Below are 57,671 nucleotides of genomic sequence, written 5' to 3'. Positions count from 1 at the left end.
ATTAAGCTCTTCTTCGGTTAGCACATTATATTTAATGCACAATTCCCGTACAGATTCCCCAGTCAAAATCGCCTCTCTAGCGATCCGCGATACCACTTCATACCCCAGATGCGGGTTCACAGCCGTAATGATTCCGACACTCCGCTCCACATCCCGCTCAAGCTTTTCCTTATTGGCTTCAATCCCAGCCAGACAGAAGTCTGTGAAGACTTGGAAGGAATTGTTCATGATGCTGATGGACTGAATGAGATTGAACACAAGCACTGGCTCCATAACATTCAGCTCCAGTTGACCCGCTTGGGAAGCCAGACAGATCGTATGATCGTTCCCTATGACTTGAAAAGCCACCTGATTAATGACCTCTGCCATAACCGGATTAACCTTGCCCGGCATAATTGAAGATCCAGGCTGGCGTGCAGGCAATGAAATCTCATTAAACCCAGTCCGCGGACCGGAGGCCATCAACCGCAGATCATTAGCGATCTTGGACATGTTCATCATGCATACTTTTAGGGCAGCAGACACTTCTGTATAGGCGTCCGTATTTTGGGTGGCATCGACGAGATGATCTGCCGTTACGAGCGGCAATTCACTGATCTCAGCTAAGTGCTCTACAACCAATTCAATATAACGAGGATCAGCATTTAATCCTGTACCTACTGCTGTTGCCCCCATATTGACTTCATACAGATGATGGCGTGTATGTTCAATACGTTTGATATCTCTTTCAAGCACTCTGCGATAAGCCTCGAATTCTTGACCCAGACGAATCGGCACTGCATCTTGAAGATGTGTCCGGCCCATTTTTATCACAGGATCGAATTCATCCGCTTTTACCGCAAACACATCATGCATTCTGTGCATCGTTACAAGCAACTGCTCCAGCAGTGAAAGTGTGGCAATATGAATTGCCGTCGGAAACGCATCATTTGTAGACTGCGCCATATTCACATGTGAATTGGGACTTAAGTGACGATAGTCTCCCTTTTCATGGCCAAGCAGTTCTAAGGCACGGTTAGCAATAACCTCATTCGCATTCATATTTAACGAGGTACCCGCACCACCCTGAATAGGATCTACAATAAATTGCTCATGCCACTGACCCTCTATGATTTCTTCTGCTGCTTTCACTACAACTTCTCCAAGCCCTCGATAGAGACGGCCAACTTCCATATTTGCAAGCGCAGCGGCTTTTTTTACAATCCCCATCGCTTTGATTAACTCTTTGTGAACCCGATAGCCCGTAATAGGAAAGTTCTCGACTGCGCGTAGTGTCTGAATCCCATAATAAGCGTTCTTATCTACCTGTTTACTGCCTAGAAAGTCATTTTCTACACGAAATTCAGTTTCAATCACTGTTATATCCCTCGCATTCATTATGATTAGGTTTATTAGAAAATAAGTAAGCGCAATCATTTCTATCTCACTTAGATATTAACCTTTATTGTGACAAATGTCTCTCAGAAAAATAGGGTTTAATGTAATTAATTACTATTTAGTAACCTAACACCGCTATTCTAAAGGGAAATGTGCTTAGGGAGGATTGAATTACCAAATCGTTAGGTCTAGTTTATCCAGATAAATCGTCGCTCACCCCAATTATAAGTATTTTGGACAAAATCACGTTTACGGATACTTAGGTATCTATTGCGGGCTGTGCAATGGGGCATCACATCCTTTCGTGTAGCTCCTTATTAAAGAAGCCGGCCAAAAAGGCCGACTCGGATTACTATTTATCACAGTAATTGTGTTTTTTATACTGAATAATGATCTAATGAGATCTGAATTCCATTAAGCTGAGCTTGCGGCAACTCTGACTCCCTACTAATACTCAAAACCAAGCTTTCGCCATCCATGTTGATATAATTCGCTGCTAATACCTCTCCCACTTCGAAATTCCTTTCTTTATGAGCCATAGCTGCGGCAAAAGCCTCTAAACCAATAATACCACATTCGGCAGCTTTCTTAATGCCCAATGCTTCAACGATCACACCGCCCGGCATCCCTGTGACTGATACTTCTATGAATCTGGACCGTTCCTGCAGCTGATAGGGGTGAGATAAATAAATAACAACATACGTCTCACCAACCTGCCCGTACAATGTGTTAGGCTCTTGTTTCCATTCCCCTTGGGGAAGTACACCGATGATCGTATTCTTTTCACCCTGGGGGATTGGGAATAGAGAAATGATGACATTCTTGTGATAGAGAACCTCCATATAACGGCTTTGATGGCGGGGATCTCCCTCATTGTAGCCTTGTCCCGGGTGGAAGAAATACAGCTGATTTGCGCCTCCCTCTCCACTCACAGGTAACGAAAAAGCCCAGCGAAGCTGCTCATTATCGAATTCCTCAACCCGCTCCCACATCCCGCCTGCTGCAAACTCTTCTGTAATATAAGCATAGGAATGAAGCAAAGGCTGCGGCTGTGGATCCGTTGGGACAACCTTCTGAGTAATCTTCCTTACTTCCACTGGTGACTGGTGATTCATGGCTGCGGCTAATATTTCATCGGATGCTTGATAGAATAATAAACCGGCATACTCCGTGCGCGGCATCATCTCAGGCAGCTGGAAATCTCCAAACTGAACATAATCATGAAGCACATTAGCATCGCCGGGAACATCATGCGGCCAGCCTCTAGAATGCGCACCAACCCAAGCGCCACGCAGATAGAATTCAGCTCGTACATTCCATAAATGGTCAAGCATTTCTTTAAGGCTTGTAGTAAGCTCCGTATCCTCAGGCGGGACAAGTTCCAACGCACAGGTGAATGCCTGCACCCAATGCCAAAACCACGGAAGACTGCCGTATTCCGGCATCCCTTTAGTACGAATATAAGCCAGCGTATCCTTCAGACTCTGCCGGCCATCCTCAAGCAATATTTCATCCGCAAACATGGTGCCAAAAATCAGCTTAGCAGCTGTATATTTAGCTTCATGATGTCCAAAAGTAACCACCGGCTTACGGTAGAAATCACTGCGATAAATATGTCCAAACGCTGTATTCAGAACTATGCGAAGTTGAGCATTTAATGCTCCTCCGTATCTTTTGCAAAAATACGCTAGCAGGGTGCCCATAAGCTCCACTGGTAACTCATGCGGTGAAGCATCTCGTGGAACCGGATTCAAACCGAGCGGCCAATGACCGTATAGCTCCGTGCCGGGCTGCCGGTTCTGAAGCATTAAGATCTCCAGCAGCACATCCTGTGCTTTCTGTTTCGCTTGCTCACGATCAAAAGGCAGCTCAAAAGAATCATCAACAGCCGCTGCAAAAAGATACGAAGCATAATAAAAGTTATTTCGCACATCATCATGGAACCAGAGTCCACTTTCCAATAAAGGGCGTTTCTCCGCTTCCAGTGCTATATTAAAAATAATTTCTTGCTTACGTTCCTTATAAGTACTCTGGATATTTTTCAACCCCGGCATTACTTTTCAACCTCCATCATTTCAGTTTTATATTATCTTCCGGCATTCATGAAAATCGAGCATAATAGCTCTATTGTGCACACTTTCCGTTCATTTTGCAATTGGAAAAACCAATAAATAAACTTAAATAAACGAAATAAAAAAGATTAGTACTTGTAAAATGAACTTAAATGGACTAAAGTGTACCTATACGAACGATAATATGTACACAAAGGAGATTGAACATTCAATGGAAAGACGTTTCGCATCCCATCCTAATGAAGTAAAACAATTTGACACTGAGCGCCTCCGTAAGGAATTCCACATTCCCGTTATTTTTGCTCCTGATGAGCTAAAGCTTGTCCTAACCCATGAAGATCGTATGATCGTTGGTGGAGCTAATCCTGTAAAAGAAGAGGTTGCGCTTACTACTGACCTTAAAGAACTTGGGGTTACTTATTTCTTGGAACGCCGTGAACTGGGCATCATCAATGTCGGTGGTAAAGGCTCCGTGGTTGTAGATGGCACAGAATATGAAGTAGATTTCAAAGAATGTCTTTATGTAGGTCAAGGTTCTAAAGATGTAGTCTTCAAAAGTGCAGACGCTTCCAAACCTGCTAAATTCTATTTGAATTCTGCTCCTGCCCATCAGTCCTACCCTACTACCAAAACCACACTGGCCGATTCTGAATCCGGTGCAATGGGTGGTCTGGAGAACTCTAACGAGCGGACAATCCACCGCTTCATTCACACAAATGGTGTGCAAAGTGCCCAACTGGTTATGGGTATGACCCAACTGAAACCAGGCAGCATGTGGAACACAATGCCAGCACATACCCATCCACGCCGGATGGAAGCCTATTTCTATTTTGATCTTCCGGACGATTCCGTTGTGTTCCACCTGATGGGAGAACCTGACGAAACCCGCCATATCGTAATGCATAACGAACAAGCAGTTATTTCTCCAAGCTGGTCCATCCACAGTGGTGTCGGCACTCATAACTATACTTTTATCTGGAGTATGGCTGGCGATAATAAAAGATATGATGATATGGACCCCGTATCCATGAAAGAATTACAATAGAGATAAATCAACTACGGAAAGATGAGGCAGGCGGATGAACCCGATACGACGACACGAGATGATTATGGAAGTTATGCTGAACCAAAAAGATGTAACGGTGAATGAACTGAGCGATAAGCTTCAGGTTACTGGAAAAACAATACGCGAGGATTTAAGCAGGCTGGAGGAACAAGGGCTGATCGTACGTGTACATGGCGGAGCTGTGCTGGCACAAAGCGACCAGTTTGGTATTTTGCCCTCCAAAGACCCGCTGGATAAATACTCTGACGAAAAGACGGAGATTGCCTTGCGTGCGCTTGCTCATATTGAACCGGACGATATTATCGCTCTTGACGGCGGTAGCACTACGCTTGAAATTGCTCGGCGTCTGGACAATATGCCACTAACGGTAGTCACCAATGATGTATACATCATCAGCGAACTGGTTCCCAAAGATAACATCCGTCTGGTCGTTCCCGGTGGTTATCGTGTCCGTAATATGTTGGCTGGTCCTGAAGCCGTCTCCTATGTACAAAAGCTTAATATTCAAAAAGCATTCCTTTCATCGACTGCTATTCATATAGAGCATGGACTCTCCATTTATACCGGAGATTTAATTGAGTTCAAGCAAGCTCTTGTATCTACAGCCCGTAAGGTATTCGCGGTTGTAGATCATCATAAATTCGGCCATACTGCACTGCGTACCTTCGCTTCCCTACAAGAAGTTGACGTGATCCTGACGGACAATGGGCTCTCCCCCGAAACGGCAGAACAGTTCCGCAGTGCAGGCGTTACAATTGAATGCGGGTAAACCCGGAATAACAATCCATTTACAATAAAGGGGCGTAATTTATATGTCATCATTATTCAGCTTGGCAGGTAAAACAGCTATTGTAACAGGCGCAGCTCAAGGTCTTGGACAAGGAATCGCGCTTGCATTTGCAGAAGCCGGTGCAGATGTTGCATCAGTCTCCCTTAATTCGAGTGAAGAAACTGTAAATGCAGCAAAAGCTTTTGGAGTAAAAGCAGTTAGTATCGAATCTGACTTAAGTGATCATAGCAAGCTGCAAAGCACTTTTGACCAAGCGCTAGAGCTGACCGGACATGTTGACATTCTTGTAAACTGCGCCGGAATGATCCGCCGTGCACCGGCAAAAGATCATAGTGAAAAAGACTGGTTTGATGTAATCAATTTGAACCTGAACACAGTGTTCCTTCTGTCGCAAATTGCAGGCCGCCACTTCCTGGAAAGAGGATCCGGCAAAATCATTAACATCGCCTCCATGCTCTCCTATCAAGGCGGAATCAATGTCCCTGGTTACACTGCGAGTAAACACGGGGTTGCTGGTCTTACTAAAGCTTTTGCCAATGAATGGGCAGGCTCCGGTCTGAACATCAATGCAATTGCACCAGGTTATATGGCTACTGAAAATACCGCACCAATCCGTGCCGACCAAAGTCGTTCGGACTCTATCTTAGACCGTATCCCTGCAGCACGTTGGGGAACGCCTGATGATGTTAAAGGTCCTGCCGTATTCTTGGCTTCCGCAGCATCTGACTACTTGAACGGTCACGTTCTTAATGTGGATGGCGGATGGATGGCTAGATAATCCATACAAAAATGGGTGTCCCATAGGGGCACCCATTTTTTGTGTGAGGATATGAAGCACTATCGGACTCCGCTGACTGATCTGCACACGCAATAGCTAAAAGACTCAACTGAGCGATCTGCACACGCAGCAGCTTAAAGGATTCAACTAACCGATCTGCACACGCAGCAGCTAAAGGACTCAGCTGACCGATCTGCACATGCAGCAGCTAAAGACTCAACTGAGCGATCTGCACATGCAGCAGCTAAAGGACACAGCTGACCTTATACACCGTTTTATCCGCTATTTGGATAGCTATCGGACCTCATAGCCGCTATTGGTGCAAAAAAAGCTAATTATAAGCTCCTTTCTGAGCTATAGCGACGCTGGAGTCCGAAAACCTGCTTAATAGGCGTTAAATTCGCAAATAGGGGCATCTGGGTCCGAAAATCTCAGTACCAGTGGTGGTTGATCCTTCTGCGTCATTTAAATAAGCTTGCAATGCAATTCACATCAAAATCACTAGTCATTCTAAAGTTTCCCGAATTGTATTTATCCTTCTTATCAAGATCCGTCACATACAGGAAGTTAGTATCCGTAAGATTCATGCCAAACCTCAAGCTGTTATTTACAATAATACTTATCCAGTAGGTCTCCGTAGATTTGTCCAAAGCACTACTTCTTCTCAATTTTACATCTGAAAAAGCATAAATGATCTTTTCAATTTCCTTCGGATCTTCAATCACTACCTTTTCATCCACTGAGTATTTCTCAATCTCGATAGAGGTGATTTCTGTTTCGTCGATTTGATCCAACACTAAATTCTCAAATGAATTATAACTATGGTAGAGATTAATGATTACTGGGATTTCGATCAATAAAAAAATAAGTACGAGAAATATATAACGTTTCTTCATATTCATAATTATGAACACCCTATTTCTACAAACTCCTCTGGATGAGAGCGAATATATTCGCCAATTATTCTATGCGTATTTGGTGTCAGGTTCTTATATCGTTCGAATAACCCAGTAATTACTTCTAACAGCTGAGGGTCTCGATCCAAATCCGTGATGGCAGCATCCGCCCACTCTTTACCCAGTCGATGATTTCTTTCCTCGAGAAATGTCTTTGTTTCCTGAAGCAAAAGAATCATGGGTGAATCGTCAAAAAATCGTATGCCTCCTATCACCCCTGTCCAATACCCTGGCAGGTCTTGCATGTAGGAAATCCAAGCATAATACTCCCCTTCGGAATTACAGCTGTGACCATATAGCACTCTGAACATACATAATGCTTGTTGCCCCTCTGTGAGCTTCGAGATCACTTCTGATTTGGTCGATGGCGATTTTCCGCGAATCAGCTGAAAGGTAGGCTCCATACAGGCCCATCCTAACCTTTCATCACTTAAAGTGTCCAAGTCTTCCTGCTTCATGGCTACTAAATTCATTTAACTCCTCCTTTGATTAACATCCAAAAATATACATATCTTTCTTAACGATGTCAATAAAAATCGCTTGGGCACATGAAGCAATTCGATCGTTTTTATGATACGCTTTAGGCAGTAGATATTTTCACGAAGGAGCTTTTCTATGCATAATGAGATACTTACTATATTTGATGAAGGCGGTCACCGAATCGGTACAGCTCCACGGAAAGAAGTACACCGGTTAGGACATTGGCACGAGACCTTCCACTGCTGGTTTATAAGCAAAACCCAAGAAATCCCCTATATTTATTTACAGCTTCGTAGTGAGCAGAAACAAGAATATGCAGGATTGCTGGACATCACGGCCGCTGGACATTTGCTGACACACGAAACGGTAGAGGACGGGATTCGCGAGGTTCAAGAAGAACTCGGTTTGGAGCTAGCTTTTGATGAGCTGATTCCCTTAGGTACAATTCCTTACTGTATGATCAAAGAAAATCTAATCGATAAAGAACGAGCGCATGTTTTTGTTTATAACAATCCTTATCCACTGGACGATTTTAAGCTGCAAGAAGAAGAGGTCGCAGGAATTGTTATCACAAAGTTTGCGGACTTCCGAAGCTTTTGGCAGGGAGAAATACATAGTCTACAAATCAATGGTTTCAAAGTCGATTCAAACGGGCAGAAAATCAACATTCAACAGAGTGTGGATCGGACTCATTTTGTGCCTCATGAAGCAGCTTATTTCACTCGGATCATTGAGGGCATCGAAGCAATAATTCTAACATCAACCATCGTCACGGAGGACATATGATCATTAATCCTCAAACATCTACAGTGAATGGAATCCAATACAGCATTAGATCTGCTGCCTCAAAAGACGCTAAGGTGTTGTCTGAATTAAGAGTACGTATCGATGGAGAGACTGAGAATTTAGATCGGGAACCAGGCGAAGCCTTTATTGACGAAGAAGGATTTGAACAGCTTATTCAAGCCGATTCAGAGAAAAATAATAACCTCTTTCTAGTCGCAGTAGTGGATGATCAAATCGTTGCGTTCTCCAGATGCGAAGGTTATCCCTTAAAAAGATTCGCTCATAAAGTAGAATTCGGAGTATGTGTGCTGCAGGAGTATTGGGGATATGGTATTGGAAAAAATCTTCTTGGCGAATCGATTGCCTGGGCTGACACTAACGGTATTCAAAAGATCACCCTAAATGTGCTGGAAACGAACACCAATGCTATTAAGCTTTATCAAAAGCTTGGCTTTGAAATCGAAGGGATTTTAAAGAAAGATAAACTTCTATCGGACGGCAAATTGTATAACACCATTATGATGGGAAGAGTTAAGAACTGATTCTATTCAAAAAAAAGGCAGAACCTGAAACTCAGGTCCTGCCTCTTTATTATACTAATGCTTTACGCTTCAACATCGCAAGTCCATTCACCGCTAGATTCAATAGGGCCGGAGCTGAAAGACCTGATTCCAAGTCTGTGTATTCCGCTCCATCCAGCTCTACCGTTTGCGGACTGCCGCTGAAATTTTGCACAAAAACATAATCACTTTCGCCATCTGTGCGAAGTTGTGCAGTCACACCTGCTGGAAGCTCACTATCCATCGCACGGGTAATTCCTGCCTTAGATGTGATCGCTGCGTATAGCTCAACATAGAATGAAGTCTCTTTCACCCGGGTAGCAAGATGGTACGCATTTCCTTCACCGAAACGATTGACTGTAAGCGCTGGACGGCCTGCGTAGAAATCGTTGCGATAATGCCCCAAAGCCTCTGCACCTTCCAAATGAATCAGCTCGGCAATCTCATGCGCATCGTAGTCACCGCTTAGCTTAAGTTTATTACCTGCCTCCATTACTATCCCGTTCAGATCACGGCTGTGCAGCCCTTCTGTCTCCTCTGCCCAAATCCCCAGTGTTCTGCGCAGTGGACCAGGGAATCCTCCCAGATGACATAAATCCGTTTCGTTAACTACTCCTGACCAATAGGTTGCGAGGAATGTGCCGCCTTGCTCCACATATTTCTCAATTCGCTTTCCATTCTCTTCACTAATCAGATATAACATAGGTGCAACAACCAGCTTGTAGGCAGACAAATCATCTCCAGAGCCTATAATATCAACTGGAATGCCCAGCTCCCAAAGTGCACGATAATGCTGCAGCACCGTCTCCTCATAACGTAATCCGGAATTACGGATGCCTTGCGCATCCTTTATCGCCCAGCGGTTGTCCCAATCGAAAATAATCGCCGTCTGCGCCGGAGTGGACGTACCCACTACTTCCGTCATTCCCGCCAGCGTCTTTCCTACTTCCGCTACATCTTGGAATACTCGAGTCTCGGAGTGGCCACTGTGGTCTACAACTGCACCGTGGAACTTCTCACTTGATCCGCGGCTTTTGCGCCATTGGAAATACTGCACAGAATCCGAACCATGCGCTACCGCTTGCAAGGAAGACAGCTTGTGCATTCCGGGACGTTTTAGCTTACTGACCGATTGCCAGTTCGTAAGGGATGGCGTGCTTTCCATCAGCAAGAACGGTTTCTTTTTAAAAGAGCGCATTAAGTCGTAGTGCATCGCCGTCCATGCTGCCAATCTAGTATCGTCACCGTCTTCGGTATAATGCCAGTCTGGATAAGCGTCCCATGAGACCACATCCAAGATTTTGGCCAGCTCGCGGTAATCAATACCATCGATCATATGCATATTCGTCGTAATAGGCAGCTCTAGATTGTACGGACGAACCGTATTGATCTCGTGCTGGCAGAAGTCAATCGTCCGTTCACTAACAAAACGCCGCCAGTCAAGATTCAAGCCGTGTACTTGTGTCTCACCATGTGGAGCTGGGGATTCAATCTGTGACCATGAAGTATAGGTATGGCTCCAAAAAGTAGCCCACCAAGCATGATTCACCTCATCCAAACTGTTATTATATTTCACCTTCAGCCATTCTCTAAAAGCATCCTGGCAGAGCTCACAGTGACACTCCCCACCGAACTCATTCGAAATATGCCACCCGATAATGGCTGGATGCTGGCTGTACCGTTCCGCTAGCTTTGCATTCAGAATTGCAGTTTTCTCACGGTACACTGGTGAGGTAAAGCAATGGTTATGACGGAAGCCATGCAAATTGTGAACACGGTTACGCTCCACTCTTAAGACTTCTGGATATTTTTGCGACATCCATGCTGGGCGGGCACCACTTGGCGTTGCCAAGATAGCGTAAATCCCATTCTCTGCAAAAGAATCAAGTACACCATCCAACCATTCGAAAGTGAACACACCCTCTTCTGGTTCAAGAGATACCCACGAGAAAATGCCTACGGACATGACATTGCAGCCCGCCAGCTTCATTAATCGGATATCCTCACGCAATACTTCCGGATATTTAAGCCATTGTTCAGGATTATAATCAGCACCGTGCAGCATAACTCCAGCTTTACTGCTTATCGGGGAATGTTTTTTATTCATTATGTACGATCATCCTCTCAATTCTGCCCATTTATGGAATGGGACTATTCTCTGATGACAGGCTAGAAGCGTAAGCTATCTAATTCAGGAATCATCATTTATACTATTCATAATATAAGAAAAGTCATTTCAATCAGTAGGAATATAGTCTCGAAGTGATAGCACAAAATGAAGATGAGGTGATAAACCTGCTGCCTTTTTCTCTGATTGAATTACCACGCGACTCTGGAACGTTACCCCTATCCCCCTACTCTGTAGGTCGTCATATCCAATTCCATCATGTGCGCCCAGCAGGATTTCCTGTGTATCAAATCTTTTTGATCCGGACCGGAACCGGTTTATTTCGTGATCTGGAAAATGGCACAGAAATCATACTGGAACCGGGGATGGCTTTTGCCTTCCCGCCAGATCGAGGTCATGAATATTATCCTACCTCTCATGAACCGTGGCATGTTGGCTTTATCGGTTTTCAAGGCAGTCAAGCTCAAGGATTGCTGGAAGCGCTTGAACTGCTCCCTTCTGCTCCTTATCGACCGGAGCGTTTTGAACAATGCTGGGAAGAAATCGGCCAAATTTGGCATACGGTGAATTCTCCTGCCTCCAATCGGCAAGACGAGATGTGGATGCAGGAGTTGTCTATTACGCTCTATAGACTGCTCTTAATGCTGCGCCCTGCCAAGAGTTCACAAAGCTCCGCTAATCGTCTAGCCTTCGAGTCTGTCCGAAATGAAGCCCTAACTACAGCCGTCGGACTGATCAACGAGCATTACACAGAACCGCTTCTGATCTCCAATCTTGCAGCAGCAGTCGGCTACTCCGTGCAGCATTTCCAGCGTTTATTCGTGCAGGAATACGGGGTCACTCCGCATAAGTATTTGCAGAATCTGCGGCTGGAGCGGGCGCTGCAATTAATGACGGAGGATGTGGAGATCCCCGTTCAAGATATTGCGCTTCAGCTGGGCATGGAGACTAATTATTTTATACGTGTTTTCCGAAAAAACTACGGCTGTACACCAGGCGTAATGAAAATACGTTTGCTATAAGGCGAGCAAATGAAGTAACGCTTCCAAGCCTAAAGAAGATATTGTAAAATTAAGCAGATGATAGCTTGTAAATTGGGGGCACCTTAATGAAAACATTATCTGATATTAACTTTAGAGATCCCTATATCCTATCTGTGCCTGAACTTGGACAATACTATTTATTTGGCACAGATGGCCTAACAGCTTGGAGTGGCGCACCTCACGGCTTCGATGTATATATCAGCTCAGATCTTCAGGAATGGTCCGGGCCCATTGCTGCTTTTCGTCCAGATGCTGATTTTTGGGCTGATCATCATTTCTGGGCACCAGAGGTTCACCGCTACAACGGAAAATATTATATGTTCGCTTCTTTTAAAAGACATGGCGTTCCAAGGGGGACACAAATATTAAGCGCGGAAACACCTGAGGGTCCTTATCTCCCTATCAGTAATCATCCGATTACCCCTGCTTCTTGGGAGTGCCTTGACGGAACGTTATATGTAGATAAAGAAGACAAACCTTGGATGATCTTTTGCCGTGAATGGATTGAAGTGTCGGATGGAGAAATGTATGCCGTTCGGCTGAAGGAGGATTTAAGTGCTACTATTGGCGAACCTATGCTGCTTTTCCAGGCTTCACAAGCTCCTTGGACGGTAGGCGGCAAAGAAGGGCAATACGTAACTGACGGTCCTTTTATGCATCAGACTAGCAGTGGTGAGCTGCTTATGTTGTGGTCTAGCAGTGGAGCTAGTGGTTATGCCATGGGTTTAGCCCGATCCGTCAGCGGTGACATTAGTGGACCTTGGCAACATGATCCTGAGCCTCTTTATGCCAAAGATGGCGGACATGGAATGTTGTTTCGTGATTTGACGGGCAGACTTATGCTGGCCATTCATGCCCCAAATCTCAACCCACAAGAACGGCCGCTGCTTATTGAGGTCCAGGAAAGCTCCAGAACGATTTCGATAAAATCATTGTAATGTAGAACGGAGTAGAACCCTTGGAACAAAAGATTAAGTCCTTATTTAATGACCAGATTGTAAGTGCTGCCTGCACGAAATACGGTATCCCCATAGATGAGCTAAGCTTCATTGGCGGATTTCAAAATTTTGTTTATGAATATCAACTTAGCAATCATCAATATATTCTAAGATTTACTCATAGCTCGCTGCGCAGTATGGAATTGTTAACGGCTGAACTTGAATGGATTCTATACCTAGCAGATCATGGCGTTTCCGTATCAAGACCCGTAGGTTCTCTTCTGGGTAATCTAGTTGAGCAAATAGAGATTGGTGATTCATACTTTATGGTATCTTCCTTTGAAAAAGCACAAGGGAAACGAATAGGTTACCCAGACTGCCTGAAGGATCTAGACCTCTATGAGCAGTGTGGCATGATCACTGGACAAATGCACAGATTAGCAAAATCTTATAAACCACAGTCCGAAAGACATGCGTGGCATCAGAACTACTACCTGCAGAATGTAACGAAGTTTATTCCTCCATCCCAAAGTGGCGTTTTAGAAAGCTGTAAGGTGCTTATGGATCAGCTAAAGCATCTCGACGCTGATATAAACACCTATGGTCTCATCCATGGGGATATCAATGTAGGCAACTTTTTGGTCGACAATGGCAAGCTGACCTTGTTTGATTTTGATGAAGCTCAGTACAGCTGGTTTGTAGAAGATATCGCCATTCAACTGTATTATCTAGTCTACGTTTACGGGGATGATAGTATGGAGGACAGGCAGCTTCAATGTCAGCGTTTTATGGAGCATTTTCTAAAAGGCTACGTTAAAGAGAACAGGATTTCAGAAAATGAGCTGAAGCTAATTCCTCTTTTTCTTCGATTAAGAGAGATTATTGTTTATACAGGGATGTACCGGAGTTTTGATATGTCTAACCTAGATGATTGGACCAAAGATTATTTAACGCAGAGTAAGGCGAGAATCGAGAATAGCGTATCCATCATTGAATCTTATTTCTGAACAAACATCCAAAGCGTTTCATATGAATTGTCTCTCTTACAAAACCCACAGCTATCACTGTGGGTTTTGTGTTCTTTAAACAAGTCCATTTTTGCTTTTAAGAGGTTGATATGCCGTTACTCTATCCTAACTTGGACATATCGTATTATGAGACTTTTCCCAAAAATGCATATGAGGGGTTGGTTAAATGAGTGCTGTACCTCACAACAAAGCGAAGCAACAAGGTGTTTCCATTATTACCTGTACCAATCGCCATAATTATTTAAACAACCTACTCCAAAATTTCAGCAGACAAAGATATGCAAATAAAGAACTTATCATTATTATCAATAATAATAAAATTCCACTATCCCCCTACCAAACCTTAGCTAAAAAACACAAAAATATTAAGATATATCGTAAACCTGAACAGCAATCTCTCGGTTCATGCTTAAACTATGCCGTAACAAAATGCAAATATCATACCATTGCCAAATTTGATGACGACGATTATTATGCCCCTTATTATTTGACGGAAAGTATTCTGACCTTAAAAAGAACTAAAGCTGATATCCTTGGAAAACGGGCTCACTATATGTATTTACTAGGTTCAAAGACTTTGATTCTTCGTTTCGCAAATGATGAACACCGAATGGTTACCCATCTCCCTGGCGCTACGCTCGTCTTCAAACGAAAAGTATTCGATCATGTGAAATTTCCTAATAAAAACGTAGGTGAGGATGATCTCTTTTGCAGCAGAAGCAAAAAGAAAGGTTATAAGGTTTATTCTGCAAGTAAAAATAACTTCGTTGCCATACGTAGAAAAAACTCTTCAAAACATACATGGATCATCAGTGATAGTACACTAATAGCTAACCATAAGATCATCCGGAATATTAAAAACTATAGGAATTTTGTTGGACGCCGTCCAAAGATTTCGTTATGAAATTAACTGCTGAATCTACTTCATCTGCCGTGTCTATTCTAACTTGTACAAAACGAATGGATTGTATTAAAACAATATTTGATAACTATCAACGACAGAATTTCAAATCTAAAGAGCTTATCGTGATCATTAATAATGATAGCTTGAAAATAGAAGACTATATACATGCTGCAAAAAAACATAAAAATGTACGGATCTATAAACTACCTGAATATCGTTCACTGGGGTTTTGTCTGAATTTTGGTGTGCACTTAGCGAATTATAGTTGTATCGCTAAATTTGATGACGACGATTATTACTCTGCCAACTATTTAACGGATAGTATGAACATCCTCCATAAAACTAAAGCTGATATCGTTGGAAAACGAGCTCACTATATGTATTTAACTGATAAGAAGCTACTTTTGCTTCGTTATCTTCATATGGAAAATAAACAGGTAACCAATGTTCAGGGTGCGACCCTACTCGTAAAACGAAATGTCTTCCAGCAGATTTCCTTTCCAGATTGGAATAAAGGTGAATGCGTTAAGTTTTGTGCTGATTGTGCTGCACAGGGCTTTAAGATCTATGCAGGAAATAAGTATAACTTCGCTGCGATTCGTAGAAAAAACTCCAAAGATCACACTTGGGTCGTTAGCGACAAGAAACTTCTAGCTCAAAATGTTAAAGTTCTAAACGTGAAAAACTTCAAAAAATACGTAACGCGAGGCTGATTTAATCAATCTAATCCTACCAGCTATGCCTTAGTAACCCAATAAAAAGACTGGACAGCAATATAGCTAAGCGGCTATTCGCATCCAGTCTTTCATATTTTTAAAAAGTATAATCGTAAAATTTCTCTGCATTCCTTAAGCTGGACCATACATCAGAACTTTCTCCGCCTATATACCAATAAGCTACTCCAGCTAGTTTTTTAGTAACCGCTAAGTTGTATTTTGTTATTAATGAACGCCCATCCTCAATCCAGATCGTATGTTTTATAGCTTGTTTCGAGTAGCCCGCGACATATTGTCCCAGCGAAGGATTCCACACGGGTCTCGATGCATAGCTGCTGATAATCTGATTTTGCTCCGGAAGCGTAATATATTGAGAGGATAAAACCGTCCCCTTCTGGTTCAATGTCCAATCCCGATTATATAAGGGCAATGCCAATATAACTTTTTGACTAGGTACAACTTTTAGGATTGTATTCACAGCCTTTTGATCATAAGAAAGCGAGGCATTGGACCCCGGAACTTGACTCCCGTCATAATGCTCATCATAACCCATCATCACCATATAATTCACTTGCTTGCCTAGGGCAGCATAGTCAAAAGCTTCTGTCCAATCCGTTCCAAGATCAGGGGATACATCCATCGACAGGATAACATCGAGCGAATGCATTTTCTCGGCTAATAAAGTAATAAACGAAGTCAAATACACACGATCTTCGGCCGCTACATTTTCAAAATCTATATTTAGTCCATCTAATCCATATTTACTCACTAAAGCAGCTAACTGATTAACTGCCGTATTCCTTGCGGTTGTACTCAACAGCATCTGATGCGTCGCTTCTTGATCCGATCGATTGCCAACCATCGCCCAGACTTGCTTTTTATTCTTTTTTGCCCAAGTTATCAGCGAGGCGTCTGTCGAATCCGTTACTGCCCCTGTTTTCCCAACATAATACCAACGTGGTGATAATGTGTTGACGTTCGATTGCAGAACATGATTCTCAAATTGTGCCGTCGTGAGACCATACTGCCAGCCTATAACAATACGTTTGTCCGGATTACTTTCCAGCTCTGCCGCCCAGCTTGTATGTTGCAGCACCCGATCCATAAACACTGCCGTCTCTTGCCTGGTTATCGGGTCAGTGGGCCGAAAATTCCCGCTATTATCGCCCTTCATTAATCCGCGATCATTAACCTTAGCAACAGCAGCACTTGCCCAGCTAGCAATTTGTTGCCGATCCTTAAAATTAGTTTGTGCGGCAGTTGCAGTGTTTGTTTGCTTTAGAGCTTTGGCTATCCACACAGCCGCTTCCTGCCGAGTGACTGCTTTTGCGGGTGCAAAAGTAGTTGCCGAAGTGCCGTTCGCCAGTTCAAGCTGAACCGCAGCCTGGATCCAGCCGTAATACCAAGCGCTTTTGGCTACGTCGGTATAAGGAGATACCGGACTCAACGCTGGATCAAGCCTCAACAGTCGATCAAGAACTGTTATAAATTCAGCTCTAGTAATCGATTGAGTAGGTGAAAATTTAGTATTCGAGGTGCCAGTTAATATATTCCGGTTATATAAATCTATGATTTCTTTTTTTGCATAATTAGTGTTTATATCCTCAAAAGGAACCCCGTTATCGGCCGATATATGCTGAATAAATACTCCGGCGGCTAGCACGACAGCGAGGGTTATTATAGTAAATCTAGCAAATATATTTTTCACGGGTTAAGAGATTCCCCCTTGGTTATCAATCTTTGAATTATACCAAGGATACAATCAATAAACATCGCTAAAATATTGGTAGAGTACGATAGGATCAGCTCTTCGGATTACGCAAAAAGAGACTAAGAACCACACCACACAGCGCCAAGACCAATGAAACTAGGAACGTATCGTGGAATCCTGCAACCATAGCCGCTGAGGGTAGTTTCTGATTACCTTGACTCATATGTGTAGCTATATTGGAAGTCAATAAGCCCGACATTATAGCGACAGCAAAGGAACCCACAATTTGTTGCGCAGAGGCAGTAAGTGGGGTAACACGGCTGATCAGATCCTTCGGAGCGGCCTTAAGCACATGTGTACCGAGCTGCATAGTAGTTAATCCTTGGCCAAGTCCCATAATGGCAAAATAACTGATCATAACGTATACACTTGTATCATTTTGTAAACGTGACAAGAGAAAGAGTCCGGTGGACAGCAGCACAAGTCCAGAGAACACAACGGGCCGAGCTCCAAACTTATCAAATAACTTTCCTCCAATAATCATGCCAGCAAAGGATATTAATGCTTGGGGAATAACTAAAAGCCCCGATTCAAAGGAAGAAAAACCTCTGACCTGCTGCAAAAAAATTGGAATTAACAGAATCGAACCAAATAAGGCGAACTGATTAATCCAGGTCAAAATCATACCTTTACTAAATTCTAGAGATCGAAAAGAGCGAAGTTCCAATAACGGTTCTTTTTGGCGCAATTCCACGAAAATAAACAAGGCTAAAGCAATGAAGCTGAACGCAAGAGATATAATCGTTATACGATCCCCCCAGCCATCTACTCCCCCTCTATGCACCCCAAATACCAAGCTGGAGAAGGCGAGCGGTGATAAAATCACACCCCAAATATCCAATTTAGCTTTATTCCCCTTCTCTATTACCGGAAGAAATTTCACTCCAACAATCATTGCAATAATGCCAATGGGAACATTAATCAGAAAAATCCAATGCCAGCTGGCATATTCCAACAGCCATCCTGACAGTACAGGGCCAAGAACAGGCGCAATTAACATCGGTAGTCCAAGCAATCCCATGATTGAACCTCTTTTATCGGGAGGTGCGATTTTGAATGACATAGCCATACCAATTGGAGCAATCATCCCTCCGCCTAATCCCTGCAAAATACGAAAGATTATCAGCTCTGTTGTGGATTGTGCCATAGAGCATAATAAAGAACCTATGGTAAACAATACGATCGAAGCTAAAAAAACACGTTTGGCAGTAAACTTATCCGAGAACCAACCGGCCAATGGGATAATTACGGATAAAGCCAGCGTATAACCCGTAATGGCCCACTGTATTGTTTTTAGGCTGGCATCAAAGGTTTTTTCAAGCTGCGGGATCGCTACATTCATAATTGTACTGTCGAGCATAACCAGCAGCATTCCTGTTATAAGTGCCAGTATTACGGGAAGTATTGCTTTTATAGAAAATTCTTTGATGACTGGTTGGGATTGTTCCACTTGAAGATTACTCATGGGTCTATACACATCCTTTTTAATTTTTACTAATAAAATTGCTAACTGCTACCTCCTTTTTTTAAAAATCGCACCTTTAAACTAACAGTGTAAGATTAATATAGCACCCGTTTATTTGCTTGTAAATAAAAATATCTAACAGTGTAAGATAAACCGGTAATCTAACGATGGTAGACCAGCCATCCATCTTCGCTTATGATAAAAGAAGACAGTAACAGGAGGTCGTTTCGATGAGAATCAAAAATCTGCAAATCACTGAACAAGATATAATAAAAGCTTCTTGGGAGCTGCTGGATGATATCGGCATAGAGGCATTTAGTATGCGTAAATTAGCAGAACTATTAAATATACAAGCCGCCTCTCTCTATTGGCATTTTAAGAGTAAACAGAGTATTTTCCAGACACTGGCTAATGAGATCGCCAAAGAAGCCCTCGAAACTGCGAATCTCGAAGGTGATTGGCAAGAACAGCTTTTTCATTTTGCAGATCGAATCCGCGGGGTTTTACATAAGTATCCTTGCTCGGCTCAGCTGATGATGAGAACCTTGCCTTCTGAACCTAATTATCTATCTTTACTGAATACTTTGCTTCAGATCGTGGATCATCTTCCTTTAAGCGATAGTGACAAATTCTCCTTAATTGCTTGCGTGTTAAACTATGTAATCTCTTTCGAATTGGACAAATATGAGCAGGATCGAATTGACTTAGCCATGAAAAATGAACCTAATGGAGATGCTAGAGAGGTATTTAAACAATCGCTTGAGCACTTATCAGGGGATGGACCTAATGTTATAAAACGAATGTACGAAAACAATATCTTTAATGAAATTGGCTCCGATAAGATGTTCTATACAGGTCTAAAAATAATGGTGAGTGGAATTGAACAGTTAGCTAATGAGCGACAGTAGAGCTTAGGGGATTTTTCACGACAATAAATCTTGGCACAAATAAAGGGCATCCCAGCAGCCGATTTCGGCTTTTGGAATGCCCTTTTTTAAAGAGCCCGAAATAAAAGTTCTCCTTTGGACTGAATGTATCTATACATCACTCCACATGCCACAAATATCACCACACCAATACCTAACATAACGAGATTACCATTTAGATCGGATAAAAGAAAACTCAAACCAAATGGAATCAGCAAGCTGATAAATCCTATAATCATCGCTACAAGGACCGAAGCACTTTGTTTAATTACTGAGACTTCGTTAGTCCACTCCAGTTTAGGAAGCTTCAAGTTAACGATCACACCTACCATTGCAGTAAGACAAGCGTATAGGACGGGGATTATTAGCAATAACAAGCTCTCCATCCAGCCTGTGCCCAGAGAAATCATTAGAAGCACACTACTAACAATCACAATCGGTACTGTAATGGTGAGATTCACTACGATTTTACTTAATAATATGGTTTTTGTCGGAACGGGGGCGCTTTTTAAAATCCAAATATGGTTACCTTCAAGCGAAATCGAACTCGATGTCGTACAGCTTAATGCAACAAAGAGGGAAACAAATAGTGGCGCCAATCTGCTTAGATAGTTAGAGAGTTCTGGTATTTCCATAATTTGTCCTAATTGCTCTGAGCTAACAAACAGTAAGGTAATCGCCATGACAAGTAACATAACCATACCGATACTCGTATTTAGCACATATATAGAAGAACTGAAATAGCGGCGCAGCTCTTTTTTATACAATGTGTAAAGCGGTGAAGAGACTTCAAGTGACCTCATTTGATACTTATTCTTTGAGTAAGAAGTCGTAAGGCCTGTGTGTATTGCTTTATATTTGCTGCCAAGAATAAGGGTAAACAACATAAAAGAAAGTAACGAAATCCCTATAAATAATAGTAAAGGAGCTACCTGATACGAGCAGACAGCATCTACATACATAACCGTCAAAGGATATAAGTTGAAGATTTGATCGGCAATTTGTGTGCTCATATCCGCAAGTAACTGCGGGTCATTCCCATTCATTTGGCCTGAACCCAAAATAATAACAATGATTACGGCAAAAGTCAGAATGAGACTTATTAAACGACTTCCTTTAAAACGTGAGGAAATCCAACTAATCAATGCCCCTATAATTGTTGCAGCAATGATCGGCACTAATGGGATAAATAGCAGCGTTATCATGAAAAATAAATAATATACTACTGCCGGATTTACCTTTATAGCATAAACTACACCTGCTGGCACCATCACCATCAATGAGAACAGTATATTCAGCACATAGAGCTGAACTACACGGCTTGCTACGATATGGCTCGTTTTGATAGGCAACGACATTACGAGATCGTAATCTTTGGAGCCAAATAATACCCCACTCGCCTTATAGATCGTTGTAAAAAATCCAATCAAGCAAGTAACAGCCATCATAATCGCAAGCAGCAGCTCTGGCCGGCCTATCTGTTCAAGTGTCTCTGCTATCATGAAGCTATATCCAAATGAAACTACTGCCATCATGACAATCCCTATTAAGATACCGATGCTCAGCAAAAGCATTTTTCGTCTTTCTTTCATATCCCTTGTATGCAAAGCTTTATTTAACCCAAAGGATGAGATCAGCTGAATTTTCGTCAATCGCCAGATATTAATCATGTTTAATCAACTCCAAAAACACATCTTCAAGGCTACTGTCACCTTTCACCTCTTCTGTTTTCCCATGAGTGATCAATTCACCCGCTTTGATAATGGCAATCTTATTGCAGAGCTTCTCGGCCACATCCAGTACATGCGTCGAAAAAAAGATCGCACTGCCCTGGCTGCAAATCTCCGCCATGATTCTCTTGAGCGTGTGTGCCGCTTTTGGATCAAGTCCCACAAAGGGTTCATCCAGAACGAGCAGCTTCGGTTTATGAATAAGCGAGGAGATAATCGCGAGTTTCTGTTTCATACCATGAGAATATGCGGAGATTAAATCCCCCAGATTAGAGGTAATCTCAAATTCATCGCTATACTTCTTTATCAATAACTCCCGATCCGCTTTCGATACACTAAAAAGATCACCAATAAAATTCAAGTACTGAATGCCCGTCAGATGATCGTATAGATCCGGATTATCTGGAATATACGCAGTAATCGCTTTGCAGGCTAAGGGATCTTTTTTAATGGAGTACCCACCAATCTCGATATCTCCCTCCTCAAAATCTAAAACTCCGACCACTGCTCGGATAGTTGTTGTTTTCCCCGCACCGTTATGACCGATAAAGCCATAGATGTCACCTTTTTCGACCACCAAATTCAGATCATTTACCGCCTTCTTGCCACCCTTGTAGCTCTTGGTAAAATGTTTGATTGTCAACATCTTGCCACTCCCCTTCCAATCTCATAACACTCTCGACAAGCCATATTTACTATAGCTTCGTCGTCTTCAATATACGTTTCTTATAATACGTTTAGCCCGTCCAGATAGTTCATTCATTCACAAATATTTTTATCGGAAATTCCCACTCTATAGCGCGCGAGGTGAATAGTAACCGGGTCCGTAAGGGTAAGCAATTTACTTTTGAACGCTAAACAATCGACTTCGTTGGTGCCACGGTGTATAGGACCGAGGCGCCCTTATTTCACAAAATCATGCCTTTTTCCACTCCGTTCGGACTCAGATGCAGCTATTGTGCCATATCCACTGCATTTTGCTGCAAAATCAGCCGAATAAGTGCTATGCAGTCCGTTACTTTGAAATAAGGCGCCAAAAACACTATTTAGCTGCAATACGGTCTGCAAGGGTAAACAAACTACTTTGCTGACGATGTGATAGCTACTTTGGAACGCTAAGCAAACGAATTTCTAAGCATTCTACACTGGAACAGAAGCAATCTACCTTTGGCGATGGCTGCCATTGCAACGTATTGGACCGAGGCGCCCTAATTTCACAAAATCATGCCTTTTTCCACTCCGTTCGGACTCAGATACAGCTATTGTGCCATATCCGCTCCTTTTTGCTGCAAAATCAGCCGAATAAGTGCTATGCAGTCCGTTACTTTGAAATAAGGCGCCAAAAACACTATTTAGCTGCAATACGGTCCGCAAGGGTAAACAAACTACTTTGCTGACGATGTGATAGCTACTTTGGAACGCTAAGCAAATTACTTTGGGGACGGTGAGATAACTAACTTTGGAACGCTATCCAAACTACTTTGGGGACGATGAGCTAACTACTTTGAACGCTAAGCAAACTACTTTGGGGACGATGAGCTAACTACCTTGGCACGTAAGCGAACTACTTTCTAAGCATTCTACACTGGAACAGAAGCAATTTACCTTTGGCGATGGCTGCCATTCCTACGTATTGGACCGAGGCGCCCTAATTTCACAAAATCATGCCTTTTTCCACTTCGTTCGGACTCAGATGCAGCTATTGTGCCATATCCGCTCCTTTTTGCTGCAAAATCAGCCGAATAAGTGCTATGCAGTCCGTTACTTTGAAAAAAGGCGCCAAAAACACAATTTAGCTGCAATACGGTCCGCAAGGGTAAGGTAAGGTAAGGTAAGGTAAGGTAAGGTAAGGTAAGGTAAGGTAAGGTAAGCCAAGGTAAGGTAAGCCAAGCCAAGCTAAGCTAAGCTTAGCCAAACTAACTACCCACCCAACAAAAAGAGCATTCCCCCCAAATTCGGGATTGAATGCTCTTTTTTTAAATGCAAAGTCTACGCTGATGCGAACTGACTGTTATATAATCTGGCGTAATATCCACCGCTGGCTAGGAGTTGGTCATGCGTACCACTCTCCACAATGTCTCCGTCCTTCATGAAAAGAATGAGATCCGATTCTCGAATCGTTGACAAACGGTGGGCAATTACAAAGCTGGTCCGGCCTGCGATCATTTTTAGAAAAGCCTTCTGAATCCGTACCTCAGTCAGCGTATCAATACTGCTGGTGGCTTCATCCAAAATGAGCATAGGTGGATCTACGAGCATCACTCGTGCTATGGTTAGCAGCTGCTTTTGTCCTTGCGACAAATTATCTCCTGAGCCACTGATCTTCGTATCATATCCCTCAGGCAGGCGTTTAATGAAGCTATGAGCATTAGCAGCCTTAGCAGCAGCGATGACCTCTTCTTCGGTAGCCTCAGGTTTGCCGTAGGCAATATTTTCTCTAATTGTGCCGCCAAACAGCCAAGTGTCCTGCAACACCATCCCGAAATTACGCCGCAGACTGTCCCGGGTAATCGTCTTGATATCCACGCCGTCAATCTTGATGGAACCCCTATCCACATCATAAAAACGCATTAGCAGATTTACCAGCGTTGTCTTCCCCGCTCCCGTCTGCCCTACAATTGCAACCCGGGTACCTGGTTTCACTTCCAGACTGAAATCATTAATCAGAGGACGTTCAGGATTATAAGCAAAGGATACTTTTTCAAAGGTAATCGTTCCTTGACTTGTATTCATAATTTTGGCGTCTGTTGCATCAGCTGGTTCTGGCGATAGGTCTAGAATGGCGAAAATTCGCTGCGCTGATGCTGTTGCCGATTGAAGCTGCGTAATCACACCTGTAATTTCATTAAACGGCTTAGCAAACAAGTTGGAGAAGATCAAAAAGCTGGACAAATCCCCTACCGTCACAAGCCCGCGAATCACCATAACACTTCCGATCATCGCGATAACAGAGAAGGTAATATTATTTACTAACCGTGTTGTCGGATTGGACAAGGAACCGTAAAATTGTGATTTCACGCCAGTCTGGTACAAAGTCTCGTTTCGTTCTTCAAACTGGGTCAGTGCACGGTCTTCATAATGATAAGCTGTGACCACTTTTTGTCCGCCAATCATTTCCTCCACATATCCGTTGAGACCGCCCAGAATTTTAGCCTGCTCCTTAAACATCTTCTGGGAGCGCATCGTAATAAATCTTGCCACAAAAAATGTAACGGGTGCTGACAGAAGAACAACTAAGGTCATTAAAGGACTAATGTACAACATGAGTGCAATTGCCCCCACGATGGTGATGATCCCCGTGAGCAGTGTTGAGAAGCCTTGCAGCAGTCCATCAGAGACCGCATCCATATCATTAACAAACCGGCTGATGCTGTCCCCTTGCGGGTGGTTATCATGAAATTTCAACGGCAAAACATTTAATTTATCAAAAAGCTCCCGCCGTAAGTCATATACAGTCCGGTAAGCAATTCGATTAGTCAGGTAGGTAAGAAGCCATCCGAAAAAGCTGCCGACAATATACACCCCTGCCAGAATCAAAAGCAGTCTAAGTACGGCGTCAAAATCAACCTCTCCCGGCCCGATCATAAAATCGATGGCGCTGCCGATGAGCAGCGGGCCAATTAGACTGGCAATCACACTGAGTATTGCGCAGATTACTGCACCTATAGCTATTTTTTTATAATGCCCTGTGTATACAATAAGTCTTTTCCAAATGTTATTTTTGTTCATTGGCCCGACTCCTCACTTGATAGCTGGGACAGGCAGATTTCTTTATACTCTTCACAACCCCGCATCAGCTCCTCATGGGTTCCGACACCGGCGATCCGCCCTTCCTCAAATACCATTATTTTATCCGCTTGTCTTACAGTGCTTACCCTCTGCGAGACAAGGAGTACGGTCATTTCCTGGCTGCTCTCTTTAAGAGCCTTTCGAAGTGCCGCATCTGTGGAGAAATCCAGCGCACTGGAGGAGTCATCCAAAATAAGAATCGATGGCTTACCTACTACTGCACGAGCTATGGTTAAGCGCTGCTTTTGTCCACCGGATAAATTTAATCCACCACGAGATACTTGCGTATTCAAGCCTTCGGGTAATTTACGTATAAACTCCTCCGCTTGAGCGATAGAGGCTGCCTGCATGATTTCTTCCTCAGTTGCATCTTCCTTGCCCCAACGTATATTCTCAGCGATTGTTCCTGTAAACAACACAGCTTTTTGCGGTACAATCCCTATTTTCTCACGAAGCTGGTGCAGCTTGTAATCTCTGACATCCACACCATCCACTTTCACTTCACCTTGCACCACATCATAAAAACGGGGGATCAAATTCACAAAAGTAGACTTACCTGAACCCGTACTGCCAATCAGGCCCACGGTCTCTCCGCGATTAATTACTAAAGATATATCCTCTAATGCCGATTCACCTGTCGTATTATACCCAAAGGATACGTGATCGAATTGTATAGCAGGGGCAGCATGGTCAGGTTCTGCAATCAATGCATTTCCTTCCTCGGACACGGATACCTTAACACCAAGCACTTCATTCACACGATTCGCTGAGGATGAGGCTTTTGTAAAAATAATAACCAAGTTGGAGACTACTATCAGCGCCAGCAAGATCTGAGTGATGTAATTGATGAAGGCAATGATCTCCCCTTGAGACAATCGGCCCCCATCGATATGAATTCCGCCTACCCACAAAATAGCTATGATCGCCGCATTTACTACAAGTGTAGTCATCGGCCCAAGCAAAGCAGAAATCCGCGAAACCCGGATCGCCGTAGTAGTCAAATCATCAGATGAGGCATCAAAACGTTCTTTTTCTGTACGTCTTTTGGCAAAAGCACGAATCACTCGAATCCCCGATAAATTCTCACTCAGTACGAGCGCAAGGGCATCCAGCTTCTGCTGGTATTTTCGGTACAAAGGAGCACTGCGGGTGATAATAAAATATAAAATAATGCCAAAAACCGGTGTTGCCGCTATTAGAATCAGCGATAATCTAAAATCCAAAATCATGGACATTAGGATAGCCCCGATGCAGATAAACGGTGCACGAATAACTAGACGAATCAGCATGGCCACAGCAATTTGCAGCTGGTTTACGTCATTGGTAATCCGATTAATCAGTGTAGGCGTACCTAAGGTATCCAGTTCAGCATACGACAAGGATGTAATATGTCTAAACATCTTATTGCGTAGTGTCGTACCGAATCCCTGTGAAGCCCGGGCTGCATAATATTGGCATACCATGGAGCAGCCGAAGCCAAGCAGTGACATCAGCACCATTAGGCCACCCATGCGGTAAACATAGGCGCTGTCATGATTGCCAACCCCGTTGTTGATGATCAATGCGACAATGGTAGGCAAAATCAGCTCCAGAATCGCTTCCATCAGTTTGAAGATCGGTCCAATGATCGCTTCTTTTTTGTACGGCTTTAAATATACTGCAATTTTGAACAAATTTATCCACACCCAACATAAGAAGTATTTAACCACTTGAAATATGTATAAGAACAGTTATGATTATGGCATATCTACTCACATATTAATAATATTGGATTCGTATCGCTCCCATACGATTAGCATATCTCAAGTTCGGAGGATTTTTATATGGATATTAGACAGCTTAAATATTTTATGGCGATAGCTGAGGAAGGACAGATCACATCTGCAGCCAAAAAACTGCAAATGGCCCAGCCTCCGCTGAGCCAGCAGCTAAAGCTCCTGGAGGAAGAACTCGGTGTAAAGCTAGTGGAACGAGGTCCACGCAGCGTGCAGCTCACTGAAGCTGGAGCCATTTTGCGGGACCGTGCCCAACAAATTCTGGAGCTGGCAGATTCCACTGCCCGTGAGCTCACTGATTTTGTCAAAGGTTTAAAAGGAACCCTAGCCATTGGTACAGTTTCTTCCTCTGGAGCTACGTTGCTTCAAGATCGGCTATGTGAATTTCACAAAACCTATAAAGGTGTGAAGTTTGAGATTCATGAAGGAAATACCTTTAGAATCATTGACCTTTTGAATAAAGGTATTGTCGAAGTCGGGATTGTTAGGACACCCTTTAATGGTACAAATTTAGAATGTCTTTACACACAAGCTGAACCTATGATTGCCGTAATGACACCTGAGTATGACTGGAAAACGGATGAAAACTTTATTGAGATCGGTGAGCTAAAGGATAAGCCGCTTATTATCTACCGCCGTTTTGAGCAGCTTATCCGGGAAACATGTCTTGAGAACGGCTTTGATCCGCTGATTTTCTGTATGAATGATGATGCTAGAACAACACTGCTCTGGGCAAACGCTGGTCTTGGCATCGGAATCATCCCCAAATCCGCTTTCGAATTAACGAGTAACAGTAATTTGATCTATAAAGAAATCAGTAGTGAATCACTACGCACGCGGGTCGCCGCCGTCTGGATTAAGGATAAATACTTGTCATCATTGGCTTCCAAGTTTATTGAAAGCTTCAAGAATGGATAAATACCAGCTCTATTTATTCACTTGCTGTTGATCTAGCCTATCCTCTTCTTCTTTAATACGGCTAATATCAATTCGTTCAAACAATAATTGTAAATCAGTAACCTGTTGGTAAGGGGGCACCAAGCAAGGCTGCCAATTCGGTAGTTCTAACGACAGGAACCCCCTGATCTTGTCACAAGAGAACGGCAGAAACGGATGTAACAAATTCGCTAGGTTCGCAATAATCTGCACACATGTGTATATTGCAGAATCACAAGAAACCTGATCCTCTTTTATCTGTATCCATGGTTTTTGCAGGTCGAAATACTGGTTTGCCTTGCGCACATAAGAAAAAATATACTCCAGCGCATCTTTTAGATTCCCAGCCTCAATAAGCCGCCCTGATTCGAGATACAAGAGGTCAATGTTGTCATTCCACCCCTTATCCAATTGCCCATTCGGCACTTTCCCTTCATAAAACTTATCTACAAAAGCCAATGAACGATTCACAAAGTTACCAAATGCTCCAAGCAGCTCTCCATTATGGCTATAAATAAACTCTCTCCAGGAAAAATCCGTGTCCCGCTTCTCGGGTCCATTAGCAATTAAGAAATAACGAATAGAATCTGGCTGATACCGCTCTAAAATATCAGGTACCCAGACCGCCCAGTTTCGGCTAGTGGAGAACTTCTGCCCTTCAAGGGTTAAATATTCGCTAGATATAATCCTGTCCGGTAAATGCAGACCTCCAGCTCCTAATAACACAGCCGGCCATATTAAAGTGTGAAAAGGAATATTGTCTTTACCATGCACATAATAAGCAGTAATCTCCCCTTTTTCCTCTAACCAAAAATCCTCCCAGCTTCCTCCGGACTGTGCAGCCCACTGCTTACTGGCTGATAAATAACCACTTACCGCCTCAATCCAAACATAAATCTTTTTATCTTCAAATCCAGCCACAGGAACATCTACACCCCAAGACAAGTCTCTTGTTACCGCGCGGTCCTGCAGCTCTTCTTGTAAATAACGTTTGGTCAGTTTTATAGCGTTATCTCTCCAAAATTGTGCTTCCTCTACATATTCCGTTAATTCAGACTGAAAATTAGATAAGCTAAGATAATAATGTTCTGTCGGCCTTTCTGATGGTGTATTACCACATAATTTGCAGACTCTGTCTAACAAATCGGCAGGATCTAGAATCGTAGAACAATAATCACATTGATCCCCTCGCGCCCGCTGGCCACATACCGGACAAGTCCCTTCCACATATCTGTCTGGCAAAAAGCGCTGATCCACCTCGCAGTAACATTGCGCAATGGTTTTTTTATATAAATGACCATTCTCTAGTAGCTTTGTAAACAACTCTTGCACGACCTTATGATGCTGCGGTTGATCCGTTCGAGTATATAGATCATAACTAAATCCCAGCTGTTTAAAACACTTCAGAAACTCCTCATGATATCTGCTTGCAAAAGCTCCGGGTGTAATCCCTTCATTCGCAGCCTGAACCGCTACGGGTGTGCCATGGCAATCACTGCCTGATACATATAATACGTTATCCCCTTTGGAGCGAAAATATCGTGCCAGCACATCCCCAGGCAACACACTTGATAATCTCCCAAGATGTAAAGATCCATTCGCATACGGCCAAGCACCACCTATAAACACATTACTCATTAACCTTCTCCTCCTTTTTTTGACAACAAAAAAACTCCCATCCACAAAGGACGAGAGTTCTACTCACGTGTTACCACCTAATTTTATAAATGCCTCATGACATTTACCTCTTCAGGTACGACGTTAATTAACGTTTATACCCTAGCACTGTAACGGATGCAGGTTCCGGCGCAGCCTACAACCCATAAGGTTTCGATGCGCAGCTCTGAGACCATATTCCCAAGGGTTTTCTTTACTCCTTTTCAGCGACCGGAGCTCTCTGTTGAAAGAATTGCCGTGGTACTCTTTCTCTTCTTTGCTTTTACATATTCAAGTTAGAGAAAATAATAATCAATTTGTTGTTTATTGTCAATGTGAAAAATCAAGCTCACTGTAACTTTTCCAGTTAATCTCCGTCTTTTATATAAATACGTTACAAGGAGGTCCCTCAGTGAAAAAGGTAAATTTGCTTACACTCTCTGTTCTTTTACTAGCAGGGGTATGGGGTTGCTCCGATAATCAAGTCAATTCTGTACCTAAAAGTGAGCCCTATACTTCCAAAGAAGCCATCAGTAGAGGGGATATTGTTTCTTGGGAAAAAGTGTACAACCTCGATAAATTCGAGCAATTTATAACGAATCTCTCCAGCAAAAAAGCAGACAATATACGCGTTACAAGTTACACAGATGAAGGCGATCCTATATTTAAGGATTTGAAATTTGACGGTAACGTGATTAATTATAGCTATGATACCTCTAATGATGCATTCGGTGGAAGCAACACAGGAGTCAGAACCGATACCTGCTCCGAAGTGACGAGTAAAAAAAGCACACAAGGTGAAATTATCTATTCGATCAGCGGTTGCACAAATAATGACTCTGAAATTGATTACTACCTTTTTCGCACAACAAAATGAAATGCTGAAATAAAAAAGACCACCCAATCATAATACAATTGGATGGTCTCGTTACTTCATATTATTTCATGATTTTGCAAATATCATTGGTGAATTGAACTGGATCACTAACCTGTAGACCTTCGATCAACAGGGCTTGGTTGTACAGTAGGTTCGTGTATAAACCGAGCTTTTCTTTGTCGTTCTCTGCTGCCGCCTTCAAGGACTGGAATACTTCGTGATGGATGTTGATTTCAAGTACCTTATCCGCTTGCACCTCTTGGCCATTCGGCATCGATTTCAGAATTTTCTCCATCTCGATCGTCAGCTCACCTTCTGCAGAGAGACATACCGGATGAGTCTTCAAACGTTTGGAAGCTTTAACATTTTTCACTTTGCCGGACAGGATGTCCTTCATCGCTTCAAAAAGCTCCTTGTTTTCGTTCTCTTCCGCTTCCGTTGGCTTGTCCGCTTCGTCGGCTTCGATCCCCAGATCTCCGCTGGATACGGATTTAAATTCTTTTTCCTTATAAGACTGAATCATCTTGATCGCAAATTCATCAATATCATCAGTGAAGTAGAGAATTTCATACCCTTTATCCGATACAAGCTCGGTTTGCGGGAGCTTTTCGATTCTGTCGATCGACTCTCCTGAAGCATAGTAGATATACTTCTGATCTTCTGGCATTCTTGAGACGTATTCGTCCAGCGTAACCAGCTTCTTCTCCTTGGAGGAGTAGAACATCAGCAAATCTTGAAGGGTGTCTTTGTGCATCCCATAATCGTTATAAACACCAAACTTAAGCTGTCTGCCAAAAGCATTATAGAACTGCTCATATTTCTCTCTTTCATCCTTCAGCAGGCTTTGCAGTTGGCTTTTCACTTTATTCTTAATGTTCTTAGCGATCAGAGTCAGCTGACGGTCATGCTGGAGCATCTCTCTGGAAATGTTCAAGGAAAGATCCTCTGAGTCCACCATACCTTTTACAAAACTGAAGTAATCAGGCAGCAGATCCGCACATTTGTTCATGATCAACACACCGTTGGAATAGAGCTCAAGACCTTTTTCATATTCCTTTGTGTAATAGTCAAACGGTGTATTTTCTGGGATGAACAAAATCGCATTGTACACTACAGCACCATCAGCACTGATATGAATATGTTTAAGCGGCTTATCGAAGCCGTAACGTTTCTCTGCATAGAAGTTATCGTAATCTTCTGTAGTCAGCTCGCTTTTGTTCTTGCGCCAGATTGGCACCATGCTGTTTACGGTTTGTTCTTGAACAACTTCTTCGAACTCATTCTCCGTGCCTTCTTTTGGCTTTTGTTCCTTCAAGTCCATTTTGATTGGGAAACGGATGAAGTCGGAGTATTTTTTAATGATGGATTTCAGGCGATATTCTTCCAAATATTCATCATATTGATCTTCTTCAGTATTCTCTTTAATCTTCAAAATCACATCAGTGCCGACAGAATCCTTCTCAACAGTCTCGATGGTATAGCCGTCAGCGCCCTTAGACTCCCATTTAAAGGCCTCGTCGCTGCCTAATGCCTTACTGATCACTATAACGTCATCAGCCACCATAAACGCAGCGTAGAAGCCCACTCCGAACTGTCCGATGATATTGTGGCCATCTTTAGCTTCGTTCTCTTTCTTAAAAGCAAGAGATCCACTCTTCGCGATTGTACCTAAGTTATTCTCCAGCTCCTCTTGTGTCATCCCGATACCTGTATCGGAAATCGTCAAGGTTCTGTTCGCCTTATCGGCGGTCACTTTAATATAATAATCCTCTTTATTGAAGACCAGGCCTTCATCAGCTAAGGCTTTGTAATAGATCTTATCAATCGCATCACTTGCATTGGAAATCAGTTCACGCAGGAAAATTTCCCGTTGAGTATAAATGGAGTTAATCATCATTTCCAGCAATCTTTTCGATTCGGCTTTAAACTCTTTTTTGGCCATGAATAAATAAATCTCCTTTCAAAATAACCTTATTATTCATCATTCCGTGATTAGCACTCTTCTTAGATGAGTGCTAATTCTTCTTTTTATATAACATAAACTGATTTTCAATGTCAAATTTTTTGGCTACTTTCATATGAAAATATAACCATTTACAATTCCCTTGCAATCCTATTGATTGTATGATTTAAATAGATTAGATACATAATTTCCAAATAAAGGTTTATCCATTTCGGATTTGGGAGGTCTTTAAATGAATGAACAAGCAATGTCCGCTTTAAATTCCACAATAAAAAGCCCCGTAAAGAACTTAATTGGCAGTGTATTCATTCCCGTACATGATATTGAAAAATCCCGTCGCTGGTATTGCCAAGTCCTGGGGCTTCCAGAGACAGATTGTAAGATCATGAACGGTCATTTATGCCCGCTGCCTATGCAGGGAAACACTGGAATCATCCTGGATACCATGCCGTTGTGGGGCGGCTTAGAACCTGAAGGAACACCGCCCATTACAACACCAGCTTTTTTGTTACTGACCGATGATTTGCAAGCCTCTTTCAATTATGTGAAGGCTCTCGGTGTAGAGCTAGTAACTGAAATTCAAGATGAGCATTGGTTTGTTGTGAAAGATCCTGATGGGAATAAATTAATGATTTGCAAGCAACATTTGGATTAAAAATTGCAGCGGTTGTGATTTCCACTTCTTAGGGTGCATCAGAAGCTGCAGATCAAAGTGAATTTCGGGATGAATAAAGGACAGCTCCGCCAAGCTTCCTCGTTCAATTTCTTCCTCTGCCACGATTTTTGGTAACAAAGCAATTCCAAGGCCATTCATTACACAACGTTTGATGGCCTCCAGATTCGAAAGCTCAAAACCTATGCGGAATATGATCCCGTGCTCTTTTAACAAATTCTCGAACAGACTGCGGTAAATACAGCTTTCCTCCGAGACTATTAGCTCACAGTTATTCAGATCGTTTAGGGTTACCGTATCCATCTGGGCAAGCGGATGATGAATGGGGGCTATCAATACAAGCGGCTCATCTCTGACGATCGTACGCTCAAGGATGGAATCCGCAGTGGTGCGATCCAACATTAAGCCTAGATCTACTTCGCCATCTTTTATTTTGGCAAGAAGATTAGCTTCCTGCATCGTTTGCAGATGAATATCCAGCTTCGGAAATTTAGTCCTTAGCTGCTGCAGGTAAGGAGGTAAATAAAAGGCCGCTAAAGAATCTATCGTCCCAATAGTTATCGTTCCTCCGATTTGCTGGGCGATGGTTTCTTTTGAACGATCATACAAATCCAAAATCTCCACGAACAGCTTCAATAACTCTTCTCCTGGCGGGGTAAGCCGCAGCTGACGGCCATGCCTCTCTATTAAAGGTACTCCATATTCCTTCTCTATCTTCTGTATCTGCATCGTCACACTTGATTGTGCATATCCCAATTCTTCAGCAGCTCGCGTAAAGCTCTGACGTTTAGCCACCTCGCGGAAGGTTCGTAAATAGGTTAAATCCATTACCTCACCCTAACATCAATATTTTTGATGATCCATATCATTTATTATAGCTAACGACGATGCTACTTTCCATGGTAAAGTGTATGTAGAGGAATTAAAATATTTTGGAGGCCGATAATTTATGCTTACAGAACAACAGATTTATGGAGTTTATGTCCCCGTGGTCACCCCGTTCAATGCTGCTGGTGAAGTTGATTTGGATTCGTATCAGCGTTATGTAAAGAACATTATTAACAACAGCATACAAGGTCTGGTCGTTAATGGAACCACCGGAGAATCGCCCACTGTAACCGTAAATGAAATGCAGCTTCTAGTAAACACTTCCCGTGAGCTTCTACAATCCACATCAATCCCCTTAGTAGTTGGTACAGGTACCAATGATACAGCCTCTACGGTTGCACGCACGGAAATTGCTGCAAACCTTGGTGCTGATTGTGCACTAGTAGTCGTACCTTATTATAGTCGTCCTTCACAAGAGGGTATCATTGCCCATTTCCGCAAAGCAGCAGAAGTAGGCATACCTATCATGGCTTATGATATTCCAAGTCGTACAGGTACCGCCATGACGGTAGATACTGCACGTACAATCCTAGAAATGAATAATGTTGTCGGTTTAAAAGACTGCTCAGGCAGTACAAAAATGGTTACAGAGTTAGTCCGTACAGGTGCTAAACCTGTGCTTGGCGGCGATGATTCCCTCTTTTATGAAATGCTTAGCTGCGGAGCAGCTGGAGGTATGCTCGCTACTGCCAACGTTTATCCGGCAGAATGCCTTCGTATCTTTGAAGCCTTTACATCTGGTCAAGTGGACTTCGCTAAAGAAAGCTTTGAACAACTACTGCCGATCATCCGCCTATTGTTCAAGGAATCGAATCCCGCTCCAATTAAATGGATGCTTAACCAAAACGGCCTACTATCCTCGGATACGCTTCGCCTCCCTATGACTTCCATCAGCACAGGACTTCAGCAAGAACTGAGCCCCTATGTTCAGGACAATACAATTGAAGCAACCGCATAAATGAAATAACAACAGCCGTTGTACAGTGAGGAACTGTTTAGCGGCTGTTTTTTGTTGTAAATCATCAGGACATAAAACATAAAAAACTGCACCTCCAAATGTTAGTTGTGTCTAACAATTGGGGTGCAGTTCAGTTTACTCTGACGTTTTTTTATTTTGCTATAGAAACGATACGCATTCAAACTTACTTATCTGCTGCTCGTTTTTTGTCTTCCTTTTGTGAACCACTCGGACTTTGGCTTCAATGGAGGGTTAGACTTAGGTTTTGCTTTAGCTGGTTTGGATGCCGCTGATTTTGTTGCTGCCGGTTTTGTTGCCGCAGGTTTAGCAGTTGCTGGTTTGGAATTCGACGGTCTCGAAGACGATGGTCTCGAAGCTGCTGCTTTCGAACCTGACGGTTTCGCAGAACGATCTGTCTTCATTTGCGTTTTACGAGACATCGGATAAGGATGATCCTTAACTTCCGGAATCGATTTTCCAATCAATTTTTCAATATCTTTAAGGAAAGGAAGCTCTTCAGCTTCGCAAAAAGAAATTGCCGTTCCGCTCAATCCCGCTCTGCCTGTACGACCGATCCGGTGCACATAGGTTTCCGGAATGTTCGGTAGATTGAAGTTGATTACGTGAGACAGCTCATCAATATCAATTCCCCGGGCAGCTATATCCGTAGCTACGAGAACACGAGTCGCACCGCTTTTAAAATTCCGCAAGGCGTTCTGGCGATCATTTTGTGATTTATTGCCGTGTATGGCTTGAGCAGAAATGTTCACTTTAGCCAGATCGCGGGTAACACGGTCCGCACCACGTTTGGTACGAGTAAACACCAAAGCTGAGACGATGGATTTATCCTGTAACAGCAGGTTCAATTGGTTTTGCTTATTTCCGTTCTCTAATAAATAGATCGATTGATTGATTCTATCCGCAGTAGATGACACGGGTGTGATTTCTACCTTCACTGGATTCACAAGCAATGTTTTGATCAATTTAGAAATTTCAGTTGGCATCGTTGCCGAGAAAAACAGAGTTTGCTTCTTCGTAGGCATTTTGGCGATGATTCGTTTCACATCATGGATAAAGCCCATATCCAGCATCCGGTCAGCTTCATCCAGAACTAAAATTTGTACATATTGCAGATCTACACGTTTCTGATTGATCAGGTCGATAAGTCTACCAGGGGTAGCAATAAGAATATCGGCACCTTGATTCAGTGCACGTTCTTGCACTTTCTGTGACACACCGCCAACAATGGCAGCAGAGCGGATATCTGTATATTGGCTATACGCTTTTATGTTATCAGCAATTTGAATCGCTAGTTCTCTTGTCGGTGTTAAAATCAACGAGCGAATGCGTCGCACATTATTGGATTTGTTTGGGTTGGATTGTTCGCTTAACAATTGAATAATAGGCACGGAAAATGCAGCTGTTTTTCCTGTTCCCGTTTGCGCGCATCCAAGTAAATCTCTACCCGCTAATACAGCTGGAATCGACTGCTCCTGTATTGGTGTAGGTGATGTATAGTTTTCTTTGCTTAAAGCCTTCAAAATTGCAGGCACAATATTCAGTTCATTAAATGTCATTGGGTCTCCTTAATTTCTAATACATATATTCTTAACAATAAATCCTTTTGTCACGTCATAAACCATAATCATAACACAATAAGTTACATAATAATAGATTTTCTTTATCATCACACCAATTTTCATTAAAAATCCATTTCAGGATACTATTCGTTCTGCTCGTACAGAAATATTTTGCTAACCGTAAAATACTCCTCCTCAATTTATCCTGGGGCGTATCTTTTGTTGATCCTGTTGATCCTGTTGAGCAATCGGACTCAGACGCCCTTATTTTGAGGATTCATGGTTTTTGGCGATGCTATCGGACTCAGATGCACTTATTCACACCTTCGAAGCCCAATTCAGTACAAATATAAGGCAATAAGAGCTATGCGGTCCGATACCTTGGCAAAATAGATCAAAATGCTGAAATAGCTGCGATACAGTCCGATACGTACAAGCGGTCGGGTAAACCACGCAAACTTTACAGCACGCGGATCAGACACGCAATCCTTACAGCACGCAGATCAGACACGCAATCCTTACAGCACGCGGATCAGACACGCAATCCTTACAGCACGCGGATCAGACACGCAATCCTTACAGCACGCGGATCTGACACGCACAAAAAAGCGGAGGATTTCTCCCCCGCTTCTTATCTTTGCTATAACTATGATGACTATTCTACGATTTCAGCAGTATCGCCGTTGTTGGCACCTGCAGCGTTAGCTTCGTCAGTGTCAATATGCATATCCAGTTTAAAGCTGTCTGATACGCGTGCAATTACGTTCTCCAATACGAGACCACGATCGCCTCCGAGACGAACTTTAAGCAATTGCTTATCAGCAATGCCCCAAGCTTCAGCTTCAGAAGTATGGAAGTGAATGTGACGAGCGGCGATGATAACGCCTTGTTCCAATTCTACTTCGCCAGCAGGTCCTTTAAGCGTAATGCCAGGTGTTCCATCAATATTTCCAGATTCGCGAACTGGAGCTTTCACGCCAAGTGCGAAGGAGTCAGTACGGGAAATTTCTAATTGGGAAGCCGGACGAGCAGGTCCCAAAATTCTTACTTTGTCAAATTTACCTTTGCTGCCGATAACTGCTACTTGCTCATTTGCTGCAAACTGTCCTGGTTGAGAGAGGGGTTTGAACTCCGTTAGTTGATATCCTGGGCCAAACAAAGCCTCCACATGCTCTTGCGTAAGGTGAATATGTCTAGCCGACACACCTACGGGTACAGTCTTACTCATAGTAAAGTCACTCCTTGTATTTTCTCTAGTATCTGTACAAGCCATTAACCATTATACATCTTCTTAACCAAAAATAAAAAGCCCCACATCATAACGAGGGCCTTTTTTTCGACAATTCATACTTTTAGAACAGGATTGTCATGATTTAGACACCTGTGAAGGTAAGTTTGTACGCAAGTAGGAGACCGCATTCTCATATAACCAACCTTTAACGGAAGCTTCTGGATAGTAACGAAGCAGGTGCTCGGCAAGCTCAGGGTATTTTCCCGGATGTTCCATATTCTCTACCCAAGTGTCAATGCCGTCAAAGTCCGAACCAAACATCATATGTTTCTCCCCACCTAGACTACATACATGATCAATATGCTTTAACAAATCATCTATACGAGCTTTTCCATCATCACATACAAACCACGGATAAAAGGTCAGGCCCATTCTTCCGTCCATTGCAATTAATGCTTTAATCTGTTCATCATTTAAATTTCTAACATGCCCGCAGATCTTTGCGGCGTTCGAATGGGAAGCTATAAACGGACGTGTGCTTAAGTCGGCTAGCTCCCAAAAACCTGCTTGAGACAAATGTGACACATCAAGCAGCATTCCACTGTCGTTGCACCATTCGATCAGCTTTCGCCCTTTTTCCGTAAATCCGCCGTTTCGCTGCTCCAATACTCCGTCCGCTGCCCAATTGGCATAATTCCAAGTGATCCCCAAAAACCGCACGCCAAGCTCAAAGCAGAGCTGTGCATAAAATAGGTTCCCTTCTAGACCGTCTACACCCTCCAGAGAGAGCATTCCCCATGGAGGTGCTCCAACTGCTCGTTTACATACCTCCTCCTTCCAACGCAGCCACTGAAGGCTCTCTGCGCCTAATATTTTTTGCCGGAACAAATCAATTTGTCCTAAAACATTCTCAAAGCTAGGTCTGCCTCTCCTTGCCGAAAGGTATATCGCAAAAATCTGCAATTCTACACCGCCCGCTACCAACCGCTCTCCGGTAACATCCAACCGGGGATCATTCTTAAAATCCATATCCGGTGATGCTTGCATTTTACTCAGCACATCACAATGAAAATCCGCAACCTGTAGCTTATCGGTTCTCATCCCAAGCCCTCGCTTTCATGCAGCCCTATTCCAGATTCTATGCTTAAAAACGCCAGACTATATACCAAAAGCAAAAAACCTGTTTACATAAGTAAACAGGTTCATCCGTTCTATGCTTCTATTATCTGGGTTCTACAATCAATTTAATCGCGGTTCGATCCTCTCCATCAATCACAATGTCTGTAAATGCCGGAATGCAGATCAAATCTACTCCGCTTGGTGCAACAAATCCCCGGGCAATGGCAACTGCTTTGACTGCTTGATTCAGTGCTCCAGCTCCAATAGCTTGTAATTCGGCCGATCCACGTTCACGAAGAACACCTGCTAAAGCGCCGGCGACGGAATTTGGATTGGATTTAGCTGATACTTTTAATACATCCATAGTAAGTACCTCCCCTGGGAAAATAATGGTGTTCTTCCACTACTTTAGATGTTATTCGCGAGAGAAGAAATAATTCCTTCTTTTTGCGGACTACTCTGGAGAAAATGGTACAATAGATACTCTTTTTCGATATAATAAATATCACACTTTACCCTTATTCGGCGAAATTACCCAGAAAATCACTTATCTTATCCTACTACTAGCTCATTACCCATTCATCTTCACGTAGCCGTATTTTCTCCAGACGGGTAGCCGCGCCAGTATTCTCGTCTAATTCTGCAAATAAACCGTGAAGCTGCCATTTGCCTTCATCAACAACAAATCGTGCTGGAAGCTGTGTAGTGAACTTATAAAGTACTGCATCTCTTTCCATACCCAGAATCCCTTCGCTTGAACCAACCATACCCGCATCGGTCAAGTAAGCCGTTCCACCTGGCAAAATCACATCATCATTCGTCTGCACGTGAGTGTGGGTCCCAACTACAATTGATGCGCGACCATCCATGAAATAACCCATGGCGATTTTTTCAGAGGTAACCTCTGCATGGAAATCAACGAGAATGCATTTATGATCTCTACGTAGCTCTTCCACAATTTCTTCACCCACACGGAAAGGGCAATCAATCGCAGGCAAAAATGTACGGCCTTGCAGGTTAACTATAGCCAGCTCTTTCCCGTTACCTTTAACAACCGTATATCCTCTTCCTGGTGTTCCTGGAGGAAAATTAGCAGGACGGATAATCCGGGCCTCATCGTCGATAAACTCGAAGATATCCTTGTTGTCCCATGTGTGATTACCCATGGTGATTCCGTGAACGCCCCAGTTAAAAAATTCATTTGCGATCGCTTTAGTAATCCCTCTACCGGCAGCAGAATTTTCACCGTTAACTATGATTATATGTGGTTGATATTTGCTTTTTAATGAGGGCAACATCTCCCGAAGTGCCTTCCTACCTACACTACCTACGATATCTCCAATGAATAGTACTTTAATGTTTCTCTCCTCCTAATCTTAACCTCTTCATCTAACTGATAAGTCTTCATATTTAAAAGAAAAAAGGCCCCGCTTAGGGGCCAATTTTCATCAAATATAAGAAAGTATAAGTTATATCTTATCCTTTAACCTTATATTCCTAGCAGAAACATGTACCAGGAAACGATCATAAATATCGTTATTTCCGAAGCGTATGTTATCTACTTATTGCCTATTTAGCGTATTCAACAGCCCGTGTCTCACGAATAACGGTAACCTTGATATGTCCTGGATAATCCAGTTCACTTTCAATCATCTTCGTAATATCGCGAGCAAGACGGAATGCCTCTGCATCGTCAATCTTCTCTGGCTGTACCATCACGCGCACCTCACGGCCCGCTTGAATAGCAAATGATTTCTCAACGCCTTCGAACGACTCTGAGATTTCTTCCAGCTTCTCTAGACGTTTAATATACGTTTCCAGTGTTTCACGGCGAGCACCAGGTCTAGCAGCCGACAATGCGTCAGCGGCACCAACCAACATAGCAATAACCGAGGTAGCTTCGCAGTCTCCATGATGAGATGCGATACTGTTGATAACAACCGGATGTTCCTTATATTTCTTCGCTAGTTCAACGCCGATCTCAACGTGCGAACCTTCCACTTCATGATCCAGCGCTTTGCCGATATCATGAAGTAATCCTGCACGTTTTGCAAGCACGATGTCTTCCCCAAGCTCACCGGCCATCAGTCCTGTTAAATAAGCAACCTCCATGGAGTGCTTCAATACATTTTGACCATAGCTTGTACGGAATTTCAGACGCCCCAGAATCTTGATCAAATCTGGATGCAAACCGTGAACGCCCACTTCGAAAGTAGCTTGCTCACCATATTCCCGAATCCGTTCGTCCACTTCTTTGCGGGATTTCTCCACCATCTCTTCAATACGAGCGGGGTGAATACGTCCATCAGCCACCAATTTCTCAAGTGCCGTACGGGCCACTTCACGGCGGATTGGATCAAATCCCGACAAAATAACTGCTTCCGGCGTATCATCAATAATGAGGTCGATACCTGTAAGAGTTTCCAACGCACGAATATTACGGCCTTCACGACCGATAATCCGACCCTTCATCTCTTCATTCGGCAACGTAACAACTGAAACCGTTGTTTCCGCCACGTGATCAGCTGCACAGCGTTGGATAGCGAGTGTAATGATTTCACGGGATTTCTTATCCGCTTCTTCTTTCGCCTGCTGTTCAATTTCTTTGATCATTTGTGCCGTTTCATGGCGAACTTCTTGCTCAACATTGCTAAGAATGATACTTCTTGCATCTTCGATGCTTAAATTGGAGATACGTTCCAATTCAGTGACTTGGTTTTTGTAAATAACATCAATTTGCTGTTGGGTTTCATCAATTCGTTTCTCTTTGTTAGCTACTTGTTCTTCTTTTCTTTCAAGCGATTCCATTTTTTTATCCAGAGATTCTTCCTTTTGCAGCAAACGTCTCTCTTGCCGTTGGATTTCATTCCGACGTTCACGAGTTTCTTTCTCAGCTTCAGTACGGATTCTATGGACTTCGTCCTTAGCTTCCAATACTGTTTCTTTCTTCAGCGCCTCAGCGTCCTTCTTCGCATTCTCAACGATGACAACGGCTTCTCTTTCTGCGCTTTGGATTTTAGCTTCTGCAAGGGATTTACGAATAAAATAACCGAACCCAAAGAATATTGCAGCTACAACGAGAACGATAATGACCCAGATCCATGATTCCAGCATCTGTTCACCTCCTCGTTGGTTCCTCTCCAAGGTATATCCCTGGGAATTGTGCAGTTGTTTAACTATCCGTTCATCACCATACAAAAAACCGGTAAACAACCGATTGCCATACTGCACATGCTGCACATGCACACTGCCCGCCTTATCCGGCGATTACATTTCATATGAGTTGTACGTGAACCGTTTAAAACAGTCTCCTTTTTGGGAAGGAAAAAGGATTCTAATTTTATGCCGATTCATGTTATATTTTATTATTTATAAAAAGACATTGTCAAGAGAGTCGATATACGCATTAATGTCAAGAGAATCAGTGATTCTAGTAAAACTCCTCATCTTCACCTTCATAATTGTCTTCCGCAAGTAAAGTATTGATCACTTGGCGAACCATATCGCCCGAGAATCCACGGCGCATAAGGAAGGCTCCAGTCTTTCTTCGCTTATCTGAAGCGTCTCCACGGATGAGATTCCATTTCTTGCGCCCTGTTTCGAGTGCACTCTCCAGCTCTTGTTCAGTAGTAATATTCTCCAAAGCTTCCGATATAAGGGTTTTGTCAATCCCCTTCTCACGTAGCTCTTGTCGAATCCACATCTTCCCTTTCCGCTGGTTCGCTATTCGTTGCTCCGCCCATTGCTTAGCATATAAAGGGTCATCAAGAAATCTTTCCTGCTGCAGCCGCTGCACCACTTCCGCAATAATAGTCTCTCCTATTTCCTTCTGGCGTAAACGGCGAGTCATTTCCATAGCGGTGCGTGGTTTACGTTCAAGATAACGGAGGCCTTCCACATAAGCTCGTTGACGCTCATCAGCTACAACAATTTCTTCCAAATCAGCCTTCATAAAAGAATTACCAGTAATCATTCGATATTTAATCATGACGTCCTCGTGCACAGTCATGTTATATGCTCCGAAATGTATGATATAACGGTGGTCAGATTTCTTTTGACGTTCTACTTTAGTGATCTCTAAGAGTTCTCCTTCAGGAAAATCAGATAACACCTGCTCATCTTGTTCTTCTGCTTCAAAATCTAGTTGTATTACCATAGTTGTTTGTCACCTCATAGCAATAGATCAGTTATCATCTTACTTTCAATACTTGTTAAGAAAAGACACCCTGCAACAATCAATCACAGGGCGTCCTATTGTTTAATATACTATTCGATTTCGAGGAGCAATTTTTCTTCTTCCTCTTGCTCTGCAACAATCTCATCATTATTCGGCGCAGCAACAATAGTGGATAAATTACTTGCTTCACGGATCTTATTCTCAATAATAAGGGCAATATCCTGATGTTCCTTCAAAAACTGCTTAGCATTCTCACGACCTTGACCGAGACGCTCGCCTTCGTAGGAATACCATGCACCACTCTTATTCACGATATCCATTTCAGTACCGATATCTACAAGACTTCCCTCTTTGGAAATCCCTTCACCATACATGATATCAACATCAGCCTGTTTAAATGGAGGGGCTACTTTATTCTTCACAATCTTGATCTTAGTACGGTTACCAACCACATCGTTGCCCATCTTGATGCTCTCTACGCGACGTACATCTAAACGTACAGAGGAGTAGAATTTCAATGCACGACCACCCGGAGTTGTCTCAGGGTTACCGAACATAACACCGATCTTCTCACGAAGCTGGTTGATAAAGATAGCAATCGTATTCGATTTGCTAATGGCACCAGAAAGCTTACGAAGTGCTTGAGACATCAAACGAGCTTGCAGTCCGACGTGGGAATCACCCATATCGCCTTCAATTTCAGCCTTAGGTACCAAAGCAGCAACGGAGTCAACGACAATAATGTCAACGGCTCCACTACGAACAAGTGCTTCGGCGATTTCCAGCGCTTGTTCACCCGTATCTGGCTGAGAAAGCAGCAATTCATCGATGTTTACGCCCAAGTTACGTGCATATTTCGGATCAAGCGCATGCTCGGCATCGATAAAAGCAGCTTGTCCGCCTTGTCTTTGCACTTCTGCAATAGCATGAAGAGCAACTGTTGTTTTACCTGAAGATTCCGGTCCGTATACTTCAATAATACGTCCCTTTGGAAGTCCGCCTATACCTAACGCAATATCAAGTGCCAAAGATCCGCTAGGTACAACTTCCACTTGCATATGCGTGGATTCTCCCAGTTTCATTACCGAACCTTTACCAAATTGTTTTTCTATTTGACGAAGCGCCATATCAAGCGCTGCACGACGATCTGACAATCAGACCACTTCCTTCACTGTTTATAGTAATATAATAACGTGTTTTTAAGGTCTTGCCAAGCTTTTTTTCGAACATACATTCGTTTTTTTTGTCTTGGGCGTTATTTATCCCTTTTATTGTAAGCCTCCCTCCGGAGATAGAAGTTAATTAAATTCTCCACTTCACCGGACATCAACGACTTATGATCATGAGAAAGCATCGTGATCAAAATCTCTGCAAATATACAAAAAACCGCAGCAAAGAAATCTCAGTGCCACGGTTCTTCCGTATGTGTTTATTATAACTGGGCTAATCTCCCATTACAAGTCTGAACCCTCAAGAGGTGTCTCCACCTTGCATTCCTCAAGTCTCCGCCAGAGACGATACAGCAAAGCCTTAACTGTTCGTAAGCGGATATTTTCCCGCGTACCTTTAAGATTAAGCTCATAAACCTCTGTCTTACGTCCCCGTTCAGCCAAGCCGATAAATACAAGTCCAACAGGCTTTCGTTCAGAATAACCCGGTCCAGCTACACCTGTAACAGATAAGCCGAAATCGCTGTCTGCAATCATTCTCACTTGGTCAGCCAACACCTCGGCAACTTCTCGGCTTACGGCTCCAGGGGCATTGGGTCCCTCCAAATAAGCACTTGGCACATTCAGCAGCTTTTTCTTTAAGTCATTTGAATAGCAGACGATTCCGCCGGCAAACATCGAAGCACTGCCTGGAATATTTGTTATACTCTCCATCAGCAAACCTCCGGTGCAGCTCTCTGCCGCACTTAAGGTCAGGCCGGCATCCGCCATCCAATCCACTATCAATTGCTCTAGCGGCACATCAATGTTCGCATACAAATGTTCCGGCAAAATCTCCTTGATTTGTTGTTCCAGTATCTCCAGCTTTTTTGTAGCTTCATGCTCAGAAGGGGCCTTTGTCGAAATACGAACAGTTACCTCTCCCTCTTTGGCATACGGAGCAATCGTTGGATCAGTCTGACTGCGAATCAGCTCAATGAGCTTGTCCTCCAGCAGTGATTCTCCGATGCCGGCAAATTTGAGCATTTTTGAATAAAGCGGTGTTTCGTTCGTCAAGGCGTGCTGCTGTAGCCACGGTACTGCTTTATCTACGAACATCGGTTTCATCTCACGAGGTGGACCTGGAAGCACAATATAATATTTCTTCTCATGCTCAAAAGCAATCCCAACCGCAAGACCGATTTCATTCGGCAACGGTGTAGTTCCTTCAATTATAAGTGCCTGTTTGCGGTTATTTTCGGTCATAACGATCTTACGATCATCAAAGAAACGTTGTACATGATCCATCGCCAAACGATCAATGTGGAGCGTTCTACCTAGCGATGCAGCCAGTGCGTCTTTAGTCAGATCATCCTCAGTGGGGCCAATTCCGCCTGTAAAGATAATAACGTCGGCCCGACTCTGAGCGATCTCGATGGCTTGCTGCAGGCGGCTGCTGTTATCACCGACAACAGTTTGAAAGTATACATCGATCCCTATGGCAGATAGCTCTATAGACAAAAACTGGGCATTACTATTCACGATTTGACCGAGCAAAAGCTCTGTCCCTACTGCAATAATCTCCGCTTTCATACCTGGCTTTCGCCTCCTAGTTATAATGTAGGTACACTGCTTTTAGATTTCAAAAAAGGTAATAGGTGCTTCACCTATTACCCTTCCTTGTATGTCCAGCTTACATTCTTACGCATTATGCAGCTGTAGCAGATCCTTATTCTTCACAAAATAATCAATTCCAGAATAAATAGTGATCAGCGCTGCGGCCCAAATAGCAATATCGTCTACAGGAATACTGACAAATTGAAATGGGAAATTATTCAACAACAGCAGTGAGATCGCAACAATTTGTACAACCGTCTTTATCTTGCCCCATTTGCTGGCGGCAACCACTTTTCCCTCTAGCAATGCAATCTGGCGAAGTCCGGTGACTGCAAACTCACGACTGATGATTACAATAGCAATCCATGAATCGCATCTGCCCAGCTCCACAAGTGAAATCAGAACTGCAGATACCAGCAGTTTGTCCGCAAGTGGATCAAGGAGTTTACCGAGATTGGTGACCATATTATATTTCCTAGCAATGTAGCCGTCTATTCCATCCGTGCTGGCCGCAAGCAAAAAGATTACAGCTGCTACCAAATGATTAACAGATAGCTGAAACGAGCCCCAATGTATCGGTTCTGGATAAAAACTGAAGTCCACCAGTAAAAAAAACATCATAATCGGGATCAGGCAAATACGAGCTAGCGTGATGCGGTTGGGCAAATTCACTGAAGTTTTCCTCCCCTAAATCGTTCATACAAATTGCCTAAATCAGGCTAATCCATTTCTACTTAAGCAAGTATATTATAGCAATAAATAGGTGTCAAAAAAACAGAAAGCACCCCGCGTTGTTAGTGCTAATAAGCACTGCGGGGCACAAAATTCTATTTCATGTTCATGAATTGTAGATCCAGCGGCAAATCAGCTTTACGCAAAATCTGAATAATCTGCTGCAAATCATCGCGGCTCTTGCCGGTTACACGAATTTGATCCCCTTGGATCTGGCTCTTCACCTTTAATTTTGAATCACGGATCAGAATATTAATCTTTTTCGCATTCTCCTGATCAATGCCTTGCTTAAGCCCTAAACGTTGACGTACAGATCCCAGGGAAGCCGGTTCTACTTTACCAAAGTCCAGATTCTTTAGGGTGATGCCTCTTTTCACCATCTTTGATTGTAAAATATCAATAACAGCGTTTAGCTTATATTCGTCTTCAGAGGCGATTATAAGTGCGTCTTTCTCCATCTTCAGACTGCTTTTGCTGTTCTTAAAATCAAAGCGGTTGTCGATCTCTTTCTCTGTTTGGTGAATAGCATTCGTTAACTCCTGCATATCCATTTTGGATACAATATCAAATGAACATTCTGAACTCATTAAACTCCACGTCCTTTATACAATTAGTCTGCTACTATTATAAGAGAATGGTACTATTAAGTCTAATTTTGGATAAATCATTATGTAGCTCACCCGACATAGAAAACAGCCCCACTAAGTGGAGCTTTTCCTTCGAGTGAGTTTGGTTCAAAGGGTAGAAACACGTCTCCACCGGAAGTACGCCGTTGGAGACGTTCATTTCTACAGCTTCTATCTGCTTCGGACCGGATTACGAAACATATCCAGAATTCCTAGCACAATATGTGCAATACCGAATCCGAGAATTCCGTATCCCCAAGCACCTGGTGTCAAATAGTATCCGATGAGACTGACAACAACCCCAAGGCCAGCTACAATCCAGCTAACTGTCATAAGATGTACACCTCACTTTGGCTAAAACTGAAAACAGTCTTATGTTCTCCCTAAAGCCAAAGTCTATACATCCTATTTGTTATTCGCCTGTCCCTTCACTTCCAGAACCGTCGTCAAGATTAAGCAGGAGACGTGAAGAAGTCTTCTCATCCGTGATTACTTGACCATTTACGGTAATCTCAGTTGCTGGGGAATACCCAGACTTAATATACATGCCCTCACTACCAAGAACGAAGCTCATAGTTTCTCCTGCAGCTGTATTTCCGAAGGAGAGTTTTTCACCTTTAGAGTTCTCGCCTTTGTAAACTTCAAGCCAGCTTACTCCGGATGCAACAATCTCAACCTTAACTTCGCTTCCGGCAGGAGCTGTGACCTTAAATTTCGTTGTTTTGCCTGACTTCCCATCTGGTGTAACCGTGATAGATTGAGGAGTCGGCGTTGGTGTCGGTGTTGGCGTAGGCTCCGTAGTTGGCTCTGTAGTTGCTTCAGCACCTGCCGAGGAAGTAGGCGCTACAACACCGCCTCCTGATGCGGGTGGAGAAGTTTGTGCTGTATTAGGATCCTGCACATTATTGGTGATATTTGTTTGATCAACTTGATCAGGGTCTGCTTTGTTTAAACTAGAAGCATAAATGTAAATCACTACAATAATCAATATAGGGAATGTCCACATAAGCACCGTTGGCAGCCATTTTGCATTCCGTTCGGTTTCGGGTCTACGGCTGCGCTTTTGAATCACCGTCTCCATGGTCGTGTCTGCGGGTGGTGCAGGTACGTTCCCATGCTCCTCGAGCAGTTCGTCAGGACTCATGCCTACTGCTTCTGCATACGTTTTGATAAACGCCCTCACATAAAAACTTCCTGGAAGCACCTTGTAGTCTCCAGACTCGATGGCTTCCAAATACTTTTTGCGAATTTTTGTTACTTCCTGGACATCGTCAAGACTCATCCCTTTTTGCAGACGTGCCTCTTTCAATTGCCGGCCCAGTTCCGACATACCATCACCTCCTGTAAGTTCTATGAATGTAAACTTCCTTAACCAGCTTTATAAAAAAAACATGCTAGGAAGTGTATTCTTCATTGTTTGTGTTCTATAAATCATCACTGTAGCTCGTCGTAAACGACTCGTACAAGATTTCTTCAGTTGGATTATTCCGCAGCTCAATAATAATATCAAAGTCATCATAACTGTACTCAGATTCGCGTACGAAAATATCTGGATGCTCTATAACCTTTGTGCTTGGCATGCTCATAACATTTTGTAATAAATTATAATGTTTCTCATTAGAGCGGATCGTACTAACTATACCATCAATAATAAATACATTATGTGGGTTCATCTCATCTTCAGCCAATTGACTCCGCACCGTCTGCCGCAACAGTGTGGACGAGACAAATGTCCAGCGTTTCATAGCACAGACACTGCCAGCTATAATGGATTCCGTCTTTCCTACACGGGGCATACCACGCAGTCCTATAACCTGATTCCCATCTTTTTTAAACAGCTCACCGAGAAAATCAACCAATAGACCTAACTCATCGCGGGTGAAACGAAACGTCTTCCGATCATCTGAATCCCGTTCAATATATCGCCCATGGCGCACAGCCAGCTTGTCCACGAGCCTAGGAGACCGCAGAGCTGAAACTGTAATATTATCAACTTTTTTGAGCATTTCGCCCATCAGCATAATTTTCTCATCATCATTGGTCTCCAGCAACATTCCGCGAGTTTTTCCTTCAACTCCATTAATCGTCAGAATGTTAACTTCCAGCATCCCTAACATTGAAGCGATATCACCAAGCAGACCGGGTCTGTTCTTGTGAATCTTGTATTCCATATACCACTGTTTATATTCCACTTGTACACCTCATAGATTCCTTTTCCCTACCCTTTGCCAATACAGCAAAAAAAGCTGCCCCGGCAAAGCGGTCTTTTACACGGGTCATGTTAATGATATATAAAATAAAAATGAAAGGCAAGGTCAGTCCTGTAATAATTGCAGAAAAGCTCCCACAGGGGGAGCTTTTCCGCAAGCTTAGGCGTTGTCTTTCGCCAACTTGACCATGAGTTTAGCAATCGTTTGCTTTTCTTCATCGTTGCCGACATCCCATAGCTCTTTGATCGCACGGTTTTGAGTGTTTGCTGGATCCACTTTTTCATCAAGGAATTCCCCGATTTCAAAAGCCAGCTTTGAGATTGTGTCTTGACTCATCCCAAGTTTCTCTGCCTGTACAACCCGTTTACCTAAGAATTTCTTCCAGGTGTCAAAATTTTTGATTACGCTATCGTCTTGTGTCATCTTAAATCCTCCTTCATGTTTACGGTCGAACACCTGCATACAGGCTGTAAGCCGCCTTACGAGAGATTAAAAAACAACACTTATAATATGTCTCAGACGATAGCTTCTTATGCTGGAGCTTTTCTCCAAGTTAAGCATTACGTAATCCAGCCACCGTTAGGGCTAATGATCTGCCCAGTAATATACCCGGATTCTGGCAGTGCCAAAAAGTAAATCAATGAGGAGATTTCGTTCGGAGTAGCCAAACGTCCCGCCGGAATCTCATCCTCCAGCATCCGGACCTCATCCTCCTGTAGGTTAGACAACATATTCGTATTAACCGCTCCTGGAGCTACCGCGTTCACAGTTACGCCAGAAGGTGCTAATTCTTTGGCTAACGCCTTAGTAAAAGCATTTACTCCGCCTTTACTAGCTGAATAAGCGACCTCACAAGAGGCTCCCGATATTCCCCACACGGAAGAAACGTTGATGATTCGACCATAACGCTGGGATACCATGTACGGCATAAAAATCTGGCTGCACATAAAGGTACCTTTCAAGTTAATGGCCATAATATCGTCCCATTCCTCTTCGCTCACATCAGCGAGCATCCCGTAATGAGATTTACCGGCATTGTTAACAAGGATATCCGGCTGCATTCCATTGCTTTCAAGCTTCTCCGCCATTCGTACAATCTGACTGCGATCCTTCATATCCGCATTTACAGTCATTACCTTTGCTCCAAGGGCCATACAACGCCGAGCGACATCATTAGCAGCTTCATGTGAGTGCTTGTAGTGTATAACAATATTCATGCCCACAGAGGCAAACCGTTCTGCAATGGCGCCACCGATTCCCCCGCTGCCCCCTGTCACCAGAACTGTCATTTCTCCTAATGGTTTGTTGCTCTCTCCCAAAAGCGCCATTTAAGGACTCACCACTAGTGAAACAGCGAGCTGCTCCCAATTTACATGGGCATGTAAACGCTCATTCACTTCAGCTAAAGTAATCGATTCGTAAATAGGCAGAACTTCAAACAGGTCACCACCGCGGAATTGGTAACGTGTAAATTCATGTGCGATACTTTCAGGGGAGTTCAGCATGCGCAAATATCCGCCTATTTTCTTTTTCCGTGCCCGCTCGAAATCCTTCTCAGCAAAGCCAGACTTTAAGATCTGATCCACTTCTTCTTTTATTCGTTTTAGAAGCAAATCAGGGTCCTTGGTATCTCCACCCATAGCTGAAAAAGCATATTGTTCTGAACTATTAAATTCATGACCAAAGCTGTCAGAGATCAGTTCTTCATCATAGAGCTTTTGGTACAACGCTGTGCTGCTGCCAACCAGCAAATCAAGCATAAGCTTAGTGGCCAGATCACGCTTAAGCGCAGCTTCACCTGTAAGACCATCAACTTTTTCCTTAAATCCAAACATAATCTTAGGCATCGAAACGGCGAGTTTACTTTCCAAGCGCTTCGTAGCGACTTGTTCCGGCTCCTCTTCAAAAATACGCTTAATCTCACCTTGTTTACCATAAGATTTCCCCTGCTGATTGCTGCGAATCAAGGAGAATACCTTCTCCGGATCCACACCACCTACTACGAACAACAGCATATTGCTGGGATGATAAAAAGAGTTGTAACAAGTGTACAGTGTTTCTTTCGTAATCGTACTAATTGATTCTATAGTTCCAGCAATATCAATCCGAACCGGATGTTTCGAATACATCGCCTCAATAAGGCCAAAGTACACACGCCAGTCTGGATTATCTGCATACATATTGATTTCTTGACCAATGATCCCTTTTTCCTTTTCTACATTCTCATCCGTAAAATAAGGTCGTTGCACAAAATCAACGAGTGTACTAAGGTTGGTCTCTATGTTTTCTGTTGCCGAGAAAAGATAAACCGTCTGATCGAAACTTGTAAAAGCGTTAGCTGAAGCTCCATTTGAGGCAAAAGTGGCAAAAATATCGCCTTCTGGCTCTTCAAACATTTTGTGCTCCAAAAAGTGAGCTATACCATCAGGAACAGTGGTCTCTTCTCCACCTGCGACATGAAAATGGTTATCTACAGAACCGTATTTAGTTGCAAATGTGGCGTAAGTTTTTTTGAATGTTGGTTTTGGCAATACATAAACCTGAAGCCCATTATCCATCACCTCATGATAAAGGGTCTCTTGAAGTCTGTCGTATTGAATCTGTTCCATCTCTATTCCTCCTTCCCTGTCAAGAAATAAATCGTATCCAGCTGAAAGGTCTCCGCTGCGGCTTTTACTTCCCCTGCACCGATTTGTTCCACCTCTTCTAGCAGCTGATCCGCTGTCCGTTCTTTTCCTGACAACTGGCGGTTGAAGTCGTAAGAGATCATCTCAAAAGCAGAATCCGGAATCTCGGAAAGCTGATTGCGGATCATGGCTTTGGTCTGGCTTAACTCCAGATCACTGATGTTGCCAGCTTTCATCTCTTCCAGTTGTTTCTCTATAATTTCAACAGCTTTGTTGTAATTTTGCGTTTCGATGCCTGATTGTATCGTTCCAATCCCCTTGTGACCGTCATAGCGTGAAGAAGCATAATATGCAAGACTGGCCTTCTCCCGTACATTGACGAAGAGTTTGGAGTGTGGATACCCTCCTAATATTCCGTTGTACATAAGTGCGGACGCATATGTATCGTCCTTATACGTAATTGATGTGCGCAGACCCATGTTCAACTTGCCCTGACTGACATCCAGCTTCTCCTCTACCGTCCTTACCTCGCTAACGGATACTGGGACAAACTTGGAGCTATATAAGCCCACCTCCGACTGAATGCGTCCGAAGTGATGCTGCACAAGCTTTTCAACTTCCTCAGTAGTCGTATCTCCCACTACATAGAGATCCAAAATAGCTCCATCCAGCCATGAATTATAGGATTCGTACAAACTTTTTGGGGTAATCCGGTCCAAATCCGCTCTTTGACCCAGTGGATGAAGACGATAGGGCTCGTTACGGCACATTTCTTCGATACAGCGCTCCGCTGCATAACGAATCTTATCATTTACGATAGATTCCAGCTTCTTGCGCACTGTTTCACGCTCTGTTGCAACATAGGAAGGACGGAAGCTTCCATCCTCCACCAATGGACGGGTCAGGACTTCTCCTAGGAAAGCAAAGGATTGTTCAAGCAAGCTCTCCTGACTCTGCACGAAGGAGTCATTAATGGTGTCCATGCGAAACTGAACAATCTGATAATCGCCTCTTTTATAAATATCAAAACCAAATCCAGCGCCATACAGTTCCTCCAAACGCTCGCGGAATTGAGTAGTCTCTGGGTAAGAAGCGGTACCTCTGCGGAGCACAAATGGAGCAAGTGCTGTAGGGGTGACCGTATCCTCATTAAGTGGGACGCCGGCATAAAGTGAGATGGCGTAGGTCTTGAACGCCTTGGTAGGCATCACGTGAATACGCATACCTGCAACGTTGCCATGCTGAAATACATTATTAGTCAAGTCCAAAACTCCTTTACCGCGTGGATAGTTGCTCATTAACATGTTTATGAATTAATAACCATTCTAAACCATTCCAAAGTAAGGAAGCAACCGGATGCCTCTTCCCGGTTGCTCTCTGGATTTACTTCTTTACTTATCTACATACAGAAAATATGCTGGCCGATAGTCTTGACCTGTGGACGAGTCCAAATCCATTTGGAGGTCGCCGTTTTAGGGTTGAAATAATACAAACATCCACCCGAAGGGTCCCAGCCATTCAGCGCTTGCTGCACTGCTTTTCGTGCCTGCTCATTTGGCTCCAAATAAATCTGCCCGTCAGCTACAGCTGTAAAAGCTCCCGGCTGAAAAATAACGCCAGACGGTGTATTAGGAAAGCTCGGAGATTTTACCCTGTTCAAGATTACTGCAGCAACAGCAACTTGACCTTCGAAAGGTTCGCCTCTCGACTCACCATAGACGGCATTAGCCATGATTTTGAGATCATTTTCTGATAATCCCATCGTATTCCCTGAAGACAGAGACGCTGAATCCGAATTATTGGTTGTATTTGTTTTGTTACCGGTGTTGTTGTTTGCTGTATTATTTCCGGTTGCTGAAGCAGACTCTGTCGGCTTCCAGTTCTTAGTTGCGTTATACAATTTCAGCTTAGTCTTAGCGCCTACGATGCCATCAGACTTCATTCCAAACTTCCATTGAAACCACGTTACTGAATTTTTCGTTTTCGGACCAAACTGACTGTCTATTTTCCCTTCATAAAAGCCCAGATGTTTTAAACGTCCTTGCAACTCATAAACATCCTGACCAGAAGAACCGAGTTTAATCGGAGTCGTGCTGAAGGCAGGCAAGGCCTCTTCTTCAGGATGATTTAGTTCATGGACAAATGACGCAGCAGCACTTTGCTTGGTCTGTACTATGCCATTACCCTGGAGCAACATTCCTGCAAACGGTGCGGCAGCAAGTGCAAGGGTTAAAGAAGCAAAGATCCACAACTTATGTTTCTTCATAGGGGTTCGCTCTACCTTTCTTTTGTGAGTTCTGCATGAATGGCTAAAGTTATTATGACGACTGTCAGGACATCCTATGCATTACTAAAAAAGAAGTAATAGCATTTCATTGTAATTGAGAATGATTATCAACTATAATCGAAATAAGAAAACGTTGGAGTTGATATTAATCATGAATTTAAAGGACCACATGTTATTGTGGAACCACGCATTAATAGAAATTATTGATATACGCCATGCTTTTCAACGATCAGGTGATCTGAATTCACATTATCAGCTGCCCTCAAGTGCATTCTTGTTGATCATAAACGGCAAGGCCGAAATACTAATTGACGAGGTCCCGCACGAGATCAGCAACTTTCATATCCTTCATGGTGGAAAAGGAATGAACATTCAATTTTTACGCACGGAGGAACTACTGGAGTTTTACTTAATTTTATATAAAGCAAACCTTTCACTCGCCTCACGCAACAATCTAAAAGCAATCATGGAACACAATAATCCCTTTAATCTCCAATATGGATTCACGCCTACTAGTCCACTGCCCTTATTTGATAAGATGGAGAACATGTTTACTGATTGGGGCAAAACAGGGCTTTTGGATCGGCTGCATGTCAAAACACTTTTTTATCAATGGATTTATGAGATGCTCAGGCAGCTGCATACGCTGGAAACACAGTTAATTCAACCTGATCCGCTAGATCAAGCAATTCGCTATATGCAGACTTATTATAAGGAAACCTTCTCTCTTGAAAAATTAGCTAAAGCGGTAAACAGCAGCCCTAGAACATTATCCAGATTATTCAGAACACAGCTGCAGACTAGCCCTGCTCAGTACTTAATCAACATCCGCATGGAAAAATCGAAAATATTGCTCCTGAACACAGAGGCCAGCTTGCATGACATCGCAATTGCAGTAGGTTATCCTGATGGCTATTATCTAGGAAAAATGTTTAAAAAATATTACGGAATCTCCCCTGTCCGATACAAAAATAAAGTTATCACCCACTCCAGTTGGCGTGATATGCCATCTCAAGGTGCACAAATTGACATTGCCCGAACGCAACCTCTCCGTTATATTGATTATGATAATCATTATCAATATAACGGAGAAGGGGAATTACCAATGTTTAGAAATGCCAAACCATCATTACTGCTCACCCTGTTATTATGCTTTACCATAGTGTTAAGCGCTTGTTCCACGGGAACCACAAATTCAAATGCATCAAGCAATGGGACACCAACCCCCTCAGCAGAAACAAGTACAGGGGCAAATACAGACAAAGCTGCTGTCGAAGCACAAACCCGGATAATTTCCACAGTTAAAGGAGACATTGCCGTTCCCACTAGTCCACAAAGAGTTGTAGTTCTTTATTTGCTCGGTGATGTACTGGCTCTCGGCATTAAACCTATAGGTGTATCCGATGTATCCGAGGGTGCTGCATTTGAAGATGAGCTAAAAGATGTGCAAAAGCTTGGCACCTGGTTTGAGGCTAGCCCTGAAGCAATCCTTGCTCTAAATCCCGATCTTATCATCGTGCCGTCAGAGGAAACTTATGAAGCCCTTCACCAAATTACGCCAACAGTCTTAGTTCCGTATGAAAAAATGTCAACAGAAGAACGGGTGTCCTTTATTGGACAAGTCGTAGGCAAAGAAGATCAAGCAAAAGAATTATTTACTGATTTCCATAAAAAAGTTGAGGTCAGCAAACAAAAGCTGCAAGAAGCTGGTATTCTTGATCACACAATATCCATCATGGAAGGTGGAAAAGACAACAGCATGGCTGTTGTGGCGAGCAAACAATTCGGACGTGGTTCACAAATCATTTATGAATATTTAGGCATGAAGGCGCCGGACATCATTCAACAGAAAATAGATACGGCGACTGGTGCGGATGGGGAATCCGTATCCTTTGAAGTCCTTGGCAAATACAGTGGTGACTATATCTTCCGCTCCTCTTATGATGGTATGGCTAATCTGACCCAAAACCCAATTTGGAACAATATCCCTGCCGTGAAAGAAGGCCGTTTGATGGAGATCGATTTTGGCTTAGGTTATTACAGTGATATCTATTCTCTAAATGTGCAACTGGATTATATTGTTGAAGCTTTGCTTGCTGCGCCAAGAGTCAAATAAGTACTCAGGATACAAAAAAAGAGATGGTCCACTTCATAAAGTGGCCATCTCTTTTACTGTCTATTGAAGGTTTCGACGGGCTTCTCCAGCTTAGGAGCTGATCTTGTTATGCTGATATTGCTCAAGTGACATCAGCACCTCACGCGGCTTGCTGCCCTCGTAAGGACCGATGACCCCACGAGCCTCCATAGAGTCAATCAACCGGGCTGCACGGGTATAACCGACCCGCATACGACGCTGCAGCAGCGACACTGAAGCCTGCTTAGCCTCTAGTACAATTTGTACGGCTTGCTCGTATAATTCATCCTGTGGCTCCTGATCCTCAGTGATTGTATCATCCACTTCAGGAACGATGGACTCATCGTATTCGGCTTCACCTTGACTGCTGACATATTGAACAATAGTCTCTACTTCTTGGTCACTCATAAAAGCTCCCTGTACACGAATAGGCTTAGATGCGCCCATTGGTAAGAACAACATATCACCTCGGCCTAACAACTTCTCTGCACCGGGCATATCCAGAATGGTACGTGAATCCACATTGGACGATACGCCAAAAGCGATCCGGGATGGAATATTAGCTTTAATTAAACCTGTGATGACATCTACTGAAGGACGTTGTGTAGCGATAATTAGATGAATCCCTGCCGCCCGCGCCATTTGTGCAAGTCGGCAAATCGCATCCTCAACATCATTGGCTGCAACCATCATCAAATCCGCAAGCTCGTCCACAATAACAACGATATACGGTAGAATAGCCGCTGGATTCTCAGCCATTAGCTTATTATAACCTTCCATATTCCGTGTTCCCGATTTGGAGAATAGCTCATAACGCTTCTCCATTTCGACTACGATCTTCTTCAAGGCTAGGCTTGCCCGCTTTGGATCTGTGACAACCGGAGCCAAAAGATGGGGAATTCCGTTATACACATTCAGCTCGACCATCTTAGGATCGACCATGAGGAATTTGACCTCATCAGGTTTAGCTTTGTATAAGATGCTTGTTATAATCCCGTTGATACAGACTGATTTACCGGAGCCAGTTGCACCGGCCACCAATAAATGGGGCATCTTAGCCAGATTGCCGATAATGGTCTGGCCGGAAATATCACGGCCAAAAGCAATCGATAATCTGGATTCAGCCTCCTGAAAAATCTGTGTTTCCATAACTT

General features: G+C 43.2%; 50 protein-coding genes and 1 other annotated feature (2 of these 51 only partly in view). Of the genes, 16 read left to right on the top strand and 34 right to left on the bottom strand.

Annotation, left to right across the window (positions count from 1 at the left end; translation table 11 throughout):
* Both aspA and MKY63_RS23240 read right to left on the bottom strand, forming a co-directional pair.
* A protein-coding gene (gene aspA / locus MKY63_RS23245; RefSeq protein ID WP_094903409.1) for an aspartate ammonia-lyase crosses the window boundary here: on the bottom strand, positions 1-1,362 show its 5' portion. 69 nt of this gene lie to the left of the window's left edge; the window shows 1,362 of its 1,431 coding nt (coding positions 1-1,362); the start codon lies at positions 1,360-1,362; the stop codon falls past the left edge of the window.
* Between the two features lie 392 nt (positions 1,363-1,754).
* Entirely contained in the window at positions 1,755-3,431 is a 1,677-nt protein-coding gene (locus tag MKY63_RS23240; RefSeq protein WP_339809879.1) for a hypothetical protein, read from the bottom strand.
* A gap of 229 nt (positions 3,432-3,660) precedes the next feature.
* Here MKY63_RS23240 and kduI point away from each other — a divergent pair, with 229 nt between their 5' ends.
* Genes kduI through kduD form a run of 3 tightly spaced genes read left to right on the top strand, consistent with a single transcriptional unit; the run spans position 3,661 to position 6,083 of the window.
* A complete protein-coding gene (gene kduI / locus MKY63_RS23235; protein ID WP_036688322.1) occupies positions 3,661-4,494 on the top strand; it encodes a 5-dehydro-4-deoxy-D-glucuronate isomerase in 834 nt (277 codons plus the stop codon).
* Between the two features lie 34 nt (positions 4,495-4,528).
* Complete coding sequence (locus tag MKY63_RS23230; RefSeq protein WP_036688324.1) at positions 4,529-5,284, top strand: DeoR/GlpR family DNA-binding transcription regulator; 756 nt, start codon at positions 4,529-4,531, stop codon at positions 5,282-5,284.
* A gap of 43 nt (positions 5,285-5,327) precedes the next feature.
* Positions 5,328-6,083, top strand: a complete 756-nt coding sequence (kduD, locus tag MKY63_RS23225; protein ID WP_036688326.1) for a 2-dehydro-3-deoxy-D-gluconate 5-dehydrogenase KduD — start codon at positions 5,328-5,330, stop codon at positions 6,081-6,083.
* Between the two features lie 461 nt (positions 6,084-6,544).
* Here the strand turns inward: kduD and MKY63_RS23220 are convergent, their stop codons facing one another.
* Positions 6,545-6,985 carry a hypothetical protein gene (locus MKY63_RS23220; protein WP_339809878.1) on the bottom strand — a complete coding sequence of 147 codons (441 nt, stop codon included), beginning with the start codon at positions 6,983-6,985 and terminating at the stop codon, positions 6,545-6,547.
* 2 nt (positions 6,986-6,987) lie between these two features.
* The gene (locus tag MKY63_RS23215; protein WP_076146496.1) at positions 6,988-7,512 is read right to left on the bottom strand and encodes a hypothetical protein; all 525 of its coding nucleotides are present in this window, start codon (positions 7,510-7,512) and stop codon (positions 6,988-6,990) included.
* 142 nt (positions 7,513-7,654) lie between these two features.
* On the opposite strand from MKY63_RS23215, the gene MKY63_RS23210 reads away from it, so the two are divergent.
* Together MKY63_RS23210 and MKY63_RS23205 are read left to right on the top strand one after the other, a co-directional pair.
* On the top strand, positions 7,655-8,305 hold the full coding sequence (locus MKY63_RS23210; RefSeq protein WP_076146498.1) for an NUDIX hydrolase: 651 nt from the start codon (positions 7,655-7,657) through the stop codon (positions 8,303-8,305).
* Complete coding sequence (locus MKY63_RS23205) at positions 8,302-8,847, top strand: GNAT family N-acetyltransferase (protein ID WP_076098930.1); 546 nt, start codon at positions 8,302-8,304, stop codon at positions 8,845-8,847. The genes MKY63_RS23210 and MKY63_RS23205 overlap by 4 nt, the downstream gene beginning before the upstream one ends.
* 49 nt (positions 8,848-8,896) lie before the next feature.
* On the opposite strand, the gene MKY63_RS23200 is transcribed toward MKY63_RS23205, so the two are convergent.
* A complete protein-coding gene (locus tag MKY63_RS23200) occupies positions 8,897-10,972 on the bottom strand; it encodes a beta-galactosidase (RefSeq protein ID WP_339809875.1) in 2,076 nt (691 codons plus the stop codon).
* A 155-nt stretch (positions 10,973-11,127) separates the two neighbouring features.
* On the opposite strand from MKY63_RS23200, the gene MKY63_RS23195 reads away from it, so the two are divergent.
* The 5 genes from MKY63_RS23195 to MKY63_RS23175 all read left to right on the top strand — a co-directional run bounded on the left by MKY63_RS23195 (position 11,128) and on the right by MKY63_RS23175 (position 15,619).
* The gene (locus MKY63_RS23195; protein ID WP_256721491.1) at positions 11,128-12,015 is read left to right on the top strand and encodes an AraC family transcriptional regulator; all 888 of its coding nucleotides are present in this window, start codon (positions 11,128-11,130) and stop codon (positions 12,013-12,015) included.
* An 86-nt stretch (positions 12,016-12,101) separates the two neighbouring features.
* Positions 12,102-12,974: a glycoside hydrolase family 43 protein gene (locus MKY63_RS23190; protein ID WP_339809874.1), complete on the top strand. Its 873-nt coding sequence runs from the start codon at positions 12,102-12,104 to the stop codon at positions 12,972-12,974.
* Positions 12,975-12,994: 20 nt separating this feature from the next.
* On the top strand, positions 12,995-13,981 hold the full coding sequence (locus MKY63_RS23185) for a phosphotransferase (protein WP_339809873.1): 987 nt from the start codon (positions 12,995-12,997) through the stop codon (positions 13,979-13,981).
* Between the two features lie 187 nt (positions 13,982-14,168).
* Positions 14,169-14,906 (top strand): glycosyltransferase, encoded by a 738-nt coding sequence (locus tag MKY63_RS23180; protein ID WP_339809872.1) that lies wholly within the window; start codon positions 14,169-14,171, stop codon positions 14,904-14,906.
* Positions 14,903-15,619, top strand: a complete 717-nt coding sequence (locus MKY63_RS23175; protein WP_076190933.1) for a glycosyltransferase family A protein — start codon at positions 14,903-14,905, stop codon at positions 15,617-15,619. The genes MKY63_RS23180 and MKY63_RS23175 overlap by 4 nt, the downstream gene beginning before the upstream one ends.
* Before the next feature lie 100 nt (positions 15,620-15,719).
* Here MKY63_RS23175 and MKY63_RS23170 read toward each other — a convergent pair whose 3' ends face one another.
* Complete coding sequence (locus MKY63_RS23170; protein WP_339809870.1) at positions 15,720-17,330, bottom strand: S-layer homology domain-containing protein; 1,611 nt, start codon at positions 17,328-17,330, stop codon at positions 15,720-15,722.
* 94 nt (positions 17,331-17,424) lie between these two features.
* The gene (locus MKY63_RS23165; protein WP_339809868.1) at positions 17,425-18,858 is read right to left on the bottom strand and encodes an MDR family MFS transporter; all 1,434 of its coding nucleotides are present in this window, start codon (positions 18,856-18,858) and stop codon (positions 17,425-17,427) included.
* Between the two features lie 230 nt (positions 18,859-19,088).
* Here MKY63_RS23165 and MKY63_RS23160 point away from each other — a divergent pair, with 230 nt between their 5' ends.
* Entirely contained in the window at positions 19,089-19,766 is a 678-nt protein-coding gene (locus tag MKY63_RS23160; RefSeq protein ID WP_038571872.1) for a TetR/AcrR family transcriptional regulator, read from the top strand.
* Positions 19,767-19,852: 86 nt separating this feature from the next.
* On the opposite strand, the gene MKY63_RS23155 is transcribed toward MKY63_RS23160, so the two are convergent.
* From MKY63_RS23155 to MKY63_RS23140, 4 genes are all read right to left on the bottom strand, one after another.
* Complete coding sequence (locus MKY63_RS23155; protein ID WP_076225154.1) at positions 19,853-21,454, bottom strand: hypothetical protein; 1,602 nt, start codon at positions 21,452-21,454, stop codon at positions 19,853-19,855.
* Complete coding sequence (locus tag MKY63_RS23150; protein ID WP_076098925.1) at positions 21,447-22,160, bottom strand: ABC transporter ATP-binding protein; 714 nt, start codon at positions 22,158-22,160, stop codon at positions 21,447-21,449. Before MKY63_RS23150 ends, MKY63_RS23155 begins: the two co-directional genes overlap by 8 nt.
* Before the next feature lie 1,343 nt (positions 22,161-23,503).
* A complete protein-coding gene (locus tag MKY63_RS23145; protein ID WP_038571881.1) occupies positions 23,504-25,243 on the bottom strand; it encodes an ABC transporter ATP-binding protein in 1,740 nt (579 codons plus the stop codon).
* On the bottom strand, positions 25,240-26,976 hold the full coding sequence (locus MKY63_RS23140; protein WP_076143862.1) for an ABC transporter ATP-binding protein: 1,737 nt from the start codon (positions 26,974-26,976) through the stop codon (positions 25,240-25,242). The genes MKY63_RS23145 and MKY63_RS23140 overlap by 4 nt, the downstream gene beginning before the upstream one ends.
* A 150-nt stretch (positions 26,977-27,126) precedes the next feature.
* Here MKY63_RS23140 and MKY63_RS23135 point away from each other — a divergent pair, with 150 nt between their 5' ends.
* A complete protein-coding gene (locus tag MKY63_RS23135) occupies positions 27,127-27,996 on the top strand; it encodes a LysR family transcriptional regulator (RefSeq protein WP_036688370.1) in 870 nt (289 codons plus the stop codon).
* Between the two features lie 9 nt (positions 27,997-28,005).
* Here the strand turns inward: MKY63_RS23135 and metG are convergent, their stop codons facing one another.
* Complete coding sequence (gene metG / locus MKY63_RS23130; RefSeq protein WP_076143860.1) at positions 28,006-29,652, bottom strand: methionine--tRNA ligase; 1,647 nt, start codon at positions 29,650-29,652, stop codon at positions 28,006-28,008.
* Positions 29,653-29,695: 43 nt separating this feature from the next.
* Positions 29,696-29,957, bottom strand: a binding site (T-box leader).
* 125 nt (positions 29,958-30,082) lie between these two features.
* On the opposite strand from metG, the gene MKY63_RS23125 reads away from it, so the two are divergent.
* A complete protein-coding gene (locus MKY63_RS23125) occupies positions 30,083-30,547 on the top strand; it encodes a DUF4362 domain-containing protein (RefSeq protein WP_051491574.1) in 465 nt (154 codons plus the stop codon).
* 61 nt (positions 30,548-30,608) lie between these two features.
* On the opposite strand, the gene htpG is transcribed toward MKY63_RS23125, so the two are convergent.
* Positions 30,609-32,489 carry a molecular chaperone HtpG gene (gene htpG, locus MKY63_RS23120; RefSeq protein ID WP_038571886.1) on the bottom strand — a complete coding sequence of 627 codons (1,881 nt, stop codon included), beginning with the start codon at positions 32,487-32,489 and terminating at the stop codon, positions 30,609-30,611.
* 253 nt (positions 32,490-32,742) lie between these two features.
* Here htpG and MKY63_RS23115 point away from each other — a divergent pair, with 253 nt between their 5' ends.
* Positions 32,743-33,165, top strand: a complete 423-nt coding sequence (locus MKY63_RS23115; protein ID WP_051491575.1) for a VOC family protein — start codon at positions 32,743-32,745, stop codon at positions 33,163-33,165.
* Here the strand turns inward: MKY63_RS23115 and MKY63_RS23110 are convergent.
* A complete protein-coding gene (locus MKY63_RS23110; RefSeq protein WP_036688377.1) occupies positions 33,136-34,011 on the bottom strand; it encodes a LysR family transcriptional regulator in 876 nt (291 codons plus the stop codon). The genes MKY63_RS23115 and MKY63_RS23110 overlap by 30 nt on opposite strands.
* A 121-nt stretch (positions 34,012-34,132) precedes the next feature.
* Between MKY63_RS23110 and dapA the strand changes: the two genes are divergently transcribed.
* Entirely contained in the window at positions 34,133-35,029 is an 897-nt protein-coding gene (gene dapA / locus MKY63_RS23105) for a 4-hydroxy-tetrahydrodipicolinate synthase (RefSeq protein ID WP_036688378.1), read from the top strand.
* 188 nt (positions 35,030-35,217) lie between these two features.
* On the opposite strand, the gene MKY63_RS23100 is transcribed toward dapA, so the two are convergent.
* The 19 genes from MKY63_RS23100 to sleB all read right to left on the bottom strand — a co-directional run bounded on the left by MKY63_RS23100 (position 35,218) and on the right by sleB (position 54,362).
* Positions 35,218-36,606, bottom strand: a complete 1,389-nt coding sequence (locus tag MKY63_RS23100) for a DEAD/DEAH box helicase (RefSeq protein WP_036688380.1) — start codon at positions 36,604-36,606, stop codon at positions 35,218-35,220.
* Between the two features lie 658 nt (positions 36,607-37,264).
* Positions 37,265-37,837 (bottom strand): phosphate propanoyltransferase, encoded by a 573-nt coding sequence (locus tag MKY63_RS23095; RefSeq protein ID WP_036688383.1) that lies wholly within the window; start codon positions 37,835-37,837, stop codon positions 37,265-37,267.
* Positions 37,838-37,975: 138 nt separating this feature from the next.
* On the bottom strand, positions 37,976-38,941 hold the full coding sequence (locus MKY63_RS23090; protein WP_339809862.1) for a dipeptidase: 966 nt from the start codon (positions 38,939-38,941) through the stop codon (positions 37,976-37,978).
* Positions 38,942-39,062: 121 nt separating this feature from the next.
* Complete coding sequence (locus MKY63_RS23085; RefSeq protein WP_019910496.1) at positions 39,063-39,323, bottom strand: stage V sporulation protein S; 261 nt, start codon at positions 39,321-39,323, stop codon at positions 39,063-39,065.
* A 199-nt stretch (positions 39,324-39,522) separates the two neighbouring features.
* Complete coding sequence (locus MKY63_RS23080; protein WP_076100408.1) at positions 39,523-40,317, bottom strand: TIGR00282 family metallophosphoesterase; 795 nt, start codon at positions 40,315-40,317, stop codon at positions 39,523-39,525.
* 211 nt (positions 40,318-40,528) lie between these two features.
* Positions 40,529-42,070, bottom strand: coding sequence for a ribonuclease Y (gene rny, locus MKY63_RS23075; RefSeq protein WP_036689085.1), 1,542 nt, complete (start codon positions 42,068-42,070; stop codon positions 40,529-40,531).
* 319 nt (positions 42,071-42,389) lie between these two features.
* Positions 42,390-43,115 (bottom strand): RecX family transcriptional regulator, encoded by a 726-nt coding sequence (locus tag MKY63_RS23070; protein ID WP_076316353.1) that lies wholly within the window; start codon positions 43,113-43,115, stop codon positions 42,390-42,392.
* 110 nt (positions 43,116-43,225) lie between these two features.
* Positions 43,226-44,290: a recombinase RecA gene (recA, locus tag MKY63_RS23065; RefSeq protein WP_036688391.1), complete on the bottom strand. Its 1,065-nt coding sequence runs from the start codon at positions 44,288-44,290 to the stop codon at positions 43,226-43,228.
* A 300-nt stretch (positions 44,291-44,590) separates the two neighbouring features.
* Positions 44,591-45,877, bottom strand: a complete 1,287-nt coding sequence (locus MKY63_RS23060) for a competence/damage-inducible protein A (RefSeq protein ID WP_339809861.1) — start codon at positions 45,875-45,877, stop codon at positions 44,591-44,593.
* Between the two features lie 108 nt (positions 45,878-45,985).
* Entirely contained in the window at positions 45,986-46,573 is a 588-nt protein-coding gene (pgsA, locus tag MKY63_RS23055) for a CDP-diacylglycerol--glycerol-3-phosphate 3-phosphatidyltransferase (RefSeq protein ID WP_036688397.1), read from the bottom strand.
* A gap of 155 nt (positions 46,574-46,728) precedes the next feature.
* Positions 46,729-47,220, bottom strand: coding sequence for a YajQ family cyclic di-GMP-binding protein (locus tag MKY63_RS23050; protein ID WP_036688400.1), 492 nt, complete (start codon positions 47,218-47,220; stop codon positions 46,729-46,731).
* 210 nt (positions 47,221-47,430) lie between these two features.
* Positions 47,431-47,592, bottom strand: coding sequence for a hypothetical protein (locus MKY63_RS23045; protein ID WP_169744781.1), 162 nt, complete (start codon positions 47,590-47,592; stop codon positions 47,431-47,433).
* Between the two features lie 79 nt (positions 47,593-47,671).
* Positions 47,672-48,589: a RodZ domain-containing protein gene (locus MKY63_RS23040; protein WP_076316351.1), complete on the bottom strand. Its 918-nt coding sequence runs from the start codon at positions 48,587-48,589 to the stop codon at positions 47,672-47,674.
* Between the two features lie 94 nt (positions 48,590-48,683).
* Positions 48,684-49,451: a DUF3388 domain-containing protein gene (locus tag MKY63_RS23035; RefSeq protein ID WP_036688406.1), complete on the bottom strand. Its 768-nt coding sequence runs from the start codon at positions 49,449-49,451 to the stop codon at positions 48,684-48,686.
* 177 nt (positions 49,452-49,628) lie between these two features.
* Complete coding sequence (locus MKY63_RS23030) at positions 49,629-49,892, bottom strand: DUF3243 domain-containing protein (protein WP_036688409.1); 264 nt, start codon at positions 49,890-49,892, stop codon at positions 49,629-49,631.
* 137 nt (positions 49,893-50,029) lie between these two features.
* Positions 50,030-50,797: a 3-oxoacyl-ACP reductase FabG gene (fabG, locus tag MKY63_RS23025; protein WP_036688412.1), complete on the bottom strand. Its 768-nt coding sequence runs from the start codon at positions 50,795-50,797 to the stop codon at positions 50,030-50,032.
* Positions 50,798-52,078, bottom strand: a complete 1,281-nt coding sequence (locus MKY63_RS23020) for a pitrilysin family protein (protein ID WP_038571902.1) — start codon at positions 52,076-52,078, stop codon at positions 50,798-50,800.
* A gap of 2 nt (positions 52,079-52,080) precedes the next feature.
* Positions 52,081-53,319, bottom strand: coding sequence for a pitrilysin family protein (locus MKY63_RS23015; protein WP_256717312.1), 1,239 nt, complete (start codon positions 53,317-53,319; stop codon positions 52,081-52,083).
* 176 nt (positions 53,320-53,495) lie between these two features.
* Positions 53,496-54,362: a spore cortex-lytic enzyme gene (gene sleB, locus MKY63_RS23010; protein WP_036688421.1), complete on the bottom strand. Its 867-nt coding sequence runs from the start codon at positions 54,360-54,362 to the stop codon at positions 53,496-53,498.
* Positions 54,363-54,534: 172 nt separating this feature from the next.
* On the opposite strand from sleB, the gene MKY63_RS23005 reads away from it, so the two are divergent.
* Positions 54,535-56,499, top strand: a complete 1,965-nt coding sequence (locus MKY63_RS23005; RefSeq protein ID WP_076316350.1) for an AraC family transcriptional regulator — start codon at positions 54,535-54,537, stop codon at positions 56,497-56,499.
* Between the two features lie 90 nt (positions 56,500-56,589).
* On the opposite strand, the gene MKY63_RS23000 is transcribed toward MKY63_RS23005, so the two are convergent.
* On the bottom strand, positions 56,590-57,671 hold the 3' portion of the coding sequence (locus MKY63_RS23000) for a DNA translocase FtsK (protein ID WP_076100401.1). 1,579 nt of this gene lie beyond the right edge of the window; 1,082 of the gene's 2,661 nt are visible here — the last part of the coding sequence; its start codon lies beyond the right edge, outside the window; the stop codon is at positions 56,590-56,592.

The sequence above is a fragment of the Paenibacillus sp. FSL R7-0189 genome (assembly GCF_037969925.1).
Taxonomy (GTDB): domain Bacteria; phylum Bacillota; class Bacilli; order Paenibacillales; family Paenibacillaceae; genus Paenibacillus_AQ; species Paenibacillus_AQ odorifer.
This window is presented reverse-complemented; position numbering and strand designations above follow the sequence as displayed.

Excerpts from the sequence above, each read along its gene's own strand:
- MKY63_RS23240 (WP_339809879.1), bottom strand. The coding sequence starts at position 3,431 with ATGCCGGGGTTGAAAAATATCCAGAGTACTTATAAGGAACGTAAGCAA.
- kduI (WP_036688322.1), top strand. The coding sequence starts at position 3,661 with ATGGAAAGACGTTTCGCATCCCATCCTAATGAAGTAAAACAATTTGAC.
- MKY63_RS23230 (WP_036688324.1), top strand. The coding sequence starts at position 4,529 with ATGAACCCGATACGACGACACGAGATGATTATGGAAGTTATGCTGAAC.
- kduD (WP_036688326.1), top strand. The coding sequence starts at position 5,328 with ATGTCATCATTATTCAGCTTGGCAGGTAAAACAGCTATTGTAACAGGC.
- MKY63_RS23220 (WP_339809878.1), bottom strand. The coding sequence starts at position 6,985 with ATGAATATGAAGAAACGTTATATATTTCTCGTACTTATTTTTTTATTG.
- MKY63_RS23215 (WP_076146496.1), bottom strand. The coding sequence starts at position 7,512 with ATGAATTTAGTAGCCATGAAGCAGGAAGACTTGGACACTTTAAGTGAT.
- MKY63_RS23210 (WP_076146498.1), top strand. The coding sequence starts at position 7,655 with ATGCATAATGAGATACTTACTATATTTGATGAAGGCGGTCACCGAATC.
- MKY63_RS23205 (WP_076098930.1), top strand. The coding sequence starts at position 8,302 with ATGATCATTAATCCTCAAACATCTACAGTGAATGGAATCCAATACAGC.
- MKY63_RS23200 (WP_339809875.1), bottom strand. The coding sequence starts at position 10,972 with ATGAATAAAAAACATTCCCCGATAAGCAGTAAAGCTGGAGTTATGCTG.
- MKY63_RS23190 (WP_339809874.1), top strand. The coding sequence starts at position 12,102 with ATGAAAACATTATCTGATATTAACTTTAGAGATCCCTATATCCTATCT.
- MKY63_RS23180 (WP_339809872.1), top strand. The coding sequence starts at position 14,169 with ATGAGTGCTGTACCTCACAACAAAGCGAAGCAACAAGGTGTTTCCATT.
- MKY63_RS23175 (WP_076190933.1), top strand. The coding sequence starts at position 14,903 with ATGAAATTAACTGCTGAATCTACTTCATCTGCCGTGTCTATTCTAACT.
- MKY63_RS23165 (WP_339809868.1), bottom strand. The coding sequence starts at position 18,858 with ATGAGTAATCTTCAAGTGGAACAATCCCAACCAGTCATCAAAGAATTT.
- MKY63_RS23160 (WP_038571872.1), top strand. The coding sequence starts at position 19,089 with ATGAGAATCAAAAATCTGCAAATCACTGAACAAGATATAATAAAAGCT.
- MKY63_RS23155 (WP_076225154.1), bottom strand. The coding sequence starts at position 21,454 with ATGATTAATATCTGGCGATTGACGAAAATTCAGCTGATCTCATCCTTT.
- MKY63_RS23150 (WP_076098925.1), bottom strand. The coding sequence starts at position 22,160 with ATGTTGACAATCAAACATTTTACCAAGAGCTACAAGGGTGGCAAGAAG.
- MKY63_RS23145 (WP_038571881.1), bottom strand. The coding sequence starts at position 25,243 with ATGAACAAAAATAACATTTGGAAAAGACTTATTGTATACACAGGGCAT.
- MKY63_RS23135 (WP_036688370.1), top strand. The coding sequence starts at position 27,127 with ATGGATATTAGACAGCTTAAATATTTTATGGCGATAGCTGAGGAAGGA.
- metG (WP_076143860.1), bottom strand. The coding sequence starts at position 29,652 with ATGAGTAATGTGTTTATAGGTGGTGCTTGGCCGTATGCGAATGGATCT.
- htpG (WP_038571886.1), bottom strand. The coding sequence starts at position 32,489 with ATGGCCAAAAAAGAGTTTAAAGCCGAATCGAAAAGATTGCTGGAAATG.
- MKY63_RS23115 (WP_051491575.1), top strand. The coding sequence starts at position 32,743 with ATGAATGAACAAGCAATGTCCGCTTTAAATTCCACAATAAAAAGCCCC.
- MKY63_RS23110 (WP_036688377.1), bottom strand. The coding sequence starts at position 34,011 with ATGGATTTAACCTATTTACGAACCTTCCGCGAGGTGGCTAAACGTCAG.
- dapA (WP_036688378.1), top strand. The coding sequence starts at position 34,133 with ATGCTTACAGAACAACAGATTTATGGAGTTTATGTCCCCGTGGTCACC.
- MKY63_RS23100 (WP_036688380.1), bottom strand. The coding sequence starts at position 36,606 with ATGACATTTAATGAACTGAATATTGTGCCTGCAATTTTGAAGGCTTTA.
- MKY63_RS23095 (WP_036688383.1), bottom strand. The coding sequence starts at position 37,837 with ATGAGTAAGACTGTACCCGTAGGTGTGTCGGCTAGACATATTCACCTT.
- MKY63_RS23090 (WP_339809862.1), bottom strand. The coding sequence starts at position 38,941 with ATGAGAACCGATAAGCTACAGGTTGCGGATTTTCATTGTGATGTGCTG.
- MKY63_RS23085 (WP_019910496.1), bottom strand. The coding sequence starts at position 39,323 with ATGGATGTATTAAAAGTATCAGCTAAATCCAATCCAAATTCCGTCGCC.
- MKY63_RS23070 (WP_076316353.1), bottom strand. The coding sequence starts at position 43,115 with ATGGTAATACAACTAGATTTTGAAGCAGAAGAACAAGATGAGCAGGTG.
- MKY63_RS23060 (WP_339809861.1), bottom strand. The coding sequence starts at position 45,877 with ATGAAAGCGGAGATTATTGCAGTAGGGACAGAGCTTTTGCTCGGTCAA.
- MKY63_RS23050 (WP_036688400.1), bottom strand. The coding sequence starts at position 47,220 with ATGAGTTCAGAATGTTCATTTGATATTGTATCCAAAATGGATATGCAG.
- MKY63_RS23045 (WP_169744781.1), bottom strand. The coding sequence starts at position 47,592 with ATGACAGTTAGCTGGATTGTAGCTGGCCTTGGGGTTGTTGTCAGTCTC.
- MKY63_RS23040 (WP_076316351.1), bottom strand. The coding sequence starts at position 48,589 with ATGTCGGAACTGGGCCGGCAATTGAAAGAGGCACGTCTGCAAAAAGGG.
- MKY63_RS23030 (WP_036688409.1), bottom strand. The coding sequence starts at position 49,892 with ATGACACAAGACGATAGCGTAATCAAAAATTTTGACACCTGGAAGAAA.
- fabG (WP_036688412.1), bottom strand. The coding sequence starts at position 50,797 with ATGGCGCTTTTGGGAGAGAGCAACAAACCATTAGGAGAAATGACAGTT.
- MKY63_RS23020 (WP_038571902.1), bottom strand. The coding sequence starts at position 52,078 with ATGGAACAGATTCAATACGACAGACTTCAAGAGACCCTTTATCATGAG.
- MKY63_RS23015 (WP_256717312.1), bottom strand. The coding sequence starts at position 53,319 with ATGCGTATTCACGTGATGCCTACCAAGGCGTTCAAGACCTACGCCATC.
- sleB (WP_036688421.1), bottom strand. The coding sequence starts at position 54,362 with ATGAAGAAACATAAGTTGTGGATCTTTGCTTCTTTAACCCTTGCACTT.
- MKY63_RS23005 (WP_076316350.1), top strand. The coding sequence starts at position 54,535 with ATGAATTTAAAGGACCACATGTTATTGTGGAACCACGCATTAATAGAA.